The sequence below is a fragment of the Neobacillus soli NBRC 102451 genome, assembly GCF_001591665.1.
In the GTDB taxonomy this organism is placed as follows: Bacteria; Bacillota; Bacilli; order Bacillales; family Cytobacillaceae; genus Neobacillus; species Neobacillus soli.
Genome location: NZ_BCVI01000007.1, coordinates 1 through 57,225, shown reverse-complemented (window position 1 = coordinate 57,225; position 57,225 = coordinate 1). Strand labels below are relative to the sequence as shown.

The following is a 57,225-nucleotide window of genomic DNA, read 5'->3' as shown; positions in this document are numbered from 1 at the left end:
AATTGTTAAAAGATAACTGCGCTTGGTCGGCAAATACGGTAATGCCTCTTTGTTTTTCAATGTCATGCGTATCGAGAAAGGTATCCTGATGGTCGACACGGCCCCTTTGCTTAATCGTTTTCGTATGGAAAAGCAGTTGTTCCGCCAATGTGGTTTTGCCGGCATCCACATGGGCAAACATGCCAATCGTTTTCTTCATGCTGCCACCTCTAAATTTTTTTGCCATTCTTAAAGAATATTATACCAAAAGAAAATACAATCGAAGATGTATAAAATAATGCTATCAATTAGTTAGGTTAACTTAGAACTATAAGCGTCCTAGGAGAAAGGAATTAATGTATAAAAGTGAGTATTAATTAAAAATTTGGATCATTTTGAAGTCCTCTTGAAGAAATCATGTGATGTTTATGTTAAAATAAACAAAAAACAACGAGGCAGATTATCATTAAGTCATTGATTGGGAGTGAAAAAATGAAGCAAAGGTCCAATTCATTTACGTTAGCAAGCGTAATCGTTACCTTTTTCGTTACACTATTTTTTATCGTTGGTTATACCTCGTTAACAACACACTTTGCCATTATGGATTCATCAAATGCCTGTTACGAAGCAAACGGCTTTCCCAAAGTAAGTAAGGACTTTTTTGGATTTAATTGGTCTTTGTCATGTAATAAATAATTTCGGGTATTGAACCATTCGGACATTTGTTGCAGCCCATATATACTAACCTTTTAACTGTTTCATTTCTGAAACGGTTTTTTGTGTTTGGTTGTTTTCGTTGGCATAATAAATGAATCGTTATGATAATTAACCCGTGCATTTTAGTTGAGTCTCCTATTTTAATAGTCTAAAGTATTAATAAGAAAGTGGAGGTGGTCCGTCTTGAAGAAACTTATTGTTCTCTTAATTGGTGTATATGCACTATTCTACCTATCGCAAAAAGACATGCTCCCTTCAATAGCACAAATAAAAAGTTTACTGAACTTGAACTTAGAAAATTCCCAATTAACGGAGCAGCCAAACCAGGAAGTAATTATTCCTTCACAACCGGAAACGAATCAACCAACAGCAACTGAACAAAAAATTGAGCCTTCCGTACCGGCTTCGACGGTTGGAAACTATCAACCAACGAAAATCCAAACCTATCAGGTCACGGTTGTAAACGGGAAGTTAGTCATAACAGGAAAAGCAACCCCCTATGGAGAATTCAACAAGGCTGATGGAGTGATTTTATATATTCAAGAAGCGCGCGCCGATAAGAAGGCAACGATCAAGGTTCCTTTTACCAATGGAAAAATAGATTATGAATATCCACTTCATTATAGTGTGGGAGACGTTATTATTAATGTGGATGAATATTACAAGGGAATAGCGGATGATCCTGATAAGGTCTTAGGCTATGCCAAATATCATTTAACTGACGGCGACCCTTTTTTATTGCCAAGTTTTATGATTCAAAGCAATGACCCTGCTATTACGGCGCTTGCCCAAAATATAACCAATGGAAAACAAACGGATACAGACAAATCGCGGGCTATTTTCGAGTGGGTGGCAAAGAATATTGCCTACAACGCCCCGTTGGTTAATGCTGCCAATCCGCCTACGTATTCTGCCGTTCAAACCTATCAAACTCGCAATGTGCTGTGTACAGGCTATGCTCATTTAAGTGCTGCCCTGCACCGTGCGGTCGGAATTAAAGCAAAAGTGGCGTACGGGGAAAATCATGCCTGGAATGAAATCATGTTAAATGGGGTGTGGCGGTCAGAAGACCCGACCTTTGGTTCAGGATATATCAACGCTAACACCCGTAAATTTGTCCGCAGCTACCAGCCCGCTTATTTTTCCAAAACAGATAAACATAAGGAAGGGGAGTACCCTTGGTAACTTGACTTGTCATTTATCCCTCATGTCGTGGAATGCCAATCTTAACAGAAACTGCTGTTTTCTATTGATATATTTTTAAGGACGTCTGCTAATAGGCGTCCTTTTTCGCAACTATGGCAAAGTACTCGTAAGAAAGTATATTAAGGTTAAGATGACGAGGATTACTAAAATAGTAATTACTACTTTTTTCAAGGCTCAAACCTCCACAATTGTTATGTTTTTATTCTATTAATCCAAAATACTATTTTATTCTACATGGTAATTCCGGTTTGTAGATAACGATTATTCAATTAACTGATTGCCTAAGGAAGATGTATACTATAGATATATTTAACAATTTGGAGGAATTAACATGTTTAGTAACTTAGGTGGATCATTGTTTGCTTCAGAGGGTGGTTTAATTATTTTTACTTTTTTACCAATTATTTTATATTTAGTGCTTACTGGTTTTGGCATTTATTTCGTTGTTAAGGTAATTTTGTTCATGAAAGCAAAATTAAAATTAGACCAAGAGAGAAATGAAAAGATTGGTGAATTAATTAAGGTGGTTAGTCAAGGTAAAAGGGAAGAATAATATTAACAATCCCTAAAACGGCTTGAAAAATAAACGTAAAAAACCGACCGACGCAGTTTCGTTTAATGGATTTGATTGTCGGTCTTATAATGATGGTGGATATTTGGGATAGCTCAGTTCAAAGCGACTGAGTTCTTTTATTTGTATAACAAAAAATACCACTAACCCCTAATATGGTCACCACTAAAGGTGCAGTAAACAACCATTAGAATATTAGCAGCTGTTGACCTTTTATCAACAGTTTGAAAATAAATAGCACTTTTTGTCAATCTGAACAATACAATGTAAAAAATAGGGGTGATCTACATTGTCTTGGCTAATCATTTTGGCGTTCGCTGTATCGTCAAGTATCGATAATTTAGGAGTAGGGCTTTCATATGGGATTAGAAAAATACGAATGGGGTTAGGTGCCAATTTATTGATTGGGTTGATTTGTTTTCTAATGAGTATCACGGGGATCTCGTTTGGACTTTGGCTGTCAAAAATTCTTCCCGGAATGTTCCCGGTGATCATTGGAGCGTTTTTCCTATTTATTATTGGAATTAGGGTTATTCTATTGGGTGCCCCTCGTAAAAAAGGGACATTGGCCGTAAGCACGGATAATACTCCACATCAATCTCCAAGCATAAAAGAGGTACTAAGGAATCCTGAGGAGGCCGATGTTGATAACTCTGGTGAAATTGGTTGGGGGGAGGCTGCGATTCTTGGGGTAGCATTATCGGCAAATGCGCTTACTAATGGATTAGGTGCTGGCTTACTTGGGTTATCACCGTTAGCTATTTCTCTTACTGCTGCAATAGGTAGTATTATCAGTGTTTGGGCAGGCGTGAAGCTAGGTGACAAATTATCTGCAGTACGGATTGGCTCGTATACACTTGGAGACTTTGGAACAATAATCAGTGGCATTATCATATTAGTGATTGCTATTTTAGCATTTTTTAAGTTTTAACAATATAAAGATCTTTTGTTGACAAAGTGTCAACGTTGGGGTATATTTCTCAAGGATACAACTTTCCGAATACTCTTCGTTTTTATTAGTTTAATAGATTTTCATATTAGAATGGTTATATTGATTTGGTATAACTGTAAAATTTTCATTGCAGAAAGGGAAGTTTGGTATGTCTGAAATGCGAAATTCTAACAAACTCGGTTCACTATTAAAAGAATTATTGAAGGAACAATCCTTATCGATGAGGAAACTTAGCGAACTTACTGAGATCGATACCGCTACCATCTCACGGATCATAAACAATAAACGAAAAGCAAATCCAGAGCATTTACAAAAATTTGCTGATTGTCTTAATGTTCCTGTCGCAGACCTGTTTGTAGCCGCGGGATATTCCATTGATCAGAGGCCGGAAAACCAGCATTCTGATATTCATTCGTCTATTGACAGCATTCAAAACATCCTCGAATCCTCTGACTTATATAATAATAAATTCACGATTGAAAGCGTGGAACAGCAATTAACTAATTATCAACAATATTCCCAGACAGAAGAGGGGAAAGATACCATTCTTAAGAGCTTTGGGGATAAACTGATGAAAGTTGGCAGCATTGGTCCTTTTATTAATCATTTGAAGGATTTGTTTGATCGGTTTCGTTTAAAAAGAGGTACTCCGGTTGAACTCGCGATTATTGGGAGCGCATTGATTTATTTTATTACTTCGGTCGATGTGATTCCTGATTACATTTTTCCGATTGGTTATTTGGACGATGCCATCGCAGTAAACCTTGTATTAAATTTGCTATCGACAAAAGCTGGAAACTAAACATAAAAAGGACTTTGACAGGTGATAATTTAAATGAAAAAAAGAGACAAAACAAACACAAAACCAAAATGGCTAAGAAACCTTCTTTTGATCATTCTTTTATTAGTCGTAACAGTAGTCTTTTATTGTATTTATCAATTTAAAAGTGGATTGTCAGAAGCGAGTAATGGTAAGTATAAGGATGATCAAGAAACGTATGCAGACTTCCAAGGTGCTGAGCCGCAATTTGGGGAGATTAATATTTTGTTAATGGGAAGTGACTCACGGGGTGAGAAGCATTCACGTTCTGATACGTTAATGATCGCCCATTATAACCAAAACACTCATAATATGAAGATTGCATCCATTATGAGGGATACGTATGTGGATATTCCTGGTCATGGTAAGCAAAAGATAAATGCTGCTTTTGCATTTGGCGGTCCTGAATTGGTTAGGGAAACGATAAAGGAAAATTTTGATGTGGATATTAATTATTATGCGATTGTCGATTTTGAAGGATTTTCAAAAATAGTTGACATCGTTGCTCCCGACGGTATTGAGGTCAATATTCCATACAAGATGTCCTATGGAATTGGGATGACACTGAAGCCAGGCAAACAAATATTACATGGGGATCAATTGTTAGGCTATGTTCGTTTTCGCCATGATCGCCTAAGTGATTTTGGACGGGTGAATCGACAGCAAGAAGTGGTGTCAAAGGTTAAGAATCAAGCGATCAGTGTTCAAAACATCTTGAATCTTCCAAAAGTCCTTGGCGTTGCAGACCCTTACATTGATACCAATGTCGATGCGAAAACAATTCTATCGATTGGTAAAGGGTTAATCGCGGGAAAATCTAAACAAATGGAGAGCATTAGAATACCCATTGAAAATTCATACGAGGATGAAACTGTTAACGTAGGCGCTGTACTCAAGATTGATTTCGAGAAAAACAAGCAAGCATTAAAAGACTTTATAGCCCCATCTGGTGATGAAAGTAAGACGAATGAATAAGGCAGGAGCATTGACCATTAGAAGGAAATATAGAAAATGAATTGTGTAAAATGGAGACAAGAAGATTTTTTTATAAAGGCACAGTATGGTGGAGAAAATGAACACAGAAACAAATATTTTTCGAAGATTAGATGGTCTAATCATGTTAATTTTGCTGGCATTTTTTATCATAAGTTTAGTATTTATTTACAGTAGTCAGCAAACGGGTCAGTATGGAGCACAGAATTTTGCCTTAAAACAAGGAATTAATTATTTTATAGGTTTCGCCCTTTTAATCTGTGTAGCCAAGCTAGATGTTGAACAAATTGAACGACTGGCATGGCCTTTCTATATTGCCTTATTTAGTATTATTGTATTGTTGCGATTTTCGCCGACCTCGATTGCACCGGTGATCCTTGGGGCCAAAAGATGGTTTAGTATCCCAATTTTGGGGTCAATTCAGCCATCCGAGTATTTTAAAATTGCATTGATTATTTTAGTGGCTAGGTTAATTTCTAAACATAATTCTATTAATATAGTAAGAACTATGACAACAGATATACTCCTTGTTGGAAAAATACTACTGGTAACGATTCCGCCTTCTTTGTTTGTCTATCAGCAGCCAGACACGGGCATGGTTTTTCTCTATTTTATCGCGATTGGAAGCATGCTTTATTTATCTGGATTAAATAGGAAGTTGGTTGCTGTTTTTATCCTTGTTCCAATCCTAATCGGCGGCGTGCTCGTTTATTTGTTTTTATACCAGCCAGATATTATTTATAAACAGTTAATTCCATTATTAAAGCCCCATCAGCAGGAGCGGATTATTGGTTGGTTGGATCCTTCGGGAAACAGCGATCAGTCCTATCAAACCAATAAATCTCTGTTAGCAGTTGGTAGCGGGGAATTGTTAGGAAAAGGGATAATGAATGGTGATGTATATATTCCTGAAAAACATACAGATTTTATTTTTTCAACAGTAGCGGAAGAGGGAGGATTTCTATTTGCTGGATTCGTCATTCTATTATTTCTTTTGCTCGTCTATAGGATTATTAGAATAGGGCAAAGCTCAGAAACTCCGTTTGGGACATATATCTGCGCAGGAATAACATTTAGCCTGTCCATCCAAATTTTCCAAAATATCGGAATGGTTGTTGGCTTAATGCCCGTTAAAGGTATTGCCCTTCCGTTTTTAACCTATGGCGGAAGTTCATTGTTTTCCAATATGATAATCATGGGAATTATATTATCAATCAGAAAAACATTTGGTCTATATATGTTTGCGAATAAAAATCCGTTATCTTTTTTCTGACAGGTTCACTTTAGAGGTGCAAAACGATAAATCACAAATCAAATCATTAAATAAATTGCAATCAAAAAACTGAGCATAGAAAATTTCTTATGCTCAGTTTCCAATTTTGTTTGAGGTTTTTTTCATTTGTTTCATAACAAGTTCCTCTGTTTTCCCTTCCCATTGAATCTTCGACTTAATTTTGCTAGGAAGAGGAGGGGTACAACTGCCGCCACATGTTATAGAAATCCAAAATTCTTCTTGCTTTTCAAGATCCCCTTCTCCTGCGTTTAAAACTAAATTGCTTCCAGGCTCATCATAAATCTCGTAGTTAAAAATCGGTGGTCTTTTACCAGTACCAATATAAGAAATTTTATATTGTCTTTCTGAATCGTTTTCAACATCTAATTGAATGCGCCAATGTTCACTTTTTCCTTCATAATATTGTTTTTTAAATTCGTTTATATTCTCTTTACAAGCAACTAATAGAATCATAAATGATAGACATCCTACTAATAAAAACCATTTTTTTATCATTAAATCCCCCTTTTGTAAAATGAATTTCTTATTTATTCCTTCCTAACTAACTTAAGCAAACAGTTGGTGTATATTTATGTTAATTTTACCACATAAATGCATTTACTTTTATTTAGCATTTTACTATATCTTGACCACTTTAAATTACTCGCGGAAAGCTCCTCCGACAACCTTCTGTGATTTTTCATCTACAAGTTTGCTGAAATGAGTAATACAGGGAAAAGACGTTTATCGTTTCTGGATCGATACCTAAATCTGTGGATTTTTCTTGCGATAGCAGTAGGAATCGGCTTGGGATTCGCTTTCCAGGCTTTTTAGGCTGACAGGTGGCGCCAAGGTAGGAGTAGGCTACTCCTCGAGGTTTTAATTAATTGTAAACTTTTTATTTTATGAGCGACTATTTATCATTAATGAGTGTATTACTTACGAATGTTTTTTTAGTTAATGGTGCATGATGGAGAATAGTATGGAAGGTGGCCGAAAGGAATAAGGGATGTAGATGGATATCCTATTATCATTTATTAAGATATTGATGGTAAGTTTGGTGGAATTGTTTTATTTATTCGGTGTTATTATGGCTGTTGGTTTGATCTTAGGCGTTTTTGAAAGGTATTCAAATACCTTTTTAGTTCGAGCGTTTGGATCACGCGGCGTGCTTGTGACTGCATGGATTGGTACACCTATACATGAAATCGGACATCTTATTCAGTGTTTCATCTGGGGACATCGGGTAACGAAGGTAAAGTTATTGCAGTTGAGGAGCCCTGATGGCGTGCTTGGATATGTGGAACACCAATATAATCCGAATAGCATTTATCAGCAGGTGGGAAATTTTTTTATCGGGATAGGACCTATTTTTAGCGGCATTGGATCGTTAGTTTTGGGAATGTATCTCTTGGTGCCTCAATCCTACACAGCCTTTCAAGCTCAAATTCAGCAACATATTACCATTGAAAAGCTGGATAAAAGTGTTTTAAAAACAGTTGGTAGTGCTGGTTTTGCCATTAGCAAGAGTCTCTTTACTTTCGAAAATCTCATTAATCCGCTATTTTGGATTTTTTTAGTAGTGGCAATTAGTATTTCTTCTCACATCGCTTTAAGCAAAGCTGATATCCATGGGTCTGCGAAAGGGCTATTGATGATATTTTTCGTGCTTGTTTTGTTTAATGTGATTGCTAGTCTCCTCAATTGGGATAGCTATCAGATGATTGTTAAAATTGCCGAGTACAATATATATGTGTTGGCATTTTCAAGTATTGCCTTGCTCTTTTCATTTTTGACACTGGTGTTTAGCTTTCTTTTTTATAAAATGAAAAGCTAATAATACAAACAACGGCAAAATGGTGTACTTGCCGCTGTTTGTATTATTAGTTAGCACCCAAGAATTCCGGTTAATAAGCGATTTGAAATTTTTTTGTCTTGAAGCTAACATATTTCTGCAAAAGAAAGTGGAAAAATTTAAATGATTATATTAGGAAATAAGCTGCAAAATAAGAGGGGAAAAAAATAAATTTATGGAGGGTTTTACATGCCGAAGAATAAGCAAACGCCTTCACCAGAAGTCAATCAAAAGAAATTACTTGACGATAAGGTCGAAGCGCTGCGAAAAAACAACTTTGAGGATGGACATGTTCGGAAAGTTACTCAAAATGGGGCACAAGGACAATAAAAGAGAGAAAGGTGAATCCCCAATTTTTCACTGCATTAATTTTAGGAGTTGTCGAAACTGGCAGCTCCTTTTTGGGTTGTTAGGAAAATCGTTTAGGATACTTTTTTTCGTCTTGTCAGGATGGCCAACTCATAAAATAAGAAAAACGCCATTTCTGGCGTTAGGAATATTGATCGGCATCGTTTTGGTCATTGTTGTTGACCATATCTTTTGCTTCTTGAGCAATTTTATCAAACTTTTCATTTACCCTGTTCATAATTTCTTCGTTGTCAATTCCAGTGCTTTGATTATTATTTTTCTCCATTTTGTTCACCTCCATATTTATAGTTTGTTAAATTGGATTGAATTATTACTTTATTATTGGGCTAAAAATCCTAATTCGTAAATGAGTTTTCCCTTTTAACAATGATCTGAAAAACAGGGTTTTTTTGAGTGGCTGTCGAATTTAGTCAAGTATAGAAGAAACAATCAATTAAAAGGGGAAATTATTATGCATGAAGAGGGATACATTGAAGTAACAGGGGGTAGGGTTTCATATCAAAAATTTGATAATAACACTGGAGGGACCCCGGTAATTATTTTACACGGCGGGCCCGGCTCGTCCTGCTATTCGCTTCAAGGACTTAAAGAGCTTGCAAAGGACCGACCTGTTATTTTTTACGATCAACTAGGATGTGGAAAATCAGACAGGCCGGCGGACAAGTCTCTTTGGAGGCTTGAACGGTTTGTTGAGGAATTAGCTCAAGTGCGACAGGCTCTTAACCTTGATGAAGTACATATTCTTGGTCATTCTTGGGGGACGACGCTTGCGGCTACTTATTGTTTGACCAAACCCAGCGGCGTGAAAAGTGTCATTTTTTCAAGTCCATGCCTTAGCGCGCCATTATGGGAAAAGGATCAGAAACTCAACCTTAAAAAACTTCCAATCGAGGTTCAAGCTACAATTACTCGATGTGAAGAAAGTGGAACAACGGATACCAGAGAATTTAAAGAGGCAACCGAGGTATTTAATAAAAACTTTGTTTGCCGCCTGGATCCTTTTCCAGAATGGTTAAAACAAGGGTCCCAGTTTAAAAATCCGGAAGTCTACAATATTATGTGGGGACCTTCGGAGTTTACCGTCTTGGGCAATCTTAAGGAATTTGACTGTACCTTACGATTAAAAGAAATTGAATGCCCAACACTCTATACTTGTGGGCGTTATGATGAGGCCACTCCGGAAACAACACAGTATTACAGCAGTCTAACACCTGATTCGAAATTCCTTGTATTTGAGAATAGTGCCCATATGCCATACTTGGAGGAGCCGAAAGGGTATTTACATGTAATAGGAAATTATTTGAAAGAAATCGATTCCTATTAATCCCGAAGGATAATAGCCTCTAGATTAAACACGTAACCAGTAAAAAATCACCCGTGAATTTAATGGTCACGGGTGGTTTATTGATTAATCTAGAGGTCCCATCAATTGTTAACAACAATGGGGATACATTGGATAGCAGCAAGGGTTATAAACTGGAGGACAGCACGGGTTATAAATCGGCGGGCAGCATGGGTTATACATAGGGTAACAACAATCCTGATAATTTGGGTAACATTGTTGTTGCGGGTAAACTTGTGGTGCGATATAAGGCATATTCGGAAGAGCATTCGGTAATGCATTAGGCATGGCATTAGGCATAGCATTAGGCATAGCATTTGGACTAGCAATCGGTTGGTATGGCATTAAATTGGAACTACCAAAGGGCTTATTCTCCATTCTCATCTCTCATCTCTCCTCACGATTTTTTTATTACAGGATAGTGTATGTGTCCAATTTGTTGGGGGTATAGACATTCCCCCAACAAATTGCCTAATATTATCAGTCTTAATTTTCACCACTTTTACAGGACGTTTCCACTTGAAATGGAGATGTCCTTTTTCTTTTGGGAAAATTTGTAGTCATCCGACTTTAATATCAGAAGTTACGAACATATGACTATATCGTGGGATTGAAAATACTAGGAATATTTAACCAATTTCCAAAATGTAGAAGTGTATCTTTAAAAATAAATCGTAAGGTGGCAATTATTTGTAAATTGATTAGGTGGTTCGCACTTGTCAACCATACCTTGGACATATTTACTAATTTTCCCAACAACAACTTTCCTCCTAACTTTTGAAACTGCCATTTTTAATAACAGGTTTCGACACAAACCCAAGCTATTAATCGCTATTTTTAAAGTAGCACCTAGTTTTGGACATATAGTGTGCGAAAGAAAGGAGGGTAGTAGATTCAGTGGTTAAGGAAAATACTTAGGGGGTAAGAGGATGAAAAGAAAGAAGAAACGATTATTATCCACTCTATTAACCGCCATCCTAGTGTTGCCATTGCTCGTGCAGCCGCAAATGAATGCGAACGCTGCAACGAAAGGGGTAAGTACTTCAGCAAAAGACTCGCTGCCAACTCCAAAACAAAAAGTAACAAAATCGCTCTACAACCAATTTGATGACCAAGATCAAGTGACCTTCCTGATCAAAATGAAAGAACAAGTGGATTCCGCAAAAGTTGCCAAGGGAGCGGAAGAAAAAGCCAAACTTCAAAAGGCGACCCCAGCGAAAGCGAAATCATTGAAACGAAATACGATTGTTTCTGAGTTAAAAGCAACGGCAAAGGAAACACAATCTGACGTGTTAGCGTTTTTACTGGAACAAGAAAAGGCTGGCAAGGCCAAGGATGTTCACTCCTACTACATCGTGAATGCGATTGCCGTTACTGCTACCCAAGAGGTTATGGAAAAAGCAGCAGCCTTCCAAGAGGTTGAAAAAATCCTACCGAACGAAACAAGACAATTATTCGTTCCAGAAAAATCGGCTGCAACAGCTGTTCAAGAACCGGCAGCCAAAACGACAGCGGTTGAATGGAATATTGACCGTGTAGGGGCTCCGGCAGTTTGGGAAATGGGAATTGATGGCAGCGGAGTTGTGATTGGCTCGATTGATACCGGAGTCCAATGGAACCATCCGGCATTAAAGGAAAAATATCGCGGCTATAATGCCGCGACAGGTCAAGCGGATAATACCTATAGCTGGTTTGACGCTGTACGAGGGCAAGTTGTACCATATGATGATCAAGGACATGGAACACATACTACCGGGACAATGGTAGGTTCAGAGCCAAATGGTTCCAATATTATTGGTGTCGCACCTGGTGCGAAGTGGATTGCTGTAAAGGCATTTACGGCAGCCGGGGGCACGGACGCAGATTTATTAGAAGCGGGTGAATGGATGATCGCCCCAGGTGGAAATCCTGACAAGGCACCAGATGTCATCAATAATTCATGGGGCGGAGGTCCTGGACTTGATGAATGGTATCGTCCAATGGTTCGGGCCTGGAGAGCAGCAGAAATCTTCCCTGAATTCTCTGCAGGAAATACGACCTTAAGTAATCCAGGAGGTCCTGGATCTGTTGCCAATCCGGCTAACTATCCGGAGTCTTTTGCAACAGGAGCTACTGATATTAACAACAAACTTGGAAGCTTTTCCTTGCTTGGACCATCTCCATATGGGGAAATCAAACCTGAACTTGCGGCACCTGGTGTAAATATTCGTTCTTCCGTCCCTGGCGGCAGCTATGAAGGCGGATGGAATGGGACATCGATGGCTGGACCGCATGTTTCAGCAGCGATTGCCTTGTTGAAACAAGCAAATGCAAGTTTAACAGTTGAAGACTTAGAAAGAATCTTACAAACTTCTGCCATTCCCTTAACAGACAGCAAATATCCGGAATCACCAAATAACGGATATGGGTCGGGGTTATTAAATGTCTACGATGCAGTCTCTTCTGTTATTTCCGGTTTAGGAAAACTGAAGGGTCAGGTAACGAAAGAAGGAGACGACAGTGAAGCACCGGTGTTAACGCATTCCCAACCTGCCACGGTTTTTGCAGGAATGCCGCTAACGTTAGAAGCCTCAGCTGCCGATAATATTAGTGTAACAGAAGTATCTATGCAATATCAAAAGCAAGATGGTTCATGGACAACGGTTGCCGCAGAGCGGATTAGCGGTAACTATAAAAATGGAACGTACCGTGTGAATATACCTGGTGAAGAGATTTCCGGCACGACTTTCGTCTATAAGTGGAAAGCACGTGATTTCGGCGGCAACGAAACAGTGAGTGAGCATTCGATCACCGTTCTTCCAGGAATTACAGTCGGCTATGTGCAGGATTTTGAAAGTAATCCTGACGGCTGGACTTCCTATGGGGCTAATGATTCATGGCAGTGGGGTAAACCAACCAGCGGCCCAAGCGCAGCTTTCTCCGGTGAAAAAGTCTATGCGACCAATCTTGGCGGAAATTACGCGAACAGTGCAAACGCGTCCTTACAGATGCCGCCAATTGATTTACCGGAAGGAACCAGCTACCTGCAATTCAAGCAATGGTACCAACTTGAAAGAAACTATGATTTCGGTCATGTGTATGTTTCAACAGATGCTGTTAACTGGGTTCAAAAGCTACGCGTCAATGATGTGTCAAATGGCTGGATTGACGGTCAAGTAGATTTAAGTGAATATGCAGGACAGAGAATTTACATTGCCTTTAATCTAAAAACAGATGGCAGTGTGCCGAAGCTTGGCTGGTATTTAGATGATGTTCGTTTAACGAATTCACCACTTCCAACCGCTCAAAATTCAAGTTTTGGGGTCGAGCCTGAAAAAGAAGATCCTTCGTCCAATGTTGGAATGAAGGAAAAGGTCAATCCTGATAAATTCACGCTGATGATGCCTAAGATGAAAAAAGAGGCCGCTAGTGAAAAGGGCAACACTCCAATGCAATTACCTATGCTGGCACAAGTAACGGTTGTGGAATCCGGCCGTTCGGTAAACACCAATCCTGCAAATGGTAGCTTTGAGTTTACGCATGCAACAGGAACGTTTACGGTTGTTGCCGAAAGCTATGGCTATCAATCACAAACAAAAACCGTTACGATTGAGCGAGATGGGGAAACAGCAGCGAACTTCACTCTTCAGGAATTAGCAAAGGGTACTGTTTCGGGAACAATTAAGAACCAAGCATCAGGACAACCGGTTGCTGGGGCGACTGTATACGTCATCGAAGATGCTGCCGTTCAGCCTGTCCAAACGGACAATAACGGGCATTTTACCATCACTGCCTATGAAGGGGACTACACGCTTAAAGTAATTGCTCCACATTATTATAGTCAAGATGCAACGATTAAACTTAAAGGAAATATCGTTAAAAATTTCGATATCAAACCTTTCATTGGTTTCCCAAGTGAAATCGGCTATGACGATGGGACAGCTGAAAACGCGCGTGCCTTCTACGATGCTGGAAATGGCTGGGCTGTAAAAATGTCACTGGCAAAAGGGCATAAAAAGGCATTAGTCACAGGCGGCTTGTTCCGCTTCTGGGATACGGAATGGCCTGTTCCAGGTGGGACTGCCTTCAAAGTAGCTGTTTATGATGCAACAGGGGCTGACGGTGCACCTGGTAAAAAACTTGCCGGTCCTATTGATGCGACAGCACTTCGAAATGGTCAGTGGACACAGGTAGATTTGAGCAGCCATGGAATTCTAGTCGAAGGTGATTTCTATTTGGTCTATCTCCAAGCTGCAGTAAATACAAGTTCACCTGGCCTGGCAACCGATGAGAATGGGACAAATGCGAAACGAAGCTGGCAGTTTGTTGGCGGTGCATGGACACCATCACCGGAGGAAGAAGGTAACTATATGATTCGGGCCATAGTTGATTACGAAGTTACAGCACCGACCATCACCTCTCCTGTTGAGGGAGCATTCACGAACGTTGAAACGGTAAACGTAAAAGGTGAAGCGGCACCCACGACAAAGGTTCATATTTTTAACAAAGGCGAAGAAGTGGCAACCGTTGATACAAAGAATGATGGCACCTATGCAGTTGATGTGAAACTCAAAAAGGGTGAAAACCAATTAACGGCAAAAGCGTCTACATCGCAAGGGATGACGGATGCATCTGCACCTGTAACTATCACTTTTGATGCCGAAGCGCCGGAGTTAACGATTGGGTCGCCAACTGATGGCAGTAAAATGAATAAAGAAACTGTCACCGTTACTGGGACTGTTAAGGATGCTTATTTAGATTTCGTCCTTGTCAACGGAACAACCGCAAAGGTTGAAAATGGCATCTATTCTGCGAGAATTATGCTTGATGAAGGGATCAACCAAATCAAGGTAGCCGCCAAAGATAAAGCAGGAAACACGACGGAAAAGTCAGTGAAAATCGACGTGAAATACAAAGCACCATTGATTAAAAATGTAAAACCAGCTGAGGATAAGGAATTGAAGAAAGGCGAAAGTGTAAAGATTGAGTTCACAAGTGAACCGGGCTTGAAAACATCTTTCTTCATTCATATGCCGCTGACACAAACGAAATCAGTACAAGTGGCGAACGCGACAGAACTTCCGATGATGGAGGTTTCACCTGGATACTATGTCGGCTATTACACAGCTACGAAGGACATGAATGCCGCCGGTGCCGTCATTGAGGTGAAGGCTGTGGATTCCTATGGCAATGAATCAAGACAAACAGCTGACGGAAAATTGTATATAAATGAGAAGATAAAGAAGCCGAAGAAATAAGGACCGTTAGCATCATTAAAAAGGAGCCCTTCCACTATGTGTGGCAGGGCTCCTTTTTAATATTGAGTAATACTATCCGGTTTTTGAGAGATATATGGAATCTTTAAAGGAAAATAAAGAATCTTGTCGAATTATTAAAAGGTAAATATGCTTATGTAAGAGGGAAAATAATGAATAAATTAGGACAAATTGTTTTAGTGTTAATATCGATACTATTTACCACTTACCAAAAGATTGTGGATCATCACCCTTTTTTTACGTTGGACTTTATTATTTTTACCCTAATTGCTTGGGTGGTTGGCTGGCAATATGATAAGGCGCGCTTTTATGAAAAAAAATCACGTGCAAGTGAAGACAGCTATAAACAACTGCTCGATTCATTGCCTGAACCGGTTTATATCAGCCGGGATCACAAGATTCTTTATCTAAATCATGCTGCTGCCTGCATGATTGGTGCTGCGAATAAAATGGATATTGTTGGTAAAAGTATATTTGATTTTATTATTCCGGAGTATGAGGACCGTTTACTAGAACGATTTAAGCAGATAAAGAAAGAGAAACGACCTGTAAATACAATCGAATACAAAGCAAAACGATTGGATGGTTCGACGTTTTTCTTTGAAGTCTCCTCCCTGTTTATCCTTTTCGGTGGAAACGAGGCGGTACTGTCAATTGGAAAGGATATTACTGTTCGGAAGGAACATACGGAACGGCTGATTCAAAAGTCTGAAAAACTGGCATTGTTAGGTCAAATGGCAGCAGGAATTGCCCATGAAATCCGTAATCCACTCACATCGATAAAAGGTTTTATTCAGTTATTAAGGTCCAATCAGCGAAAAGAGGAATACTTTGAAATTGTATTATCTGAACTTGATCGAATCAATACGATTGTAGGCGAATTTCTAGTTCTTTCCAAACCGACCGCTGTAGTTTTTAGGGAACAAGATATAAAAGTATTAATAAAAGATGTAGTTACTTTAATTAATACCCAGTCTATTTTGAATAATGTGCAGATTTTTGTGGAATTGGACAGGGATTTGCCTATGATCAGCTGCGAAGAAAATCAGTTAAAGCAAGTATTTCTAAACCTGCTTAAGAACGCAATCGAGGCCATGCCGATGGGCGGAAATATTGATGTTATGGTAAAGGAAAAAGAAGAAGGGAAAATTTCTATTCAGATTATTGATCAGGGTGTAGGAATTCCGAAAGAGCGAATTTCTACACTGGGGGAACCATTCTATACTACAAAGGAAAAAGGAACCGGTCTCGGCCTGATGACATGTTATAAAATTATCGAAAGTCATAAAGGTGAGTTAACAATACAAAGTAAGGAAAATGAAGGAACGACAATTGAAGTCATTCTACCAACGATTACCCAGCCGTTATTGAAAAGGGAGTTAAGCCATTCTTAAACAGATGGTTTCGTTTTAAATGGAAAATGGTACATCTTTAACAAAAAAGGGCAGATTGCTGCCCTCTTTTGCGTTCTTTTACAAAAAAATATCTAATTAAATTGATAGTTTGTTATAATAGTTGATGTGTCAAAAAAATCTTGTAAATAAAAGGAATATTATTCAAAAGGGTTAGTACTTAGGAGGCTTTTATGGGGAAGAATAGATATGTGTTTTGGGGTCTTGTGATCACGACTTTGATTTCGGCACTTGATGCCAATATTATGCAAACAGCGAGTCCAACGATTGTAAAACAACTCGGCGGAATGGAGTTTTTTGCCTGGATTTTTGTGGTTTATATGTTAGCAAGTACTGTTACAGTTCCGCTATACGGAAAGTTATCTGATATGTATGGACGGAAAAAATTATTAATGATTGCCGTTGCTATTTTTACGATAGGTTCCATCCTCTGTGGAATCGCGAATTCAATGGTTATGCTGATTATTTATAGAGGGATCCAAGGTTTAGGTGCAGGAGGGATGATTCCACTTTCGATGATTATCGTCGGAGATTTGTTTACGATTGAAAAACGCGGGAAAATCCAAGCCGTGTTTAGCAGTATATGGGCAATATCTTCGATTGTTGGCCCTGTATTGGGTTCCTTTTTTGTTGAGACTCTGACATGGAGATGGATTTTCTTCATCAATATTCCTATTGGCATTGTTACGGTGCTTTGTTTGATTCCATACAAGGAAAATACACTATTTAAAAAGAGCCATATCGACTATAAAGGTTTCTTCCTGTTCGGGATTTCGATAACGCTGTTATTGTTAGCTACAAACATGAGCAATGCTTTTCTGTACGTCATCCTTGGAACTATTGGTTTAATTGTCTTTGTTTTAGTTGAAAGGAAAGAAGCGCATCCGTTTTTGCCGGTTTCCCTATTTCAAAACAAAGGAATTCTAAGGACAAACCTGTTTATGTTATTTTATTGTTTGTCCTTTTTCGGAACCTCAAACTTTATTCCGTTGTTTCTCCAAGAAGGAAAGCAGATGAGTATTTATAAAAGCGGACTCATCCTGCTAAGTATTGCTATTGGCTGGATGTTTGGAAGTACTCCGGCAGGGAAGTGGATCATTCGCTTTGGTTACAAAATCCTCTTTATTATTGGCAGTTTCATTACGACCATTTCAGGACTAGGACTATATCTTTTCATTAATGATATCTCCTATGTCGGTTTGTTTCTTATCTTAACTGTGCAGGGAGTTTCGTTCGGTCTGTTGTTTGCGGTTGGAACGATTGCATCTCAGGAGTTTGCCGAATCCCATATTAAAGGGATGTCTACCTCGCTTCAGATTTTCCTAAGAAACATAGGGACATCGATCGGGGTTACCATCATGGGTCTGCTCATCAATCATGCCGTCAATATTAACATTGGCATGAAAAATGTTTTCCTTTATGCTCTTTGTTTAAGTTTCGTCACGATTGTGTTAAGTTTTCTTATCCCTGCTAAAACCGGTGAGCTGAGTGAGAGTTAACCAAATGGTAAGTAGGGGAGCTAGGAAGAGTTCATTTTACTTACCTATAAAAATATTATGTAAACTAGTTTATATATAATCGATTAATGAAAAGGGTCACTCATTAGAGTGGCCCTTTCGCTATTCTATTAAGATTACTGAATTAAAAGATGAATTATTAATAAGCCATGCAAATTGATGAAGCGATTTGAGAATACTAATTTTAACAATGGTTCTCAAAGAAAGAGGTTTGAAGAATTGGGTAAGATGAGTAATTCGCCAACGTTATTTATGGTTGTAAAAAAGGCATTAGAAATTAATAAGAATCCTTTTCCATGGACAAAAGCAATTAGCGCTGGTTTTTGTGCTGCGATTCCGGCCTTTATTGGGTTGCTTACCGGAAATTTAGCCTATGGAATGCAGGCAGGGATTGGGGGCTTTACCTATCTCTATGTATTTAATGAGCCCTATGCACAGCGGGCGAAAAAGCTTTTTTGGGTGATGATTGGGCTGAGCTTATCGGTTGGTATAGGAACGATGCTTGCTCCGTATTCATGGTTATTTGCATTTATGGTTGGAGTGATTGGGGCAGTAGCGACATTTATTTTTGGAGCGCTAAAAATTCCAGGTCCAGCAGCGGTATTTTTTGTTTTATGTATTTCGATGACCTCGGGAATGCCGATTGATCCAACCCTTGCTCCTTTAAGGGCGGGTCTTGTATTATTGGGCGGACTGCTTTCATGGGTAATTGGGATGGCTGGTTGGCTTTTTAATCCTCATGCACCTGAAATGAGGGCAGTAAAAAAAGTATATGTTGAACTGGCCAGCTTTTTGGACGCAATTGGTACGGAAGACTATAATCAAGCAAGGCATCGAACCGTGATGCAGATGAAGACAACGGATGATATTCTGTTGGCAGGCCATATTTCATGGCGAACTACGGATGTATATAACCGATTACTTTTGTTAAATCATCATGCCAATGACATCTTTTTACATGTTATCGAACATTTTTCTGAACAAAGCGGCCAGTTGCCGCCGGAATTAGGGACAGCTGTCAGGGGGATTGTCGATTCAATCGATGATAAAAAAACCACGCTTCCTAGAATTCGCCAGCCAGAAGAAAGGAATGAAGACATCGACCGATTGTTTCGCAAAATCTTTGATGCCGATGCCATCCTGAATGAGCCTGTTTCAAAAATCAATCAACAAATTAACATCTTTAAACGCCCGTTAAGTACTATATTTGGCGGGGCCTTTGATAAAAACTCAATTGTATTTCTTTCTGCCATTCGCTATGGAGCCATCCTTACGATTGCAGCGATTGTTGCTTATTCATTTGATTTTTACCGATCCTTTTGGATTCCCTTATCCTGTGCGGCAGTCATGCTGGGCTCTACCATCATGTCTACCTTTCATCGAGCCATTCAAAGAACGTTAGGGACAATAATTGGAATTCTGGCTGCGAGTATCATTTTGTCAGCAAAGCCCCAAGGTATTCTTATTGTGTTCATTATCTTTGCACTGACCACATTAACCGAGCTTTATATTGTAAGGAATTATGCGCTTGCAGCGATGTTCATCACTCCCAATGCCCTATTAATCGCCGAAAGCTCGACACACTTACATAAGTTGTCCTTTTTCGCTACTGCAAGAATCATAGATGTGTTAATTGGCTGCTTTATAGGGTTACTGGGTACTTATTTAACAGGAAGAAGGTCAGCTTCAAGTAGGCTCCCACATGCCATGGCTAAAACCATTCGCAGCCAGATGCAATATTTACAGGTGTTATTTTCTGAGCAAAGAAATGGCTTTTCTTTTGAAAAGATCCCAGCGCAAAGTAAAATGCACACAAATTTTGATAATTTGAAAATTATCTATACAACCGCACTAGGGGAAATCCCAAACAATAAATTTACTTTAGGGGATCTTTGGCCCGCAATCTTTTCGATGGAACAGTTGCGGTTTCATCTTGATGCTTGTTTAAAAATTAAGGACCGGGCAATCCTTCCAGATGAAAGCCTCGCCCAGTTATTATTGGTGTTTGAATCAATGGCAAGCGCTTTAGAACATAAACAAGCTGTTGTGAGAAAGAAGATACCTGAAATAACGGGATTCTCAAAAATTCAACAAGAAATCGCAGACCTGCAAAATGCTTTGAGGGAAAAACATTTCAACAAGTCGTAAAATAAGAACAGAACCCATAACCTTCAAGAGTGTTAGAGTTAGGCGAATATCAGGTTCGTAAGTAAATTTTTGACAAAAATAATGGAGCATTGTCTAATACTACAAAAACACGATTATTGACTCAGTTTAATCAGTTATTTTTTCTATAATAGGGACATGAACAAGATATGAGTTAACCGTTATGAACTACAAGAAGGTATCTGTGAATCGAGGCAATTTTTTATCAAATACTATGCTGTAGGAATGATAACTTTTCGAAACAGAAAACGGTTAGCATAAGTATAAATAGGGGGTTCACCATGGAAACAGGTTATAAAGGGACAAATAAAATGATTACCGGAATTGTGTTCGGTGTGATTACGTTTTGGCTATTTGCTCAGGCAATGGTTAACGTCGTTCCAGCCGTTCAAAAAGATTTAGGTATTTCATTAGGAATGCTGAATGTAGCTATTAGTTTGACCGCATTATTTTCAGGAATCTTTATCGTGGCAGCAGGAGGATTAGCAGATAAAGTCGGTCGAAAGAAAATCACCAATATCGGGTTGATTTTAAGTATCATTGGTTCACTCTGCTTGGTATTTGCCAATGGTTCTGTTTTACTCATCATTGGCCGTGTGATTCAAGGTCTTTCCGCAGCATGTATTATGCCTGCAACAATAGCTTTAGTGAAAGAGTATTTTGAAGGAGCTGAACGTCAGCGCGCTTTAAGCTATTGGTCAATCGGTTCTTGGGGTGGTTCAGGTGTTTGTTCCTTTGCCGGCGGTGCGATTGCCACTTATATGGGTTGGAGATGGATTTTTGTCTTTTCGATTGTTTTTGCGGTCCTGGCAATGCTGTTGATTAAGGATACACCTGAAAGCAAAGGGGAACAAACAGTTTCAGCAAAATTTGATGTGAGTGGTTTTATCACCTTTATTATTACGATGCTTGCGTTAAACTTAGTGATCACACGGGGTGGAGATTTCGGCTGGACAAGCTCATTAACATTAATTCTTATCGCCATGACGATTATTGGGGCAATTGTCTTCTTTAATATTGAAAAACGAAAAGCAGCAAGCTTCATTGATTTTGGCTTATTTAAAAATAAACCCTATACAGGTGCAACGATTTCCAACTTCTTATTAAACGCTATCGCCGGAACCCTTGTAGTAGCTAATACCTATGTACAGGTGGGCAGAGGATTTACTGCTTTTCAATCAGGTATGTTATCTCTTGGATATTTAGTTGCAGTATTAGCCATGATTCGTGTGGGTGAGAAAATTTTACAAAAAGTAGGGGCAAAAGCTCCGATGATTTGGGGTGCGGTGATCACTACTGTTGGAGTAGCGATTATGGGATTAACCTTCTTACCTGGATTTACATATACAGTTGTCGTGTTTATTGGGTTTGCCTTATTCGGACTTGGACTCGGAATTTATGCAACTCCGTCAACAGATACGGCTGTTTCCAATGCACCTTCGAATAAAGTGGGCGAAGCTTCGGGACTTTATAAAATGGCAAGCTCGCTTGGAGGATCATTTGGTGTTGCGATATCTGCAGCTGTTTATGCTGCAATTGAATCAGTGGGAAGTATTGAAGCTGCTGCAACAGGTGGGGTTATTACGAATGTAATCTTTGGTATTCTGTTCTTGCTTTCAATCATTGCGATGGTTCCGGGGAATGCTGGTAAGAAAAAAGGAAAAAATCCATCACCATCACCAAGACCGGTAACAGAGTAATCGAGTGGAAGTTGTCAATAAGTGCTTGCTAATAGCAGCACTTATGATAGAAGTTCGATGCTTGGGAGGCATTACGATGCGAAATCAATTAATGGAAATGTTAGAAGCACGAAAAGAGGAAATGATTCAGATTCGTCGTTATTTACATGAACATCCTGAATTGTCCTTTAAAGAAGAAAAAACAGCGCAATATATTGCTGATTTTTACAATGGTAAGGATGTCGAGGTCCAAAGAAATGTGGGTAATGGTAACGGGTTGATCGTGACGATACAAGGTGGAAAGCCAGGAAAAACGATAGCGCTTCGCGCCGATTTTGATGCGTTGCCTATTGTTGAAGAAACTGATGTGCCATTCAAATCGAAAAATGAAGGTGTTATGCACGCTTGCGGTCATGATGCCCATACAGCCTACTTACTGATTCTTGCGGATTGTCTAATCCAATTGAAATCCTCACTTGCAGGTACCATTAAAATTATTCATCAGCACGCTGAGGAGGCACCTCCTGGGGGTGCAAAAAGTATTGTTGAATCCGGAGTACTTGATAATGTCGATCACATTTTTGGCATTCATATTTTTCCAACACATCCAGCAGGGTATGTTGGATATCACAGTGGGTATTCACTTGCCGGAAGATCGTTTTTTAAATTGGGAATCCAAGGTGTGGGCGGTCATGGTTCCTCGCCACATTTGGCCAATGATGCAATTGTCGCCGCTTCCTATTTTGTCACGGCTGTTCAAACAGTCATCAGCCGCCGAATCAATCCGTTTGAACATGGTGTTATTACCATTGGCTCTTTCGACGGAAAAGGGACCTTCAATGTGATTAAAGATCGAGTGGAGCTTGAAGGTGATGTGCGCTACATGACGGTTGAAACACAGCAGTTAATTGCGAACGAAATACATCGGATTGTCAAGGGAATTGAAGTGGAATTTGATGTTCAATGCGAGCTTTCCTATACGGCTGATTATCCGCCATTATACAATGATCCGAAAGTTACAGCTGATGTCGTTGCAAGTCTAAAGAGCATGAATGATCCGGATATTAAGGAAGTTGGTGAATACCCAATGCTTTCCGGTTCTGAAGATTTTGCTTACTATCTTAAAAAAATACCTGGCTGTTTCTTTTTCATTGGCTGTAAACCAAAAGGGGGAGAAACTGCTTATTTCAATCATCATCCCAAATTTGATATTGATGAAGATTGTCTCCTTGTTGCAGCTAAATCTGTTGGACAGATCGTTTGTAGCTATTATGGGTTGAAGTAGTTTTTTTTAGAAAGGATGGTCATAACTATGAAAAAAAAACAATTAATGGAAATGTTAGAAGCGCGTAAAGAAGAAATGGTTGAAATTCGCCGCTATTTACATGAACACCCGGAGTTGTCTTTTAAAGAAGAGAAAACGGCTCAATATATCATCGATTTTTATCAAGGCAAGGATGTTGAAATTCAAACGGATGTTGGAAATGGCTTTGGAATTGTTGTGACAATCAATGGAGGAAAACCGGGGAAAACGATTGCTTTACGTGCTGATTTCGATGCCCTTCCTATTTTGGAAGAAACGGATCTTCCATATAAATCGAAGACCGAAGGGGTCATGCATGCGTGTGGTCATGATGGACATACCGCCTATTTATTAGTTCTTGCAGATTGTCTCATTCAATTAAAGGATTCTTTGCCTGGTACGATAAAAATTATTCACCAACATGCTGAAGAGGTACCGCCGGGTGGAGCAAAAAGTATTGTCGAGTCAGGCCTTCTTGATGATGTGGAAAATATTTTTGGTATTCACCTATTGCCATTGAATCCAGCGGGAAATGTAGGTTATCATAGCGGCTTTTCCTTTGCAGGCAGATCCTTCTTTAAATTAACCGTTCAAGGTATCGGAGGGCATGGATCATCCCCTCATTTAGCGAACGATTCCATTGTCGCCGCCGCTCATTTTGTCACAGCCATTCAGACTGTCGTCAGCCGCCGCTTAAATCCGTTTGATATGGGGGTTATTACGATTGGCTCCTTTGACGGAAAAGGAACCTTCAATGTCATTAAAGACAAGGTTGAGCTTGAAGGGGATATACGTTATATGTCACCTGAAGCAAAAAAAATAATTGAAACAGAAGTTCACCGAATTGCCAAAGGGGTTGAAGTGGAATTCGGGGTTCAATGTGAGCTTTCCTATGAGTCTGATTATCCACCACTATACAACGACCCAAGTATGACAGCTTTAGTAAAGGAAAGTTTAGAAAGTGCCAATCAACCAGAAATACAGGAAGTCGAGGAGTATCCCATGATGTCGCCATCCGATGACTTTGCCTACTATTTAGAAAAAATCCCCGGCTGCTACTTCTACATCGGCTGTACGCCAAAAGGGGTAGAAAAGCCATATTTCAACCATCATCCGAAATTCGATATCGACGAAGATGCCCTAATCGTCGCAGCAAAATCAGTCGGCTGTGTCGTTTGCGGGTACTATGGTTTAGAATAAAAACTCAGGTGTCAGGCACCATGTGAATTTCCACATGGTGCCTGACACCTTTTTCTCTTAATTTGGTAATTTTTTGTAGGTTAATTTTATGATGATTTCCTCGTGCTGCGGGTATTTGTGTAAAAGTTCGTCCTGTGTAAACAATTCAAAGTCTTGGAATTCAAATCCTGGGGACACCATGCAGCCAACTAAAGAGTAGGTGTCTTTCTCCATAACCGACGACCCGAAGATGGAATTCTTCGGTACTAGTGCTTGTGGAACTTCACCGTTTACTAAATTCATGCCTAACTTCATTTCCTCGTATTCACCATTTTCATGAATAATATGGACGGTTAATGGGCTGCCACCATGGAAATACCACAATTCATCCGATTTCAATCGATGAAAATGGGAAATATCATCTGATGTTAATAGAAAATAAATGCTGGTATAAAGGCGTCTCTGTCCCTTAAAATTCACACTTACCTCACTGTCGGAAATTTGTTCCTTAGAGCCATATGTACTTTTGTAATATCCGCCTTCCGGATGTGGAATAAGCCCAAGAGTAGTAATTAATGATTGTATTTCCTTTTTGTTCATGGCAAAAATCCTTTCACTTAATCAGTAATTGTTATTTGGAGTAGGAAGAAAAATCCCTTCTTATCATACGTCACCTAATTAGATTAATCAAAGATGGAAGATGTGATATTTATAGTTTACTATAAATGTTTTATGTTAACTGACTAAGATCTCAGCGGTTCATTAATAGTTTCCAGATTTTACTCATTATTTTTTTCATCCTTTCATTTACAGCGTTCGGTTCATATACTGATTGAAATGTAATTTCGAGGTGAGATAATGGATTTTAAAATCACAAAGACAAAAATGATTGAAGCGGAAACCTTGTTGAAAATCCAAAAAGAGGCATTTCAAGCCGATTTGAAAAAGTATAAGGATTATGACACAAGTCCTGCTGCTGAACCATTAGAATTTTTTAAGTATAAAATCAACCATTCTTTTCATTACACGATATTTATTGGCGGGAAAATTGCCGGCGGGATCTGTATCGTAAAAATAAAGGAAACCCATTACCGTTTGTTTCGAATTTTTCTTAGCGCCAATATTCAAAATCGAGGTTTAGGCAGCAAAATCCTTACTCAATTAGAAAGGAAATTCCCACATGTCAAGGAGTGGAGTTTAGACACTCCAAAGGATAATGTTCGAAATCGCCATTTTTACGAAAAATTAGGCTATAAAAAAATTGGGGAACAAAAAGTGAATGAACGACTTGTCCTTATTGAATACGTAAAAAAGATTACCTAATATCTTTGTAGAGAGAATGGAAAACCACTCCAATTTGGGTGGTTTTTACAAGTTGTTTACTTGAACTCGGGGCTCTTTTTCTCATTTTGGTCAATGAACGGACGTGGTGTCAGGCACCATATTTAATGTAAGCGCTTTATAATTAACAAAATAGTTAAAATAGTCAAAAAACATTGACGTTCCACTTTCCCCGTGTTACCCTTATTTTTATAAATTAAACAAGAATCTATGACGAGAAGAGTAGGGTATCCCTTGTTGCACAGAGAGTCGACGGTTGCTGAAAGTCGATGACAGGAATATCTGAAAATCATCTCTGAGATGTATAGCTGAACAGTACAGGTAAGCTATACCGGAAAAGTCCGCCGTTACAATGGAACACGTACAGTAAATGGTACGTTGATCGAGAGCCGCAGTTTCTATTTTAAAATTGCGGAAGTAGGGTGGTATCGCGAGCTAACTCGTCCCTATTCCTTATGGGGCGGGTTTTTTGTTGTTTAAAATTTATGTTTTTTATGGAAAACAAAATAATTGGAGGGAATTAAGATGAATCAACAGGTCGATAAAAAAGCGGTAAACGTGGAGGATATTATCATTGCCAGCCACACCATTAAGGAGGTCATATCGCCAACTCCCCTTCAATACAATCACATCTTGTCAGAACGTTATGGCTGTCATGTCTATTTAAAGCGGGAAGATTTGCAGAGTGTTCGCTCATTTAAAATTCGCGGTGCTTACAATCGCATCAAAAAATTAAACGAAGAAGAGCTGGAGAATGGAATTATTTGTGCAAGTGCCGGAAACCATGCGCAAGGTGTCGCCTATTCCTGCCACCTTTTAAACATCAATGGAAAAATTTTCATGCCTAACACAACACCAAAGCAAAAAGTGAATCAAGTTAAATTTTGGGGCAAGGAGAATGTAGAGATTGTTTTAACAGGAGACACATTTGACGATGCCTATGAAAAAGCACGGGCATGCAGTCAAGAAGAAAATCGGACATTTATCCACCCTTTTGATGATCCCGATGTGATTGCCGGTCAAGGGACAGTTGCCGTAGAACTCCTCAATGACTGCCCTGAAAAAATCGATTATCTGTTTGCGGCTATCGGCGGCGGCGGACTTCTTTCTGGAGTAGGTACTTATTTACGGCACTATTCACCAACAACGCAATTAATTGGCGTCGAGCCTCAAGGTGCAGCAGGTATGAAGGAATCAATTTTAAAAGGAGCAGTGACATCGCTGCAGCAAATTGACCCGTTCGTTGATGGTGCCGCAGTAAAAACGGTCGGCACAATGACCTTTGATATCTGTAAGGAGATTGTTGATGATATTTTAGTCGTTCCGGAAGGAAAAGTTTGTACCACCCTTTTGAGTCTTTACAATGAAAATGCCATTGTCGTCGAACCGACTGGAGCATTATCCATTGCAGCCTTGGATACATATGCCGATGAAATAAGAGGAAAAACGGTGGTCTGTATCGTCAGCGGCGGCAATAATGATATAGGTCGGATGCAGGAAATTAAAGAGCGCTCGAAACTTTATGAAGGACTGCAGCATTATTTTATTGTTCAGTTCCCGCAGCGTCCAGGCGCCCTACGTGAGTTTTTAGACGATGTACTCGGGCCAAATGACGATATCAGCCACTTTGAATATACGAAAAAGAATAATCGAGAAACCGGACCAGCCCTAGTGGGGATTGAACTAAAGGATAAAGAGGATTATTCCCCATTGATTGAACGGATAAAGAAGAAGGGTTTTGTATACCGGGAAGTGAATAATGATAGCACTTTGTTTCAAATGCTCGTATAAATCGAAATATTTTGAGGACGAACGCTAATGGTTTCGTCCTCTTGTTCTTGATATTTCATGATTTTTCTTCATTACTATGAAAATACATCAGGACAACTATCTTTTTCACTTAACAAATGATTCAATTAAGGTATAATATTATACGTAAATGAAAGCAACGTATCGACCACATAATTATTATAATAAAAAATGTTGACGGATCAGCGTATTTCATTATAATAATTTTGTGACGATTCAAAGTGGAAAGAGAGTGTTGATAATGGGCCGGAAGTGGAACAATATTAAGGAAAAGAAAGCGTCAAAGGATGCAAATACGAGTCGTATCTATGCGAAATTTGGAGTGGAAATCTATGTAGCTGCTAAGCAGGGTGAACCAGACCCAGTATCAAATGGAGCCTTAAAATTCGTACTTGAGCGCGCAAAAACCTACAATGTCCCGAAACACATTATTGACCGTGCAATCGAAAAGGCTAAAGGCGGATCAGAAGAAAGCTATGTTGAACTACGTTATGAAGGATTCGGACCAAATGGATCGATGGTGATCGTTGATGCCCTTACCAATAACGTGAATCGTACGGCCTCAGATGTGCGTGCTGCCTTCGGCAAAAATGGCGGGAACATGGGAGTAAGTGGATCCGTAGCCTATATGTTTGATGCTACGGCTGTCATCGGTGTGGAAGGAAAAACAGCAGACGAAGTCCTTGAACTATTAATGGAAGCAGATGTAGACGTACGTGACATTATAGAAGAGGAAGAATCGGTCATTGTTTATGCGGAACCGGATCAGTTCCATGCCGTCCAAGAAGCATTCAATAATGCAGGCATTACTGAATTTACAGTTGCTGAACTAACCATGCTTGCACAAAATGACATCACACTTCCTGAAGACGGACAAGCTAAATTTGAAAAAATGATTGATGTATTAGAAGATTTAGAAGATGTCCAGCAAGTGTACCACAACGTGGATTTAGGTGAATAAATACGAAAGCAGACCTTCCTTGAAAGGTCTGCTTTCATTTTTTTATTGGTGGTGTCAGGCACCATAACCTTCACTAGCTCTTACTGACCTACTTAGTACTCTTTGGAATATACTGAAAAATTTCTCCTGTTTCAAAACTATCTACCAGCCGATTTAGCCATTTGTAATAGTCGATGGCGGATGTAAGTTTTTCAATATCTAGCTTCGCTTCCGCTTTGACCATATGATTCACATTTTCATCATCTAAAAGCATTTGTAATTCATAGAGAGATTTCTCCATTGCCGTCATATTAATGGTTACTCCTGTTCTCCATTTGATTGTAAAAAAATCTGCAAAGGTTTGATACCAATCAGGCTCAGCTTGATATAGATCTTTCCTGACACCCTTTTTCCAAACCTTCCCCACCATTTTTAAATCAACCAAATTGCGGACAGAGGTACTCATACTCGTCTTGCTCATTCCGAGCTCTTCTTTCATTTCATCTAGTGTCAAAGGACTTTCTTGGAAATACAACGCCCCATATAAGCGGCCTATGGATTCCGTAACCCCATATAAATTCATATTTTTAGAAATGGCATCTATCACTCGTTCACGGGCTTTTTCTAACTGTTGTTCACCATTCATTTTGCTATCACACCTATCTTGTAAATGTGTCCTTTATAAGATTATCATGTTTTTTATAAAAGTAAAGGAGGCACATGGGTAGGATTCGGAAGCATTTGCGAGCAATTTTATGAATATTGTGCGTTCGCTACGTACAGTTTTTTCTGTACAAAGTTTACGGCTGAATATGCCCAATTACCAACATTGCCCACTTCATCCAATACAAACTACAATAGGGGAGTCCTGCCTAAACGGAAAAACTATTGAGGTGAATAAATGAATAACGAGTATAAAATTAAGGTTAAAAACGTAACAAAAATCTTTGGAAAATCAAAAAAAGCAATTCAACTTCTATCGGAAGGAGAAAGTAAGCAGGTAATTCTGAAGAAAACAGGGGCAACGGTTGGTGTAAGTCAAGTTAACTTTGAAGTTAAGGCCGGTGAAATTTTCGTGATTATGGGCTTATCGGGAAGTGGAAAGTCAACCTTAGTCCGCTTGCTGAATCGTCTAATTGAACCGACTGCTGGTGAAGTGTTCATTGACGGTATGGATGTTGTCAAAATGAATAAAGAGCAGCTAAGGAATGTCCGCCGCAAAAAGATAAGCATGGTTTTCCAAAAATTCGCTCTGCTCCCACATCGAACCATCCTGGAAAATGTAGAGTATGGTTTAGAGGTACAAGGGATTCCAAAAGAAACACGCAAGAATAAAGCGATGGGGGCCTTAAACCTTGTCGGACTTGAAGGCTATGAACATCAATATCCCCAGCAATTAAGTGGAGGGATGCAGCAAAGAGTAGGGCTGGCAAGGGCTTTGGCTAATGACTCCGATATTTTACTCATGGATGAAGCCTTCAGCGCTTTGGACCCATTAATCCGAAAAGATATGCAGGATGAGTTACTTGATCTTCAGTCTACGATGCAAAAAACGATTGTATTTATTACCCATGATTTAGATGAAGCCCTCCGAATTGGCGATCGAATTGCCTTGATGAAAGATGGCGTGATTGTCCAAATTGGAACTCCTGAAGAGATTCTAATGAATCCTTCAAACGACTATGTTGAGAGATTCGTAGAGGATGTGGACTTATCCAAGGTTTTAACTGCCGGGCATGTGATGAAACGGGCTGAGGCCGTCTCAGTCGATAAGGGCCCAAGGGTTGCTCTTCAAATGATGAGAGAGCTAGGAATTTCGAGTATTTATGTCGTTGATAAAAAGAAAACCTTGCTCGGGGCTATCACGGCTTCAGAGGCAAAAGAGGCCCTCGATCGTAATGAGGGATTAGCGGCAATTTTACAAGCGGATGTTACGACCGTTAGACCGGATACTTTTTTAACCGATTTATTTGAAAAAGTTTCAACAGCCGCCATTCCGGTAGCTGTCGTGGATGAAAATAATAGATTAAAAGGAATTCTCGTAAGGGGAGCTGTAATTGGGGCATTGGCGGGTAACAATGATGCTATAAACCATTTAGGTGGAATGGCAAACGCCGAGGTCGCTGCGGCCCAGCCAAACAGGGAGGTGAAAATCACATGGAACAATGGTTCCCAAAAATACCAATAGCCGATTGGATGGATGCATTTGTCAATTGGCTTACGGTTAACTTAGAAGCTGCTTTTGATGGAGTAACAACTGTTTTAGAGACTTTAGTTGAAGGAATGGTCGCTGGATTTAGCTATATTCCCATCTATGTATTTATTATTCTATTCACTCTGCTTGCCTGGAAGGTGGCGAATAAGGGTATTGCACTTTTTACCTTAATTGGTTTATTTTTGGTTGCAAATCTTGGTTACTGGGAGCCTATGCTTGAGACGCTTGCGCTCGTATTAGCTGCAGTCTTTATATCGATTGTATTAGGAATTCCAATGGGAATCTGGGCTTCACAGAAGCAGACGGTTAAGCAAATCGTCGTGCCGATTTTAGATTTCATGCAAACCATGCCTGCCTTTGTTTACTTAATTCCTGCGATTTTCTTTTTTAATATTGGCGTTGTCCCAGGGGTTGTGGCGTCTGTTATTTTTTCAATGCCACCAACGATTCGCTTAACGATTCTCGGAATCCAGCAAGTACCTGCAGATATTATTGAAGCCACTGAAGCCTTTGGTTCGACCACTAGTCAACGTTTGCTAAAGGTGCAATTACCACTTGCGATGCCTACAATAATGGCTGGTATCAATCAAAGCATCATGCTCGCCCTTTCGATGGTTGTGATCGCATCGATGGTCGGTGCACCTGGTCTTGGGGCCGATGTGTATCGGGCTGTTACGCAAATACAAATTGGTAAAGGCTTTGAGGCAGGACTGGCCATTGTAGTAATAGCGATTATTCTTGATCGAATTACCCAAAACTTTGGAAAAAGAAAAAAACAAGGGGGAACTGCTTAATGATGAAAAAATGGATGTTCATTTTATTGGCAGCATTACTGACAATAGGGCTAGCGGCATGCGGCTCAGATAAAACAAGTAATAGTAAAGAAAAAGGAAATTCTGTCGGTGAAAGTGTTGACTATAAAATCATCGGGATTGATCCTGGCGCTGGACTGATGAAGGCCTCCGCTAAAGTCGTTGAGGAATATGATTTAAAGGATTGGACACTTGTCGAAGGATCGAGTGCAGCGATGACGGCAGCACTAAAAAAAGCGTATGAAAAGAAAAAACCTGTTATTGTTACTGGATGGACTCCCCATTGGATGTTCGCGAAATTTGATTTGAAATACTTAGAAGATCCGAAAGGCGTTTACGGAAAGGATGAAAACATTCATACGATTGCTAGGAATGGCTTAAAGGATGATCTTCCTGATGCATATAAAGTTTTTGAACAATTTGTTTGGACCCCCGATGATATGGGCGTTGTCATGAATAGTATCGTAAATGGAGAAGACCCTAAAGAGGCTGCAGCTAAGTGGGTCAATGAAAATGCTGAAAAGATTGCTAAATGGACGGACGGAGCTAAGAAAGTATCTGGTGACAAGATCAAGATTGGTTATGTCGCCTGGGATAGCGAAATTGCCAGTTCGAATGTAATCGGTAAAGTGTTAACCGACTTAGGCTATAAAGTAACCCTTGTTCAAATAGAAGCAGGCCCGATGTGGACAGGAGTTGCTGACGGCAGCTTAGATGCATCCGTTGCAGCTTGGTTACCTTCAACCCATGAGGACTACTACAAAAAATATAAAGGTAAATTTGAAGATTTAGGTGCGAACCTGGAAGGAACAAAACTTGGCCTAGTAGTACCGGCCTATATGGATATTGATTCGATTGAAGATTTGAAATAATAGCCTCAAGAAAATGGATGGTGCCAGTGGCACCATCCATTTTCTTAAGTACATGAAAAGGGGCTATGTGAGCGAAACGGCGATTGAATCGGTGTCAGGCACCATCAATTTTTGGGATGATCACCGTTTCACGGCCGATAAAATAAAGATGGTGGCAATAATTGCAAAGGAACCAATCCATTCCGCGGGGCCAAAGGAAACATGGAGCCAGGCAACGGCTAAAAAGGCGGCTGATAACGGCTCAACACAAGCGAGGAGACTCGCTTCAGATGCCCGAATGTATTTCATGCTTTCCATATAACAAAAAAAGGCAATCAAGGTACCAAATATAACAACAAACACAACTGCTAAAAAAGACGTTACGCTCCAATACCCCTGAAACTGCCAGGGCGGATGAATCAAGCTAAAGCCAATTCCGCCAATCGTCATCCCCCAGCCAACAGTTAGCAGTGACCCCCATTTAGACAGTAAAACACCTGGATAGAGGGTATAAAAAGCGAGCGCAAAAGCAGAAAGAATTCCCCAGATAAAGGCTGGGCCTGAAATAGAAAGAGAATGGATATTTCCCTTCGTTACAAGTAAAAATGTTCCGAAAAGTGCGAAGGCAATTGCAATCACTTCGTGTTTTGCAGGCCAAAATTTCGCCCGGAAACACAAATAACAGGCGATAATTACTGGTGCCAGGTATTGTAAGACAGTTGCCGTGGCGGCATTTCCGTGTTCGATGGCGGCGAAATATGTATATTGAACACCAAACATACCAACAATCCCAAAAATGATAAGACGTACAACATCCTGTTTATTTTTCCAAATGCTCCAAATGTTTTGTTTCCCTATTGTATGTGAAAACAATAATAAACCAATTCCTGAGAAAATCAGCCGGGTAACAACCAGCCAGTTTGTACTGAAGCCTTGTTGATGAAATAAGTATTGGGCCACCGTTCCGGAAACTCCCCAAAAAGTAGCCGCGATCAGCACTAAAATAATTCCTTTTGTCCTTTGGAAGGACATGACTGCACCTTGCGAATTCAATTACATCCCTCCAAAACGAAACAATCCCAAAATCTTAAAATATGAATATAACCAAGATTATAACACTATTTTGTTAGTTGGTTTTGAAGTTATTTTTAAAATAAATAGGGATTTGCTTATTTTGAAGGAATTTGAATGACAATAAGAGAATAAGGAAACCAAAAGGGTGAACATGAGAGGAGATGACTATTGATGGCTGAAAAGAAAGATGGTCATGTGAATTGGATGGATCAAGTTTCGAGTGATTACAATTTAGATGAGGAAATGAAAAAACACCCGGGATTCGGCAAACCACTGCCATCCCGGATACTTTCAGGTGATTCCTATTCCAGTTTCGTCAATACAGCCCGGGAAGCAGGATACTTGCCACCATTTGCAGCTTTGCAAAAGGAGATAAAACAAGAACTTGCTAAGGCATCAAAATTAAAAGAAGAAGCTACTAAGGAAACGGAGTTAAATAGATTGATAGATGAAATTAATAAGAAAATCCAGCAGTACAACACGTGCTGCCCGCCAATGATGCAGCGGGGCAGGATTAGTCTTAAGGGAATTGAACAGCAATGTAAAATTTGGGAATAAGGTGTTGTTATCGTTAGTACAGGGGAATTAATTGATAGGAAGGGTACTCATGGTTGCTATTGCTTTATTATCGCTGTGCTAGCAAAGTGTTTTGAGTTTGCTAGTAATACATACGAATGAATTTTCTTCGAGTAGCTAACCTAAAAAATTCAATAAATAATAGAGAGGTTGAAATTCTATGTGGATGAATTTTATTAATAAAATCTCACCAGACTACTATTTTAAAAACCCCGCTACAAAATCGGAACTAAATGAAATCAAAGAACAGCTTAACGTTGAGCTTCCCATTGATTTGATTAACCTCTTTAGTGAAACGAACGGGGTATTCGATGAATTTAACAGCCCGCTAATATGGTCGACTAAACAAATCATCAGAGACAACTTATCGCTGAGAAAGGATAGGGATTTCAAAGATTTGTATATGCCTTTTGATCATTTACTGTTCTTTTCTGATGCTGGAAATGGGGATTTATTCGGTTTGGCGATATTAAATGGGGTCATTCAAAAAGAGGATGTATTTGTTTGGGACCATGAATGTGATAGTCGCAGGTGGATTGCGTCTTCGTTAGAGGATTTTATTGAGGGATGGGTTACATCTAGAATTGGTGTTTAGGAAGCTAGTTTCATTTTACAATTCATCTCTTCGCTTTTTCCCTTTAAAGTATGTTAATATTCTCGGTAATACCGATAGGGAAAGGATGAATAAGGTGTCATTAGAAAGTGTAAAAACCCATTTTAAACAATGGAATCGTGATATGGACGTAATGGAATTTCAAACATCGAGTGCTACAGTGCATCAAGCTGCCGACACAATTGGTGTCATCCCAGCACGTATTGCCAAGACCTTATCCTTTAGGGGAGCAGAGGAAACAGCCATCTTGATTGTCGCTGCCGGTGATGCAAAGATTGATAACAAGAAGTTTCGGCAAAAATTTGGCTTCAAGGCACGGATGCTCACGCCTGATGAGGTGCTTGAACAAACGGGACATGCCATTGGCGGTGTTTGCCCTTTTGGCCTAAAAAATAATCTTGAGGTTTACCTCGATGTTTCCATGAAACGGTTCGAGACACTATACCCAGCTTGTGGCAGCAGCAATTCCGCCATTGAATTATCAAAGGATGAATTATTCCAATTTTCATTTGCTAGGGAATGGATAGATGTTTGCAAAGGTTGGGAGGAAGGCGAAAAGCCTACAAAAGTAATGCAACAGATCGAAGGATAAACGTAAAAAGGCTAGAGATTCTTTTCTTTAATAGAAAGGTTCTTTAGCCCTTTTTATTAAATTACCTATTCTTTTTTCATTGGTTCCAAAAGCGTGAGCGTAAAACTCCACTGCTTCGCGACAATTTCCATTAAAATTAAGATCATCAGACATATTCAATTCCCCTTTGCATCAAAATTTTAATCATGTGTAATCGTAGGTGGTATACAAACCATATTCCGGACCTAGATTTATATAAATAAATTTGTAACTGGGTGAATATAATTACTATAATGCTTATTTTGAATTTTTCATTCATTATCATGGAAAGAAGGTATTAGATGATGAAATTCAAAATACATCGGTGTAATTGTCGGAAGATATGGTCCGTTCAAAACAGAAAAACAAGGTTTACAGCATGTACAATTCTTCTTTATGGTAAGTGGAATACTGAATTAAAACCCGAAAGGAAAAGTAATCCAAAAGGATTTGTGACCGCAAATGGAAAAGATGATGTGATAATTAATCCTACTATCGAATTAGTGGAGCAGTTTGAAAAAGTAGCAAAGCTGATTTATGACAAACAGAACATTTATTTCAATGTGAAACAGGGGGAAAATTTATTTTTTGCGGAAGATGGAACCTGTTATATTTTAAAAAAACTAAACACTGATTAATTAGGTGGATTAACCAGGTCAAGATTACACAAACTATATTTTAGTGGAACTGTGGTTTTACTAATAAGAGGTGGAAAATTGGAGGCAGTCATTTATGACGGAGGACGGTAAGAAAGAATCGGTCAATATCATTTCTAATGATGCCATACGTGGCAAGCCCTATCTAGATATTGACCGTGTCATTAATGAAGGTACATCAAGTGGCTCCGCTCATTTACGAGATGAGAGCACAAAAATTTCGGAATAAACTTAGAAAGAACCCACAACCATCTAATAGGTGGTTGTGAGTTCTTTTAATGACTCTTTTTCTAAAGGTCCTTATCTCGGTGTTAACGGTTTAACGGATATGGCGGGGGAGTATGTTGTTGTGATACAGTCCTCTAATTGATTAGAACTTAGTAATCCTAAATTAAGGGCAGCTTTAATTTTTGTATCGTCAGGTTTTTTTACTACCTGAAGTAAATCATTCAACTGTAATTCCTCTAGCCTTTTAACGGTTACTTCCTCATTATATTTTTCTGTTTTTCGAATTTGCCGTTGCAGCTTGTAGCCGCTAATCATTATTTCCCCTTTATGATTTGAACCCACTAAATTGTTAAAATAAGTTTGAAAAAGATCTTTTAATTCATTCATTTCAATTTCAATTTCTTTTTTCTGCTTATTTAGCTCGTAATACCTGACCAACATCTCACCTGTTATCAAGGACTGATTGTTTTTTAACAAAATCCTCGCCTCCCTACGAACGTATATTCCATTTTATGCTTTCTATCTGAAAAAATGACTGTTTTAGATAATCGACCAAAGGAATATATTTTTTTCTCTTGGTGTCAGGCACCATGGAAAGAAAAAACATTTGCTTTCTGGATTAGAAAATGGCAAGCTTATTATGATTAAAAACTCTACTGGAAAGAACGTTATAGGTGATTAACATGATTGAGATTAAATCTTCAAAGCTAAGTGATGGGGAATTTAATAGAGGGGTATTTGCGACACAAGATATTGCAAAAGGTGAGTTAATTCATGAAGCGCCGGTTATTGCTTATCCCAATGAGGAACATGTTCATATAGAAAAAACGTTATTAGCTGATTACGCATTCGAATATGGTATCAACCACACGGCATTTGTTTTAGGCTATGGTATGTTATTTAACCATTCGTATCAGCCCAATGCCACGTATGAAATTAATTTTCCAAATCATACGTTTGACTTCTACGCTTACAAGGATATTAAAGCAGGAGAAGAGATCCTCATCAATTATAATGGCGATGAAGATGACAACGAACCACTTTGGTTTAATAAAGATGAAAATGGCAATTCCGAAAATGAATAAATAAGAATGAGGATAGATGAAAGCAGTTTTTAATGCTTGATCTATCCTTTTTTCATGGAAATATAGAGGGCAATTACCTATTGATTTTTTCGTTTGGAAAGGATTTTTATATCTTTTTAAAAACTTCTTGGAGATGTAGGTCGTCTAAGATATAGCAAGGGGGGGGGGGGCCAATTGTGGACGAATTAACAGCAGAAGTGATAGAAACAGTGGATAAGGAAGAACTAATAGACGAAATTATGGATAGATATGGGCAGGAAATCCTGCAGCTTGTTTATTCCTATGTCAAAAATAAAGGGCTTGCTGAGGATTTAACGCAGGAGATCTTTATCAAGTGCTATAAAGCCCTTCATACATAGAGTGGCAAATCTAAGTTACGAACTTGGTTGTGGCGCATTGCTATTAATCATTGTAAGGATTACCTGAAAAGCTGGTATAACAAGAACGTCGTCATTACGGATGAAGAACCGGCAAACAACATAACGAAAAAAGAAATGGTCGAGCAGGTTGTGATCCAAAAAGAGGCAGATGATGAATTAATTTCAGCCATCATGACACTGCCAATTAAATACAGAGAAGTGATCTATCTCTTTTATTATGAGGAATTGCCGATTAAAGAAATTTCCGTGTTAACCGAAACGGGTGATAACACGGTGAAAACAAGGCTGAAACGCGCCAAAGAACTTCTGAAAGAACGATTGGAGGAATAAGGCATGGAAGACCGTTTAAAAAATTTAAAAAAGTCATTGGATCGAACTACTTTTTCGGAATTAAACTTTACTGCGGAGCATCGTAAAAAAATACACGATAAGATTAATAAGCAAGACGAAACGGAGGAAGATATCCTTCTAGCCGTCATGCAGATCCTTACCCAAGAAAAAACCGGCTTCGAATTAGCCAAACTCATAAGGGGGCGAGGTATTCAAAAATTCGAAGACAACGAAGGATTTTTATATACTTTAATACATCGTTTGGAACAGACCGGGTGTTTACAATCAAAATGGGACCTAGAGTCGGGGGCTAAATATTATCAGTTAACTGATAAAGGAAGAAAAATATTGCAAAAGGCCGAAAAAAGTCATCCGAAAAAACGTTGGGCATTAAAGGAATTATTGGAGGGTTGAGGCGGGCGTGGAAAATAAAAAAGATCTTTTTTTAAATGAGGTCACCAATCAAATTAAAGCGAAGGAAGCAAAGAAATATGTGGCTGATGAATTAGGCTATCATTTAAAAGAGGCCAAGAATTTGTGGATGGAGAAAGGATTAACGGAAATAGAGGCAGAGAATAAGGCAGTTGAGCAGATGGGGAGCCCTACCATGTTAGGGAAACAACTGAATAAGCTCCATAAGCCAAAAATAGATTGGCTGCTGCTAGTCCTGTTGGTCACGACTTTTGGTCTCGGATTTTTACCGATGTTTTCGCTTGGCTATATGAATGAGACACCTTTTTTAATCAATAAAACCATTACTGTCCTACTTGGTGGTGCGGCAGCTTTGGGAATCATGTTACTGGATTATCGAAAATGGAAGAATCTTGGATGGTTATTCTACACAGCGGGGTTGCTCATTCTCATCGGTATAAGAGTTTTTTCAAATACCTCAATAAATGGAGTTCCGCTGCTAAAAATACCATCTATTATTACAATTGAAAGCTCAATGGCTTTACCATTCTTTTTCCTAGCCTGGGGAAACATTTTTCAATAACGAAAGGTTGAAGGTTTGGGAGTTTGTCCTTTTGTTTTTAATTCCTTTCTTTTTATTCTTTACAGCACAAAACATTCCAACTACATTCATCTACACGGTGATGGTATTTGTGATGCTTTGGTGGAGCAAATTTAGCCGAAAAATAATAATGTTAGTTTCAGGTTTAACAGGAGGTTTACTCCTGGCTTTAGGAATTATCACTCTTCAGAATCAGGTTTATCAAAGAGAAAGACTACTGGCATTATTAAACCCTGAAAAGTATTCAAATGGAGCGGGATTCATGGTATTGCGAATAAAAGAAATAATGTCAAAAGCGGGCTGGTTTGGTAACCCTAGGGATCAAGAATTTATCCCGGACGCTCAAACAAATTTTGTCTTTGTAACCTTTACCTACTACTATGGCTGGCTTTTGGCCATTGGACTTGTTTTCATACTCTCACTATTTGCTGCAAGAATCATTGTTGTCAAATCTAAAACAAACGATTTATATGGAAGACTTCTACTAATTGGTGCGGTTGCACTTTATACGGTTCAGCTTGTATGCAATATTTGCATGGCATTTGGTTTTTTTCCACCAACCGCGATGTCCTTGCCATTTATAAGCTATGGATTGATGCCTACCATATTTAATGCCATTTTAATCGGTGTTGTGTTAAGCGTATACCGTCGTAAGGATTTTGTTTCAACTCGCTTTAGCTAGGAATGAACCTGCCTCGTTCTTCGAAAGAGCAATACAAAACTTGGTAAAGCCTTATTAAAGAAGAACCTTAAAGAAGGAGATTTGGTTTTCTTTAATACGAATGGTAAAGATGTATCGTTTGTAGGGATTTATCTTGGAAATAACAAATTTATTACTGTCTCAGTCAGCAAAGGTGTTTCCATCCAACCATTAGATACAAAATATTGGAAAGATCGTTATGTTGGCGCGAAAAGAGTCCTGAAGGAATAACCATTGAATTATCATTAATAGTAACGAGCTTGGAGGCCACTTCTAAGCTCTTTTTTGTGTTTGTAAAAGGAATATTATGTAAAAACTAGCAGGTGGAACGTCTAATTACGAAAAAAATTTTTTGGAGTGATTGAATGACGAAGCAAGAGGTAATCAAACTTTTAGTGTTAATTGAATCAGTATATTCTTCCTGTTTAACAAGGGGCGAAACAGTGCTCCATTGGTTCAAATTTTGCCAGGAATTAGATTATAAAAAAGTGATGGGCAATCTTCAAAATCATATTAGAAATAGTCCTTATCCGCCTACAATCGCAGAAATTGCCGTATTTAAAACAGATAGGAATGCTTTATCTGAAGAATTAGAAACGTGGATTTTGGAAAGGAGTGGAATTGAACAAGATAGCGGAAATGAAATCCGCAGACCAATATCAGCATGGATGTGTGAGTATATTCCAAGAAAATTAACTCAAAGCTGAGAACATCCAGAAAGGTGCAATTTTTTAAGAAACTTTTGTCTCGAGATGTGCTTACCCTAGTCCATATTTTTTTAAAACGTTCCTTCTCCCAATTTGTATAGATAAAATAGGACATCTGCCCATGCCTTTTCTATCTTTCAACATAGTCTAGACTGTAACCTATATAAAGGAGAGATGCTCAAATGAACGATATGAGACAATTTATGGGAGGATTCCCGGGCGGCATGGGAGGATATCCAGGCATGAGTGGTTATGGAGGCATGGGAGGATACCCAGGCATGAGTGGCTATGGAGGCATGGGAGGATACCCAGGCATGGGTGGTTATGGAGGCATGGGAGGATTCCCAGGCATGGGCGGTTATGGAGGTATGGGAGGATACCCAGGCATGGGTGGTTATGGAGGCATGGGAGGATTCCCAGGCCATGGCGGTTATGGCGGTTGGGATGGCTACCATGGTCACGGTGGCTATGGGGGCTGGGGAGGATATCCAGGTCATGATGGACATGGAGGCTGGGGAGGATACCCAGGTCATGATGGACACGGAGGCATGGGAGGATTCCCGGGCCATGATGGACATGGAGGCATGGGAGGATTCCCGGGTCAACATGGTATGTAAGCATAAGAAAACCCTCCAATAAATTTTTATAATAAAAAAATGTTTCATCCAAAATAAAAAGATTATATTGTGGGATGCCCAATCTGAATTCGGCAACAATGAAAGGCCTTGATAAATTTCAAGGCTCTTTTCAATTGAACATTTTGTTTAAACTAATAAAGGAATTAACCGAAACTTAAAGAATATAAAATAGAGATACTGTGTTTTTATATTGTGTTGATGAAAAGCCTGAATGGGGGGAATAAAATGTATGTTGCATTAATGATTTTGGTTGGATTAGCCTTAATCATTTCATTCCTTCAATTTTTACTAAATCGGAAATGGACACTGATCTATACTGCGATTGGATATGAAAACTATTTTGGTGTGATTGGAAAGTTAAAAAAGGCAGGTGTTAAATATAAAAGCAAAACTCCCATGAATTTCAGAGTCGACGCTCGTTTTAAAGATAATACACAGTATGATATTTACGTTAAAAAGGAAGACGAGCATTTTGCCAATAAAGCATTGCAAGCAGCTAACCAATGATTAGGTTTAATATGTTGAATGAAAAGGGATAAAAATTCATGATTGGGGGATTCAAAAATGATTATCCAAAGAGCTACGATTAATGATCTTGATTCGTTAATTGAACTGTTTGATTTGTATCGAGTTTTTTATGAACAAACGTCTGATATGGAAGCGGCAAGGGAGTTTTTGAAGGCCAGATTAATTAATGAGGAGTCCGTAGTTTTTTTCGCTAAAGAGGGGAATCATCCACTTGGCTTTGTCCAGCTTTTTCCATCGTTTTCATCTGTCAGTATGAAGCGATCATGGGTATTAAACGATTTGTATGTCAAAGAACAGACCCGCGGAAAAGGAATAGGAGAGGAATTAATAAAAACAGCGATTGATTTTGCTAAGGAAACAGGAGCAAAAGGAGTTTTGCTTGAGACAACTAAGGAAAACAAAACCGCTCAAAGACTCTATGAAAAAATTGGTTTTATCAGAGAATCGAATTATTTTTATTACTTTTCCATTTGAAAAAGGAGAGGTTGTCTCAGAAGGGGATTTCTTGGGACATTCTCTTTTATTTTTCTTCGGTTGACTTAAAATGAGAGATTGTTTCTTTATCACAAATAACGAAAAGCTGGGCATCCTCGGGAATAAGCTTGTCTAATTTTTGGTTTATGTAAAGGTCGCCTCTGTCTGCAACAAGAGTTGCGCCTTTATTCAGAAGGTCTAAAAAGGCATCACGGTATGTTTTCCATTCCTCTTGTTTTGGAATCTCATACATGGCCTCTCCATATTGAATGGTCATTAACTCAGAATACATATGGGTTACGCCATGCGAAAATAAAGATCGTACTGCTGCATGAGAAATCATTTCTTGGGTAGGGATAAATTCATCGACCTTGACATGCTTGAATAAGGGGATATGCTTTTGATTGATCACCTCGGCAGTGACATGGATAGACTTTTTGAATTTTTCTTCAATCGATGTGATTGCTGTTGCGACTAATAATGTTTTCCCATCAACAAGAAGTGGATCCTTTGTCGCATAGTTGTCCTGCGTGATTTGATCTGCAAAAATGATGACTCCCTTAGCCGTCGGTAAATTTGCATCTAAGAGTGTTTCTTCGTCCGTTGCATCGCCGCGAACATAAAACAGCCGCTCCTCCATCAAAGGGGCTTTTTCCAAAACATCGATGATAACAATATCAATCTTTTTGTCGGATCTTAATATTTCTTCGATCGCTAATTTCGATTTTGCATTCCATCCAACCAGAATGATATGATTTTTGCCCGTATATTTCATTTTGCCCCCCACTTTAAGTTTATCAATCAAATAGGCAGAATTGATTACCTTTCCAATAAAAACACTAACAAGACCAATTCCTGTGATATAAAGAATGATTGTATATACTTTGCCAAGATCTGTAACCGGTGTATAATCGCCAAACCCAACCGTTGCAAGTGTGGTAAGTACCCAATAGATAGAGGTAATATATGATTCGAAAGTGTGCGGCTCAATCAAATAAACAACAAATGCCGCGATTAATATGTATAAAATAAAAAACGGTAAAAAGATTTTATTCCGAAGTTTAATCAGGTAATAGAGCAGTTTTTTCAGTGTCATTCCCACCAGTTACTTGTCCCGCCTTTTTAAGTTATAGAATAACCTTATATTTTCCCAAATTTGACAAATAATTAGCGCAAAAGGAATTTTCGTTTTGTTTAACAGCGACAATTGAAATTCTTTCATTTTATTATCAATAAATCTGCTAATTTAAAATATTGTATAGTTAGGGGGGATGATATTTCTTGAAAAATTTAGTGCTCACCAATGATGTATTAAATGGAAAAGTATATATGATCGAAATGCAAGGTGGTGAGATTAGCTCCTTTCGTGTCTTAAACGAGACACCCACGCATTATATTCTTTCTTATTCAACAAATGAAACAGTAGAAGTATTTGAAAAAGAAAAAAATGAGGTCATCGGCATTTTTGAAGTTCGCGAATGGTGGGATTCCAAGGGGAAGAAATGATTATAAAAAAATAGCTGGAGAAATCCAGCTATTTTTAAAGGATACTATTTTTCACAATGGAGGTATCACTAATGTCAGAATCTAAAATAGAGGAGATGGGGATAATTATAGGTACAAAATCACCATTTTGCTCGCCATAACCTTGGTTTCGTTTATAGGATACGAAGTGGTCAATCAACTGGTTGGGTCCCATATTCAATACCGATCCATGGTCAATAGCATTGACTTTTAGCCCTCCAAGATTGACAATCATCGGTGCGAAGATCAAATGGATCACTCCTTGTAATAAATCCCAGCTTCTTTAAATAACGCTGTTTTTCGCGGTATTGCTGTCAGCTACGTCAGGATCAACTACCCATGAAATGGGGATGTTAACAGGTGATAAATCACCATTTTGTTCCCCAACTCCTTGGTTTCTCTTATAGGAAACGAACTGATCAATAAATTGATTGGGTCCCAAATTAATGAAGGCGGAATTATCCACTGAATTTACCTTAAATCCCAAGAAATTGATGGCCATCGGTGCGATATTCAACAAAATCACTCCTATGCGCTTTTTAGTTTGTACGATAAAAATTAGTATTTTTTCAAATGTTTTTTATTAAATGGTATTTTTTATCGTTGGTGAATCGATTTCATCGTCATCGAATGTAATGCCAATGGGAAAAGTGATTGTAGAAAAGTCAGCCAATTGTTGTCCAAACCCTTGATTCTTTTTGGCGCGGACATTTTTTCCCTTTACAAAATTTGATCCCAAGAAAATAGCACTTTTATGTTCACAGCTGTTTATTTTCAGATTGCCAATATTGACTACAGTGGGGATAAAAAACATCCTATTTCTCCTTTCTTCGTCCCGATTCGCTTAAATCTTTGCGTATTCTTATAATATATTCTTTGAAAATGATAATAAGACCAAATTGTTGGAAGGATACATCGTGTGTGGAAATCCACAAAAAAAAGAAAGTGGTGGAAACCACTTTCGAAGAAGGAAAACTTTTATGGGTTAGTACATCATATGAACGAGCTTGTACGTGCATGTAGTGAACATGTCCATTTTTAAAAGATTTTCTAAAAAAGGGCGCTAACAAATCTTTTGAATAAGCTGAACGTTGTTATTCTTGGGTGAATTGACTAAGGAAGATACTTCATATGTCTCCATTAAATTTTCATCGAAGGGGACAAGTAATTGATTTAGTTGATTCGTGTCAGAAATGGTTGGATCTAGCCAAGCTTTTTCATCCTCATGTTTCAAAATAACCGGCATCCGGTCATGAATATCTTCCATTAATGCATTTGGTCCGGTTGTGATCACAGAACAAGTGTAAAGAGTTTTTCCCTCCGGAGATTTCCAGCCTTCCCAAATGCCCGCCATCGCAAACAATTCATCAGATTTTAGTTTAATGCGCATCGGGGTTTTGGTTTTGTCCTCATGGCGTTTCCATTCATAGAAGCTGTCGGCGATGATTAAGCAGCGCTTCTTTTTGAAGGCATTTCGAAAGCTTGGTTTTTCAGCAAGGGTCTCGGCCCGGGCATTAATCATCTTATTGGCAATGGACTTATCCTTTGCCCATGGCGGTATTAAGCCCCATTTTAAAAAGCCCATCCGGTTGGATTTCCCATCATTAATAATGGCTAATACCGCCTGTGAGGGGGCAATATTGTAGCTGGGAGAATAATTTTCTTCCTCAAGGAACGATTGAATATCGAAACGATCAATGATTTCTTCAAATGTGGCAGTTAGTGTGAATCGGCCGCACATATATTTTCACCTCACCAATTGGTTAGGTTTATTGTAGCAAAATTCAACAACAAAAGCTTTTTCTATTAGAACTAATCATGGAGGGTATACCCTATAATGAGTTGGCGAGCAGGAAGAAAATAATGAGGAAGACTTTGTTGAAAAAAATGAAAGTAATCTAGATTTAATTTTACGAAACAGATAGATAGAAATGCCATACCATGCTAACCGCAAAAAGAGCCGGATTTTCATCTGGCTCAGTAGTCCAATTATTAGGATATAACCCCATCTTCTAAGTTTCTCCATAGGTGATGGGCTTCTCTAGCAATATGTTCTAATAAATCCGGCGGTGAGGTTGTAACGATTGCACATTTTTTGATGAGGTCGTCTAATTCTAATTTAAATGCTTCTAAGCTCTTCGCTTCTTTTATAATCGTATTTTTGAAATGTGCTAAAGCTGGTAGCATTTCATTTCGCGGTTTGCGTATCATTGTTTTAAATGCGGTTGCCTGCATTAATAGCCGCTCAAATTTTTGCATCATATTTGTTACTTCAAAATTCACTTCATAATTCGATACATCCGAATAATGACGTATATAGCCCAGATGATCTGCCATTTGCCGTAACCAAAAGACGGTTTCGTGTATGGTTGCATCTGCCGGTGTAACGTGTCCGCCACTCTCCATCAGTTTATAGATCTTTTGGGACTCCTCAGCTTCCCGGACCATGTGGTCAAGAAGTGACACCGGTGTTGAAATAATCACATCACAATGTAAGGATTTATCCATTGTGTAGGCAATTAAACTGTGAAATTCCCGCGAAGCATGCTGGGCCTCATTGATTAAAGTACCCAGATCCCCTTGTTTCGCCTCTGCCTTTCTCCATATCACTCCCAGGCGCTGAATATTGTTCTGATTTGCACGGGCCAGCTCCAATTCGTGATGGCTTATTTCCCTATCAAAAAATCGACCATGATCATAATCATTCCGCAGCCAAAACGCGATGATCCCGTAGGCATCTCTTTCGTACTTATCTGTATAACCCATAACTCCCACCTCTATCCCTAATAGTGATTTCCCTTCTGCTTCCATAGGTGTAATTCCTTTATTTATTCAACTGATTCATCTAGATTTTACCCATAAATCACCAATAGATTGTATGCGCCTTGGGCATCTTTTATGTCGGTGGTCGAAATCACGATAAAAACCCTTTGAATATCCATCCAATAGTATAGTCCCTTAGTCCTCGGGGAACTTAATATCATTAAGTTACTTAATGGAGGATTATTAATGATACATAGCAAGCGCAGTGCCAAATCCCGATTGCACTCTGAAGAGGGAAGTTTAGTCGGGATAAATAGGAAACACCTAAAATTAGGTATGATAATGTTCATAATGCTGGCGGGAGGATTTACTAGCCAATCTACAGGAATGGCTATGAGGTCTGATGTTAGAAGTGATATCTTGATTTCCCGAGAAGCTAATACAAATAGCCTGTACCAAAAAATTCAAGCGTACAGTGAGCAGAGTAGAATTGAGCCGATTGATGCAAAAGTCGACAGAATATGGAAGGCTATACCAGGGTACAATGGTCTGGAGGTAAATATAAAAGCCAGTTATAAAAAGATGAAGGCAAGTAATGATTTTGATAAAAACAAGGTCGTATATAAGGAAATATCTCCGAATGTACATTTGGAAGATTTAGAGCCTCAGCCAATCTATCGGGGCAATCCGCAAAAACCAATGGTGGCTCTGTTAATCAATGTCGCCTGGGGTAACGAGTACATCCCGGAAATCCTCAAAATTCTAAATAAACATCAAGTCAAAGCAACGTTTTTCTTTGATGGAAGTTGGGTTGAAAAGAACCCAGAGCTGGCAATCATGATTAATAAAGAAAACCATGAAATTGGCAATCATGCTTATAGTCATCCAGATCTTAAGCAACGCTCAATGACCGATACAATAGAAGAATTGCAAAAAACGAATGACGTAATTAAAGCAACCCTTGGCAAGAAACCGAAGTGGTTTGCACCGCCAAGCGGCAGTTTTAATCAAGGGACGATTAATATAGCTCATCAGCTTAACATGAAAACCATTCTTTGGACGGTCGATACAGTGGATTGGAAAAAACCAGCGCCAGCAGAAATGGTTCGAAGTGTTGTAACAAAGGTAGGTAATGGATCAATGGTCCTAATGCATCCCACAATGCCTGTTGCGGTAGGGCTGAAGGATATGATATCGGAAATAAAAGCAAAGGGCTACCAACTTGGTACAGTAAGTGACCTAATGAGTGAAAAACGGATTTCGCTTAACTAATTTAGAAAAAGGTCAAGAACGAATTGAACGAAAAATTAATAGTATTCCCGCCCAATGCGAAAGGCTCGAAACTTCAATAGATGATAATATAAAACGGTTATCACATATTCAGGAACGACAACAATTGGTTATCGAAACACTTTCAGCTCGTTCCATCCAACAAGAAGCGGCTATTAAGGAATTGAATCTTATTACAAAAAAGTAATTAGCTTGTTAGATCTTATTGTGTCACTGTGTCTTTCGAACCACTTTTGCTCTTTACAGCATTAAATCATTGAATGAATATTTAGAAAATGGTAAAATTAACTTGTTTAAATTCTTCTGAGTTTAGACCTCCTAATTGGGAATTTGGCCTAGACCTCCAAGTTCTCGTTTGAACCTTTGAATCTTATTTCAAAGGTTCTTTTTTCTATTTAAAAAGAATAGGCAATCAAATTTTTTAGGAAATCACTTGGAAAAACAGGTTTTATTTAAGTTGTTAGTCCAAAAATCTGTTTTTCCATTCCGGTAATGGGAGCATGCAGCTTTCTTTTTTTCCAAACCATTTATAACGGTTATTGGCAATGAAATCGTATAGTGGGTCCCGAATTAAGCCGGGAATAATGAGGAAAATCGTTAACACTTTCCATGAACCACTTAAGACCTTGCAGACACGTAAAGCTGCGTTTGTTTTTACATAGACCTTTTCATCTTCAATTAAAACAAAGCTGTTTAGATCTGGATTCAAGCGGTGCATTTTTAAGAGCCTTTGACCTGTCTCACCTTGGAGGGAAGCAAATTTAAAATGGCCGCCGGGATCCCTTTTTAAAATAAATTGGACACTGCTATTGCAAAGATTACAAACACCATCAAATAAAATAATTCGTTCCACTGCTTCACCAACTTTTTACTAATCGTATGTTACTAATTAGCTTAGCATATTTTCTTTTTCTGTACTCATTGGAAGTTACTAATATAAAGAAATTCCAAAATAATCTTGCTATGACAAAATGCTTCGTTTATTTTTGAAATAGGAAAAAGATGCATTATTTTTCCTTAACTAGTGGGGGATGGCCTTGAAACTAAAATTATTTTACATAACCTGAAACGGAACTCTATAATAATACGTATTTATAAACTATAGATATTATAAAAACATAAGGGGGATGGAGAAATGGATTTTAACGAAGGATTTGATATGTTTAATATTATGGTAATTATTTTCCCACTATTTTTTATCCTTATTGCTGGAATTATACTTTTTGTGTTTATTAAGGGTATAAAGGAATGGAGTAAAAATAATAAACAACCGCGCCTTAACGTTGATGCGGTAGTTGTGTCAAAGAGAACGGAAGTGAGTGGCGGAGGAACTGACCATCATTCTAGTACATGGTACCACGTCACCTTTCAAGTTGAAAGCGGCGACCGGATGGAATTCAGCGTCAACGGCCGGGAATACGGACTATTGGCTGAAGGCGATACCGGTGAACTCGTTTTCCAGGGCACAAGATACCATACATTTACCCGGAAACAAACAAGCGCATAAGGTCAAAAAGAGAAACCGGTAAAACCGGTTTCTCTTTTTGATCCATTGATGTCCGCCTCAGGTGGACAAAATTACTGAAGTGTCCACGAGTGGTGCCTGACACCAAGAAATTGACACCAAGAACTGACACCAAGAACGAAAAAGTAATTTAATTTAGAGCTGTCCCCACGTCATCGAAGCCTTGGGTTTTTTTGAATTTCATTTTGTGTGGGAAGTTTGCTAGTGCGTCTGATGGGTCAAATTGTGTAAAGTTTAAACGATTGATTGTTCCCCGGTCATATTTAACAGAGAGAATCGTTATCTTTTCTATGTAGCCGGTGGCAGGATTTAGACGATCCTCATTGGCATGGACAAAAACGTAGTATATAGGTAATAATGCAAACATGTCTCTTGCAATCCGTAGGGCACAGCTGCACACATAATCTTGATAGATATCAAAATAGGTTGATTTGGGAAGACTCTTTTCGGATAATTTTCCTGTTTTCGTTAAGGACAGTGCTTTTTCAGGTACAACAGTTTCCGCATTCACATCAACAGAAATATGGATGGCATTCGGGTCATCTGTCCCAAATTCGAATCCGCTTCCAAACTCAACTAGATCATCGAATGGGGAGAACTCTTGGATTACCTCGAAAAACGCATCAATGTCACGATTAAGCATCCTTCCCGCAATGGTATTCATGTGCTGCCAACCATTCAAAAGTTCTAGGTCTTTCACCTTTGCCCTTTCAGTTTCTTCGTAAAAATGCCGCATTTTCGTTTCATCTCGATGCAAAAGGCGATCCATTAAGCTGGGTTGATAGGCTTGTTGCTGTTGTCGTACAGCTAGAGTATTTGGACCGTCCTGCCCGTTTTGAAAAGGCGGTTGACGACGAGAAACTTCTTGCCAATTGATAGGATTATCACATTCATGGTGAATGGAACGAATCTGGTCAAGTCTATTTTCATATAAATCTACTTGAAGCCTTGCGTATTCCAACTCCTGCAGTTTCTGCTGCTCCTTTTGCACCCTGGCCAACTCACTCTTGCGTTGATAGGCTGGTGTCTTATATGATTTTCCTCCGGATGAAGTGGTGTAATATAATCCGGAACCCGGTATGCCAACACTCGTTGTTCTTCTGCCGCTGCTATTGACAGAATATCTTAATCCATGGCCGCCAACACTTAGACCAACGCCTGTTTTCCCTAAATTCATTCTTACCCCGGGTGCTATTTTAAAGCTTTTTCTAAAACGTAAGCCCATCCTAAGTACCCCTTCCATTTTCCTATGTTACCTTAAATTATGTCATTAAAAAGGTCCCTTTACAATAATTGGCGGTGCGGTTTGCAGTAAATTTTATAGAATTAAGCACATTCTTCAACTATGTTATAAAGATTGTTTATAATTAAAAGTATAAAATTTATTAAGCTAAGGTGGAATTTAAAAGTTATGTGGGAAAATGGTTTAACAAAATTATTAAAGATCAAGTACCCAATCATCCAGGCGCCAATGGCGGGAGGGGTAACATCGTCTGAATTAGTGGCAGGAGTCTCAAATACAGGTGGGCTTGGAATGATTGGGGCAGGGTATATGAGTCCGGATCAAATGCAAAATCAAATTAGAGAAATCCGCCAATTAACAGATAAGCCTATTGGAGTCAATTTATTTCTTCCATCTAACTATACAGCCAATGAAGAGAAACTACATAAAGCTAAAGCTTTATTACAGTCGGTAAAGGAAAAATTTAATATTGAAAAAGAGCCGGTTCTCCCCGCCCATGAACAGGACATAAAAACTTTTAATGAACAACTGAATATAATTATAGAAGAAAAAGTCCCAATTTGTTCGTTCACGTTCGGTTTGCCTTCTCCAGAGGTTGTGGTGAAAATGAGGGAGTTTGGAATTATTATGATTGGCACAGCGACCACTGTTCAAGAAGCATTGATGAATGAGAAGGCTGGAATGAATGCTGTCGTTGTTCAGGGGTCGGAGGCAGGGGGACATCGCGGCACGTTCCACACCGAAGAAAAGCATTCATTAATTGGCTTGATGTCACTTATCCCCCAGGTGGCTGATCGTATTAATCTTCCACTTATAGCGGCAGGGGGAATCATGGACGGAAGAGGAATAATGGCTGCAAAATGCCTCGGAGCAGTAGGGGTACAGATGGGTACCGCCTTTCTTGTTTGTGAGGAAAGTGGGGCGAACACCCTTCACAAGGAGGCAATCATAAACGCATCAGAAGAAGAAGTCATATTGACCAAAGCTTTCTCAGGAAAAATGGCCAGAGGCCTAAACAATACCTTTATTGAAGAGATGAGTAGATATGAAGACGTCTTCCCAGAATATCCTTTGCAAAACGAACTGACGAAAGAAATAAGAAAAGCTTCCGCGGCAAACGGTACCACAGAATACATGTCACTTTGGTCAGGACAAAGTCCCCGAATAGCAAAAAAACTTACCGTCCGGGAACTTATGAATAACATCGTGATGGATGTAGAAAAAACACGTGGAAGTCTATAATTGTCCACCCACCGTGGACAAATAAGGCGATATGTCCACGAGTGGTGCCTGACACCATTCGAAACACAAATCGAAACACCATTAGTAACGCAATTATTCACCAAAAAGTGGAGTTAGTAAAAGATAATGGATAATTCATGTATTTACAACTTATTTATGGTACTATAGAAGTGCTTCGACATTATTCTGGCTAGTAGACTGGTAATTTAGTCGAGATGTTCAAAAAATGGAGGGAAAAAATTTGAATAGATTAATAAAAAAGGCTCCCTTCTTACTATTTTTGTTGGTGATTCCTCTTTTGGCCAAAATCTACGAATTATTAAATAACCGAACACATAAAGCTGTTGATATTTCCTCTTCAATCGACCAAGCCATTCCTTTTTTGTCGATTTTTATCATTCCCTATATTCTTTGGTATGGATATATTTTTTGTTATTTAATTTACTTTTGTTTTAAGGATACAAAAGTTTACCTAAAAACGTTGAGTTTGATCGTTGTGGCAGAGCTTGTTTGCTTTGCAGTTTATTTCTTTTTTCAGACAACAGTCCCGAGACCAACAATAGTTGGTGATAATTTACTTAACAATCTTGTTCAGTGGATTTACACAAATGACCGCCCCGTTAATTGTTTCCCAAGTATACATGTGCTAACGACATTTGCCATTATGCTTGCTTCTCTTCATATTAAAAATAAACATCTATTAAACAATTTATGTATTCATGTTATTGGGAGCTTGATCATCATATCGACGCTTTTTGTCAAGCAGCATGTGATTTTAGATATGATTGGTTCCATGTTCTTAGTTACTTTTCTTTATGGAATTTCGTTTGAATTTTTATCCATTCGTGTGGCTCAAAAAACCAAGACCATTTATGTGAAGAACAATAGTTTAGAAGAATAAACAAAAAACGGGCATACTCTGTCCGTTTTTATTTTTTTAACAAATAACGCACAAAAGGACTTAGTTATTGACCAATAAATGCGCCTATAAAAAGAGTGTCGACCAATAGACACTCTGTTGTGGTTGTTACATATGAATAAAAGCTTGTTTACTTAAAAGGCACAAAATTCAGGACTGATTACGTCATATGAACGGTTTTTATATGTTGAAGATTTAGATAGACCGGATCTTCTTTTGCACTGATTAATTCTATAAAATTGTTCTTGATTCCTTGAATCTTTCCAATCACATTCTCGTTTTCACCAATATTAAAGACAATTAAATCTCCTGTTAATTTTTCAATTTGAACTTCAAAGGACCTTGCAAAGGTTAAATTGCTGGGGTTTACTGGAAGATTTGCGTTACTCAGACCATAAGGCCGCTGGTTATTTGTGTAAGGTATTAACCATTTTAGATGGTTAAGGGAGATAAACATGGTTTTGTAAATAGGAGAGTAAAATACAAAGTAGTTATTCATGATACTGATTATATATCCATGCAGCGCTTGGTTACTAGTTACATATATTTCTGTAAAAATCCCCTTAGCGGCCGTTAGGGTTTTTCTTAATGATATTTCATCGTTATGACTATAGATTGGTGTTGGTTCGTCATTTATGGTGATTTCATCAATTTCGTCCTGTTTTAAAAATTGCCAATTTTGAATATGGACAGTAGGAATATAAAGGTAGTCATATCCATTGAAAACAACCCATAAATCACTGCCGATATCACAGAGCAGACCGCTTATGTTTTTCTTTCCCGATATCTCGAGTTTAATATACTTGCCGCAGTTATCTTTTAATTTCATTTACTCACTTCCTTTCCTTTGTTTTTCCTTTACAAATAGAGGTGGGCTGAAAAAACACTACAATTGAGATGTAAAATACGAAAAGGCCTGCCCAGCTCATATTTGTATGGTGTCTTGTGGATGTTTTGGATGGTATGAATTGAGAGTTATTTTCATCATTACTTAAAGAAAGTCATCAATTAAAATCTTAATGTTCGATTGTTTCTATTCGGCCAACCGGCAAATGGGAAAGCTCGTTGGTTCTCGCGCGGAACGGGTTCCCCTGAAAAACGAAAGGCCTTCGTTTCCTGATCTTTTTGTTTCCATACACTTTTTGTACTTGGCTCATCGGTTATCGTAGTTTCCGTTTTCTTCGCCACTTGATTTTGGGTAGTGACTGGTTTAGCGGCAGTTGTTGTCTCTTGGCTTTTTGAAGATTTTCCTTCCTTCTTTTGTAATTGTAATGGTGGTGCTGGTTTATTTTCTGTTTTTACAATTGAAGCTGTTTCTTTTACAGGTTTCATTTCCTTTTGTGATTCAACAGGTTTCGATTTGGTCACTTTTGGTTCTTCCGCCTTTTTAACTTTTGCAGGTGTTTCATTGATTGTATTTTTTAATTCAGTAACAGCTTTAACCGCTGGGACTTCTTCCACCTGAATTTTTTTATACTCTTGGGTATCTGCTATAATTTCATCCTTGGTTTGTGTTATCGTATTTTCCGTCTTGATTGGCTCCGACCAAACCATTGTATTATTTGGTTCAACGATATCCACTAGTGGAGCAGTCATTTCTTTGTTTTCAGACTTTTCCTGGTGCAATTCAGGTGTTTCGTTTTTACTTTGATTATTGATATCTGTTGTTTTATTAGCGCTTGTTTGGGTAGTAAGATCAGCTTTATTGCTAGAATCACTTTTATTCGTTTCGGAATCTCCCTTGGCTTTCGTGAGTTCTTTCGTTGCTTCGGGCTTTGTTACTTCTTCTTTTATAAATCCTTTTAAGATGTTGGATATATGTGTAAGTTTAATTAATATTCGCTCTTCACCATTAATTAATGTCGCAAAGTCCGTATCAATCTCACTTAAAACACCGCTAAAACTTTGTTTGTTGATGCACAGCATCGTGACCCAGGAATGTTGAAAAGAATGGAGAAGTTCCGTTAAACTCTGTGTTTTTTGAAATTTTGCCGTCGTCTTCTCAGGCTTGAACTGTCTGGTGTTTTTTGTGATGGCTTGAATTTTATCAATGTTATAATAAAAAATATATTGATTTTCGGTTTCTAATACCACATGGTCTGCCTCTACACCGATTAATTTGCCATTAAATACTTCTTCACCTACATAAAGATTTACGTTAAAGCCAGTTAATAAATCCAGTGCAGTTGAAAATTTATCTAACCCCATGTTTTAAGCCTCCTTTAGAGTTAATTGGTCGCTTCTCTAATGGAGAAGCGACATGAAAGTTAATCGTTTTCTTCGTTGTTATCGTTATCGTCGTTATCCTCATTTTTTTGATTTTTATCGTTACCATTGGACTTCCCGGAGTCCTCTTTTTTCGGCTTTTCGACCATTAAGCCATAGCTGATGTTTCTAATATGTTTCATGGAAAACCGAACGACTTCTTCTTTAACAATCAGTGAGGCGTAATGTTTATTTACGTCACTGAGAACACCTTCTAATGATTCAGGGCCGCTGCGATTAATTTTCACCCATTGAAATCTGATACTTTCTAACAGCTTTAGAAAGTTATCAGCGGTCTTATACTCAAAATTTTCGGGAACCTTTAATCCGAACTTCATTTGATCTTTAGAGCTTTCCGTAATACTTCTGACATGATTCGTTTTATAATAAACGACCCCATCGTTTTCCGTTAATAAAACGAAATAGTCTTCAAAAACTGCCAATAATTTTCCACTTCTGGATTCTGGACCGCCCCGATCAACCCTAATTGTTTTGCCAACATGTTGATTCATCATTTCTCTATCCATAAAAGAATTATCCTCCTTTAAATTAAATAAACATTTACACTGCATCTATATGTATCACGGGGTGATGTTGTACTAATAAAGCCGCCTTTTTTCGTGGTTTTGGTAAAAAATAGGCAAAAAAAAGTATATGATATTTAACCATATACTCGTTATTTCATCAGATTTGACTCAATTGTTGGCGTAGATAAGTGTTTCTTTTTTGAATAAAATTGATAATAAACTCCTTTTCAAGACTGAATGTTTTCTCACTTACTCTTCCTTTAATAAAAGGATCAAGGGGAAGGTTAGGCACTAAATTTTGAAAAAGCTCTTCAATGATTGGCGTTTGTGTTTCAACTGTAAATTCATTTTCTAAGATGGATGAAAGAATATCCCGATAGTTCTTTTTAAAATTGGCAAAATGAAGCAATCTTCCAGTCAGGGTGTTATAGCCCGTTATGGGGACGAAGTCATGATCAAGCGGTTGTCCATGCAGGTCCCGCCCCCATGTCCCATCATAGTCCCAGGGTGTGATTTCAAAAACTCCAGTTTCTCTATTTTGATAAAGGGCATAATTGTGAATAAATCCATCAAAATTTTGCGTACAGACCACACCTGCTAACCATGTCAAATATTGATTGACATCAAGGACTTGTGTTATTTGTTTTTCAAACTCCGTATTGCTTAGGGTGTTTGTCATCGATATTAGTGCTTCTAGACTTGAAAGATCCGTTTGATCGCCATATTTCAGGGTATAGCCGTCGTCTAGGCTTGTTTTTAATTCTTTCTCGGGAGTTAATAAAGAGAAATTGGCATGATAATTTGTGGCATAAATGATCGGACCCAATGGTAATTTTCTTTTTTGTAAAAGAAATTGATCGAAGGATTCAAGCTCTAAGTAAATTCCTTTACAAAATCCATTAATATATAGCAGGATGTGTTTTGAGTGTGGAGATATTACGCCAATTCTGTCAAAGAAATCGAGGGAAAGTTTATTTCTGCTTAGTGACACATCCTTGAATTCGGCATTTAGATGGATTTCATGTGCACCATTTACAGTAAAAGGTTTTTGAAAAATAATAGTATAGGATTTCTTTTTATCTTTTCTAATCACATTTCCTCGATATGAAAGACCAACCGTATATTGGCTGCCGCCAATCTTTAGTACAGCCGGTAGATAAGTATCCATCCAAATATCCTTATCCAATTGATTTAATATTTTGGGATTTATAAATAACTCATATTTTTGCAATTTAAATACCCCTAATTATAAATATTTTTTATGAATAGTATGCTTTCTGCAAACTAATTGTGCAGTATATAGGTATTTAGTGGGAAATCTGAAAAAAATAAATGTTTGTCTATATCAAAGACCACTTCATTTCCATAAATTATCAATGAGCATAATAAATTTGGAGAGTGGTGGAAAAATGACAATGAAAATCGTCATGGAAGAATTGCTATCGCAAGCACAGGAAAATGGGGTAGTCGGTTTTTTAGATAATAATCCAGTTGAGTTCAAACTAGGCAAAAAAGGAAAGAAAGGGAAAAAGGGCAGAGGTAGCAAAGGCTCTAAAGGTAGCCGGGGATCAAAAGGCAGTCGCGGTTCGCGAGGAAGTGAAGGCTCACGCGGAAGCAGGGGAAGCCAAGGATCACGCGGTTCACGTGGAAGCCGAGGATCAGAGGGCAGCCGCGGAACAAGAGGATCTCGGGGCTCACGCGGAAACAGGGGAAGCCAGGGCTCACGAGGCAGCCGCGGATCAAGAGGATCTCGGGGCTCA

63 protein-coding genes, 3 pseudogenes and 1 other annotated feature (1 of these 67 only partly in view) are annotated in these 57,225 nt (G+C 38.6%); of the genes and pseudogenes, 46 read left to right on the top strand and 20 right to left on the bottom strand.

Annotated features, from left to right (window positions below; all coding sequences use genetic code 11):
- On the bottom strand, positions 1-199 hold the 5' portion of the coding sequence (locus BSO02S_RS04210; RefSeq protein ID WP_066062948.1) for an elongation factor G. 1,754 nt of this gene lie to the left of the window's left edge; only the first 199 of its 1,953 coding nucleotides appear in the window; the start codon lies at positions 197-199; its stop codon lies off the left edge, out of view.
- Positions 200-471: 272 nt separating this feature from the next.
- Here BSO02S_RS04210 and BSO02S_RS04205 point away from each other — a divergent pair, with 272 nt between their 5' ends.
- From BSO02S_RS04205 to BSO02S_RS04175, 7 genes are all read left to right on the top strand, one after another.
- Positions 472-675: a hypothetical protein gene (locus BSO02S_RS04205; RefSeq protein ID WP_066062946.1), complete on the top strand. Its 204-nt coding sequence runs from the start codon at positions 472-474 to the stop codon at positions 673-675.
- Between the two features lie 204 nt (positions 676-879).
- Positions 880-1,881: a transglutaminase domain-containing protein gene (locus BSO02S_RS04200; protein ID WP_066062943.1), complete on the top strand. Its 1,002-nt coding sequence runs from the start codon at positions 880-882 to the stop codon at positions 1,879-1,881.
- Positions 1,882-2,233: 352 nt separating this feature from the next.
- Positions 2,234-2,455 carry a hypothetical protein gene (locus BSO02S_RS04195; protein WP_066062941.1) on the top strand — a complete coding sequence of 74 codons (222 nt, stop codon included), beginning with the start codon at positions 2,234-2,236 and terminating at the stop codon, positions 2,453-2,455.
- Between the two features lie 307 nt (positions 2,456-2,762).
- The gene (gene ytaF / locus BSO02S_RS04190) at positions 2,763-3,404 is read left to right on the top strand and encodes a sporulation membrane protein YtaF (protein ID WP_066062940.1); all 642 of its coding nucleotides are present in this window, start codon (positions 2,763-2,765) and stop codon (positions 3,402-3,404) included.
- A gap of 169 nt (positions 3,405-3,573) precedes the next feature.
- Positions 3,574-4,227, top strand: a complete 654-nt coding sequence (locus BSO02S_RS04185) for a helix-turn-helix domain-containing protein (protein ID WP_066062938.1) — start codon at positions 3,574-3,576, stop codon at positions 4,225-4,227.
- Between the two features lie 33 nt (positions 4,228-4,260).
- The gene (locus tag BSO02S_RS04180; protein WP_066062936.1) at positions 4,261-5,220 is read left to right on the top strand and encodes an LCP family protein; all 960 of its coding nucleotides are present in this window, start codon (positions 4,261-4,263) and stop codon (positions 5,218-5,220) included.
- A gap of 97 nt (positions 5,221-5,317) precedes the next feature.
- On the top strand, positions 5,318-6,511 hold the full coding sequence (locus BSO02S_RS04175) for an FtsW/RodA/SpoVE family cell cycle protein (protein WP_066062935.1): 1,194 nt from the start codon (positions 5,318-5,320) through the stop codon (positions 6,509-6,511).
- Between the two features lie 93 nt (positions 6,512-6,604).
- Here the strand turns inward: BSO02S_RS04175 and BSO02S_RS04170 are convergent, their stop codons facing one another.
- Positions 6,605-7,027 carry a hypothetical protein gene (locus BSO02S_RS04170; protein ID WP_066062933.1) on the bottom strand — a complete coding sequence of 141 codons (423 nt, stop codon included), beginning with the start codon at positions 7,025-7,027 and terminating at the stop codon, positions 6,605-6,607.
- Between the two features lie 204 nt (positions 7,028-7,231).
- Here BSO02S_RS04170 and BSO02S_RS28605 point away from each other — a divergent pair.
- From BSO02S_RS28605 to BSO02S_RS27455, 3 genes and pseudogenes are all read left to right on the top strand, one after another.
- Positions 7,232-7,342 (top strand): annotated as a pseudogene (locus BSO02S_RS28605) (arsenical-resistance protein); the annotation flags it as partial.
- Between the two features lie 229 nt (positions 7,343-7,571).
- On the top strand, positions 7,572-8,348 hold the full coding sequence (locus tag BSO02S_RS04165) for a hypothetical protein (RefSeq protein WP_235846865.1): 777 nt from the start codon (positions 7,572-7,574) through the stop codon (positions 8,346-8,348).
- A 207-nt stretch (positions 8,349-8,555) separates the two neighbouring features.
- On the top strand, positions 8,556-8,696 hold the full coding sequence (locus tag BSO02S_RS27455) for a hypothetical protein (protein WP_169802716.1): 141 nt from the start codon (positions 8,556-8,558) through the stop codon (positions 8,694-8,696).
- A gap of 160 nt (positions 8,697-8,856) precedes the next feature.
- On the opposite strand, the gene BSO02S_RS26845 is transcribed toward BSO02S_RS27455, so the two are convergent.
- On the bottom strand, positions 8,857-9,000 hold the full coding sequence (locus BSO02S_RS26845; protein WP_157081376.1) for a hypothetical protein: 144 nt from the start codon (positions 8,998-9,000) through the stop codon (positions 8,857-8,859).
- 186 nt (positions 9,001-9,186) lie between these two features.
- Between BSO02S_RS26845 and BSO02S_RS04160 the strand changes: the two genes are divergently transcribed.
- The 9 genes from BSO02S_RS04160 (at position 9,187) to BSO02S_RS04125 (ending at position 24,609) form a co-directional block, all read left to right on the top strand.
- On the top strand, positions 9,187-10,059 hold the full coding sequence (locus tag BSO02S_RS04160) for a proline iminopeptidase-family hydrolase (protein WP_066062930.1): 873 nt from the start codon (positions 9,187-9,189) through the stop codon (positions 10,057-10,059).
- Positions 10,060-10,139: 80 nt separating this feature from the next.
- Positions 10,140-10,262: a hypothetical protein gene (locus tag BSO02S_RS28210; RefSeq protein ID WP_268875980.1), complete on the top strand. Its 123-nt coding sequence runs from the start codon at positions 10,140-10,142 to the stop codon at positions 10,260-10,262.
- Between the two features lie 744 nt (positions 10,263-11,006).
- Positions 11,007-15,314 (top strand): S8 family serine peptidase, encoded by a 4,308-nt coding sequence (locus BSO02S_RS04155; RefSeq protein WP_066062928.1) that lies wholly within the window; start codon positions 11,007-11,009, stop codon positions 15,312-15,314.
- Between the two features lie 170 nt (positions 15,315-15,484).
- On the top strand, positions 15,485-16,726 hold the full coding sequence (locus BSO02S_RS04150; protein ID WP_066062927.1) for an ATP-binding protein: 1,242 nt from the start codon (positions 15,485-15,487) through the stop codon (positions 16,724-16,726).
- A gap of 191 nt (positions 16,727-16,917) precedes the next feature.
- Positions 16,918-18,243 carry an MDR family MFS transporter gene (locus BSO02S_RS04145; RefSeq protein WP_066062926.1) on the top strand — a complete coding sequence of 442 codons (1,326 nt, stop codon included), beginning with the start codon at positions 16,918-16,920 and terminating at the stop codon, positions 18,241-18,243.
- 246 nt (positions 18,244-18,489) lie between these two features.
- Entirely contained in the window at positions 18,490-20,409 is a 1,920-nt protein-coding gene (locus BSO02S_RS04140) for an FUSC family protein (RefSeq protein ID WP_235846867.1), read from the top strand.
- A gap of 299 nt (positions 20,410-20,708) precedes the next feature.
- Complete coding sequence (locus BSO02S_RS04135; RefSeq protein ID WP_066062920.1) at positions 20,709-22,127, top strand: MFS transporter; 1,419 nt, start codon at positions 20,709-20,711, stop codon at positions 22,125-22,127.
- 76 nt (positions 22,128-22,203) lie between these two features.
- The gene (locus BSO02S_RS04130; protein WP_066062917.1) at positions 22,204-23,391 is read left to right on the top strand and encodes a M20 family metallopeptidase; all 1,188 of its coding nucleotides are present in this window, start codon (positions 22,204-22,206) and stop codon (positions 23,389-23,391) included.
- Positions 23,392-23,418: 27 nt separating this feature from the next.
- The gene (locus BSO02S_RS04125) at positions 23,419-24,609 is read left to right on the top strand and encodes an amidohydrolase (RefSeq protein ID WP_066062914.1); all 1,191 of its coding nucleotides are present in this window, start codon (positions 23,419-23,421) and stop codon (positions 24,607-24,609) included.
- 57 nt (positions 24,610-24,666) lie between these two features.
- Here BSO02S_RS04125 and BSO02S_RS04120 read toward each other — a convergent pair whose 3' ends face one another.
- Entirely contained in the window at positions 24,667-25,188 is a 522-nt protein-coding gene (locus tag BSO02S_RS04120) for a cupin domain-containing protein (protein WP_066062911.1), read from the bottom strand.
- A 258-nt stretch (positions 25,189-25,446) separates the two neighbouring features.
- Here BSO02S_RS04120 and BSO02S_RS04115 point away from each other — a divergent pair, with 258 nt between their 5' ends.
- The 3 genes from BSO02S_RS04115 (at position 25,447) to BSO02S_RS04105 (ending at position 28,699) form a co-directional block, all read left to right on the top strand.
- Positions 25,447-25,911 (top strand): GNAT family N-acetyltransferase, encoded by a 465-nt coding sequence (locus BSO02S_RS04115; protein WP_066062907.1) that lies wholly within the window; start codon positions 25,447-25,449, stop codon positions 25,909-25,911.
- 219 nt (positions 25,912-26,130) lie between these two features.
- Positions 26,131-26,380, top strand: a binding site (T-box leader).
- 74 nt (positions 26,381-26,454) lie between these two features.
- A complete protein-coding gene (ilvA, locus tag BSO02S_RS04110; protein ID WP_066062904.1) occupies positions 26,455-27,720 on the top strand; it encodes a threonine ammonia-lyase IlvA in 1,266 nt (421 codons plus the stop codon).
- 259 nt (positions 27,721-27,979) lie between these two features.
- Positions 27,980-28,699: a YebC/PmpR family DNA-binding transcriptional regulator gene (locus BSO02S_RS04105; RefSeq protein ID WP_066062902.1), complete on the top strand. Its 720-nt coding sequence runs from the start codon at positions 27,980-27,982 to the stop codon at positions 28,697-28,699.
- 88 nt (positions 28,700-28,787) lie between these two features.
- Here the strand turns inward: BSO02S_RS04105 and BSO02S_RS04100 are convergent, their stop codons facing one another.
- Positions 28,788-29,324: a GbsR/MarR family transcriptional regulator gene (locus BSO02S_RS04100; protein WP_066062899.1), complete on the bottom strand. Its 537-nt coding sequence runs from the start codon at positions 29,322-29,324 to the stop codon at positions 28,788-28,790.
- A 255-nt stretch (positions 29,325-29,579) separates the two neighbouring features.
- Between BSO02S_RS04100 and BSO02S_RS04095 the strand changes: the two genes are divergently transcribed.
- From BSO02S_RS04095 to BSO02S_RS04085, 3 genes are read left to right on the top strand one after another with little or no spacing between them, the layout of a single operon-like run.
- Positions 29,580-30,866, top strand: coding sequence for a quaternary amine ABC transporter ATP-binding protein (locus tag BSO02S_RS04095; protein WP_066062896.1), 1,287 nt, complete (start codon positions 29,580-29,582; stop codon positions 30,864-30,866).
- Positions 30,836-31,687, top strand: coding sequence for an ABC transporter permease (locus BSO02S_RS04090; RefSeq protein ID WP_066062894.1), 852 nt, complete (start codon positions 30,836-30,838; stop codon positions 31,685-31,687). Before BSO02S_RS04095 ends, BSO02S_RS04090 begins: the two co-directional genes overlap by 31 nt.
- On the top strand, positions 31,687-32,577 hold the full coding sequence (locus tag BSO02S_RS04085; RefSeq protein ID WP_066062891.1) for a glycine betaine ABC transporter substrate-binding protein: 891 nt from the start codon (positions 31,687-31,689) through the stop codon (positions 32,575-32,577). Before BSO02S_RS04090 ends, BSO02S_RS04085 begins: the two co-directional genes overlap by 1 nt.
- 120 nt (positions 32,578-32,697) lie before the next feature.
- Here the strand turns inward: BSO02S_RS04085 and BSO02S_RS04080 are convergent, their stop codons facing one another.
- Complete coding sequence (locus BSO02S_RS04080; RefSeq protein WP_235846864.1) at positions 32,698-33,609, bottom strand: EamA family transporter; 912 nt, start codon at positions 33,607-33,609, stop codon at positions 32,698-32,700.
- Between the two features lie 192 nt (positions 33,610-33,801).
- Between BSO02S_RS04080 and BSO02S_RS04075 the strand changes: the two genes are divergently transcribed.
- The 3 genes from BSO02S_RS04075 (at position 33,802) to BSO02S_RS04065 (ending at position 35,411) form a co-directional block, all read left to right on the top strand.
- Complete coding sequence (locus tag BSO02S_RS04075; RefSeq protein WP_066062888.1) at positions 33,802-34,188, top strand: DnaJ family domain-containing protein; 387 nt, start codon at positions 33,802-33,804, stop codon at positions 34,186-34,188.
- Between the two features lie 178 nt (positions 34,189-34,366).
- On the top strand, positions 34,367-34,801 hold the full coding sequence (locus BSO02S_RS04070; RefSeq protein WP_066062885.1) for an SMI1/KNR4 family protein: 435 nt from the start codon (positions 34,367-34,369) through the stop codon (positions 34,799-34,801).
- 94 nt (positions 34,802-34,895) lie between these two features.
- Entirely contained in the window at positions 34,896-35,411 is a 516-nt protein-coding gene (locus BSO02S_RS04065; RefSeq protein WP_066062881.1) for a YbaK/EbsC family protein, read from the top strand.
- A 27-nt stretch (positions 35,412-35,438) separates the two neighbouring features.
- On the opposite strand, the gene BSO02S_RS28205 is transcribed toward BSO02S_RS04065, so the two are convergent.
- Positions 35,439-35,564 carry a hypothetical protein gene (locus tag BSO02S_RS28205; protein ID WP_268875981.1) on the bottom strand — a complete coding sequence of 42 codons (126 nt, stop codon included), beginning with the start codon at positions 35,562-35,564 and terminating at the stop codon, positions 35,439-35,441.
- 167 nt (positions 35,565-35,731) lie between these two features.
- Here BSO02S_RS28205 and BSO02S_RS04060 point away from each other — a divergent pair, with 167 nt between their 5' ends.
- Both BSO02S_RS04060 and BSO02S_RS27450 read left to right on the top strand, forming a co-directional pair.
- The gene (locus BSO02S_RS04060) at positions 35,732-36,067 is read left to right on the top strand and encodes a hypothetical protein (RefSeq protein WP_235846863.1); all 336 of its coding nucleotides are present in this window, start codon (positions 35,732-35,734) and stop codon (positions 36,065-36,067) included.
- A gap of 94 nt (positions 36,068-36,161) precedes the next feature.
- Entirely contained in the window at positions 36,162-36,314 is a 153-nt protein-coding gene (locus tag BSO02S_RS27450; protein WP_169802715.1) for a hypothetical protein, read from the top strand.
- Between the two features lie 71 nt (positions 36,315-36,385).
- Here the strand turns inward: BSO02S_RS27450 and BSO02S_RS04055 are convergent, their stop codons facing one another.
- Positions 36,386-36,790 carry a hypothetical protein gene (locus tag BSO02S_RS04055; RefSeq protein WP_235846862.1) on the bottom strand — a complete coding sequence of 135 codons (405 nt, stop codon included), beginning with the start codon at positions 36,788-36,790 and terminating at the stop codon, positions 36,386-36,388.
- A 206-nt stretch (positions 36,791-36,996) separates the two neighbouring features.
- Between BSO02S_RS04055 and BSO02S_RS04050 the strand changes: the two genes are divergently transcribed.
- From BSO02S_RS04050 to BSO02S_RS04015, 9 genes and pseudogenes are all read left to right on the top strand, one after another.
- A complete protein-coding gene (locus tag BSO02S_RS04050; RefSeq protein ID WP_066062878.1) occupies positions 36,997-37,398 on the top strand; it encodes an SET domain-containing protein in 402 nt (133 codons plus the stop codon).
- A 176-nt stretch (positions 37,399-37,574) separates the two neighbouring features.
- Positions 37,575-38,108: pseudogene (locus BSO02S_RS04045) on the top strand (sigma-70 family RNA polymerase sigma factor).
- 3 nt (positions 38,109-38,111) lie between these two features.
- Positions 38,112-38,522, top strand: a complete 411-nt coding sequence (locus tag BSO02S_RS04040) for a PadR family transcriptional regulator (protein WP_066062875.1) — start codon at positions 38,112-38,114, stop codon at positions 38,520-38,522.
- A 7-nt stretch (positions 38,523-38,529) separates the two neighbouring features.
- Positions 38,530-39,802: pseudogene (locus BSO02S_RS04035) on the top strand (FtsW/RodA/SpoVE family cell cycle protein).
- A gap of 81 nt (positions 39,803-39,883) precedes the next feature.
- Positions 39,884-40,051, top strand: a complete 168-nt coding sequence (locus BSO02S_RS26095) for a C40 family peptidase (RefSeq protein ID WP_084374884.1) — start codon at positions 39,884-39,886, stop codon at positions 40,049-40,051.
- A 134-nt stretch (positions 40,052-40,185) separates the two neighbouring features.
- On the top strand, positions 40,186-40,527 hold the full coding sequence (locus tag BSO02S_RS04030; RefSeq protein WP_066062872.1) for a replicative helicase loader/inhibitor: 342 nt from the start codon (positions 40,186-40,188) through the stop codon (positions 40,525-40,527).
- 182 nt (positions 40,528-40,709) lie between these two features.
- Positions 40,710-41,144: a hypothetical protein gene (locus BSO02S_RS04025; RefSeq protein ID WP_066062869.1), complete on the top strand. Its 435-nt coding sequence runs from the start codon at positions 40,710-40,712 to the stop codon at positions 41,142-41,144.
- 246 nt (positions 41,145-41,390) lie between these two features.
- The gene (locus BSO02S_RS04020; protein WP_066062866.1) at positions 41,391-41,672 is read left to right on the top strand and encodes a hypothetical protein; all 282 of its coding nucleotides are present in this window, start codon (positions 41,391-41,393) and stop codon (positions 41,670-41,672) included.
- Positions 41,673-41,729: 57 nt separating this feature from the next.
- Positions 41,730-42,167 (top strand): GNAT family N-acetyltransferase, encoded by a 438-nt coding sequence (locus tag BSO02S_RS04015; RefSeq protein WP_066062863.1) that lies wholly within the window; start codon positions 41,730-41,732, stop codon positions 42,165-42,167.
- Between the two features lie 46 nt (positions 42,168-42,213).
- On the opposite strand, the gene BSO02S_RS04010 is transcribed toward BSO02S_RS04015, so the two are convergent.
- Positions 42,214-43,263 (bottom strand): ion channel, encoded by a 1,050-nt coding sequence (locus BSO02S_RS04010; RefSeq protein ID WP_142303721.1) that lies wholly within the window; start codon positions 43,261-43,263, stop codon positions 42,214-42,216.
- Positions 43,264-43,448: 185 nt separating this feature from the next.
- On the opposite strand from BSO02S_RS04010, the gene BSO02S_RS04005 reads away from it, so the two are divergent.
- On the top strand, positions 43,449-43,673 hold the full coding sequence (locus BSO02S_RS04005) for a hypothetical protein (protein WP_066062855.1): 225 nt from the start codon (positions 43,449-43,451) through the stop codon (positions 43,671-43,673).
- A 34-nt stretch (positions 43,674-43,707) separates the two neighbouring features.
- On the opposite strand, the gene BSO02S_RS04000 is transcribed toward BSO02S_RS04005, so the two are convergent.
- The 5 genes from BSO02S_RS04000 to BSO02S_RS03980 all read right to left on the bottom strand — a co-directional run bounded on the left by BSO02S_RS04000 (position 43,708) and on the right by BSO02S_RS03980 (position 46,502).
- Positions 43,708-43,926, bottom strand: coding sequence for a hypothetical protein (locus tag BSO02S_RS04000; RefSeq protein WP_425320403.1), 219 nt, complete (start codon positions 43,924-43,926; stop codon positions 43,708-43,710).
- Positions 43,927-43,974: 48 nt separating this feature from the next.
- Positions 43,975-44,217, bottom strand: coding sequence for a hypothetical protein (locus BSO02S_RS03995; protein WP_439951372.1), 243 nt, complete (start codon positions 44,215-44,217; stop codon positions 43,975-43,977).
- A 57-nt stretch (positions 44,218-44,274) separates the two neighbouring features.
- Positions 44,275-44,505, bottom strand: coding sequence for a hypothetical protein (locus tag BSO02S_RS03990; protein WP_066062850.1), 231 nt, complete (start codon positions 44,503-44,505; stop codon positions 44,275-44,277).
- A 249-nt stretch (positions 44,506-44,754) separates the two neighbouring features.
- Complete coding sequence (locus BSO02S_RS03985; RefSeq protein WP_066062847.1) at positions 44,755-45,432, bottom strand: SOS response-associated peptidase; 678 nt, start codon at positions 45,430-45,432, stop codon at positions 44,755-44,757.
- 251 nt (positions 45,433-45,683) lie between these two features.
- Positions 45,684-46,502: a DUF2935 domain-containing protein gene (locus tag BSO02S_RS03980; RefSeq protein ID WP_235846861.1), complete on the bottom strand. Its 819-nt coding sequence runs from the start codon at positions 46,500-46,502 to the stop codon at positions 45,684-45,686.
- Between the two features lie 198 nt (positions 46,503-46,700).
- Between BSO02S_RS03980 and BSO02S_RS03975 the strand changes: the two genes are divergently transcribed.
- Both BSO02S_RS03975 and BSO02S_RS03970 read left to right on the top strand, forming a co-directional pair.
- Entirely contained in the window at positions 46,701-47,726 is a 1,026-nt protein-coding gene (locus BSO02S_RS03975; protein ID WP_235846860.1) for a polysaccharide deacetylase family protein, read from the top strand.
- Positions 47,701-47,931: a hypothetical protein gene (locus BSO02S_RS03970; RefSeq protein ID WP_066062846.1), complete on the top strand. Its 231-nt coding sequence runs from the start codon at positions 47,701-47,703 to the stop codon at positions 47,929-47,931. Before BSO02S_RS03975 ends, BSO02S_RS03970 begins: the two co-directional genes overlap by 26 nt.
- A 273-nt stretch (positions 47,932-48,204) precedes the next feature.
- Here the strand turns inward: BSO02S_RS03970 and BSO02S_RS03965 are convergent, their stop codons facing one another.
- Positions 48,205-48,597 (bottom strand): thiol-disulfide oxidoreductase DCC family protein, encoded by a 393-nt coding sequence (locus BSO02S_RS03965; protein ID WP_066062843.1) that lies wholly within the window; start codon positions 48,595-48,597, stop codon positions 48,205-48,207.
- Between the two features lie 282 nt (positions 48,598-48,879).
- On the opposite strand from BSO02S_RS03965, the gene BSO02S_RS03960 reads away from it, so the two are divergent.
- The gene (locus BSO02S_RS03960; protein ID WP_066062841.1) at positions 48,880-49,251 is read left to right on the top strand and encodes a DUF2500 domain-containing protein; all 372 of its coding nucleotides are present in this window, start codon (positions 48,880-48,882) and stop codon (positions 49,249-49,251) included.
- A 148-nt stretch (positions 49,252-49,399) separates the two neighbouring features.
- Here the strand turns inward: BSO02S_RS03960 and BSO02S_RS03955 are convergent, their stop codons facing one another.
- Positions 49,400-50,494, bottom strand: coding sequence for a DUF4236 domain-containing protein (locus tag BSO02S_RS03955; RefSeq protein ID WP_066062839.1), 1,095 nt, complete (start codon positions 50,492-50,494; stop codon positions 49,400-49,402).
- 186 nt (positions 50,495-50,680) lie between these two features.
- Here BSO02S_RS03955 and BSO02S_RS03950 point away from each other — a divergent pair, with 186 nt between their 5' ends.
- Positions 50,681-51,754, top strand: coding sequence for an NAD(P)H-dependent flavin oxidoreductase (locus tag BSO02S_RS03950; RefSeq protein WP_066062836.1), 1,074 nt, complete (start codon positions 50,681-50,683; stop codon positions 51,752-51,754).
- A 241-nt stretch (positions 51,755-51,995) separates the two neighbouring features.
- Positions 51,996-52,655 (top strand): phosphatase PAP2 family protein, encoded by a 660-nt coding sequence (locus BSO02S_RS03945; protein WP_066062833.1) that lies wholly within the window; start codon positions 51,996-51,998, stop codon positions 52,653-52,655.
- A gap of 178 nt (positions 52,656-52,833) precedes the next feature.
- Here the strand turns inward: BSO02S_RS03945 and BSO02S_RS03940 are convergent, their stop codons facing one another.
- The 4 genes from BSO02S_RS03940 to BSO02S_RS03925 all read right to left on the bottom strand — a co-directional run bounded on the left by BSO02S_RS03940 (position 52,834) and on the right by BSO02S_RS03925 (position 56,696).
- Positions 52,834-53,502: a YwrJ family protein gene (locus tag BSO02S_RS03940; RefSeq protein WP_066062830.1), complete on the bottom strand. Its 669-nt coding sequence runs from the start codon at positions 53,500-53,502 to the stop codon at positions 52,834-52,836.
- A gap of 179 nt (positions 53,503-53,681) precedes the next feature.
- Positions 53,682-54,881: a hypothetical protein gene (locus BSO02S_RS03935; RefSeq protein WP_066062825.1), complete on the bottom strand. Its 1,200-nt coding sequence runs from the start codon at positions 54,879-54,881 to the stop codon at positions 53,682-53,684.
- Between the two features lie 59 nt (positions 54,882-54,940).
- Positions 54,941-55,465 carry a hypothetical protein gene (locus tag BSO02S_RS03930; protein ID WP_066062822.1) on the bottom strand — a complete coding sequence of 175 codons (525 nt, stop codon included), beginning with the start codon at positions 55,463-55,465 and terminating at the stop codon, positions 54,941-54,943.
- 157 nt (positions 55,466-55,622) lie between these two features.
- Positions 55,623-56,696 carry a CotH kinase family protein gene (locus BSO02S_RS03925; protein WP_066062818.1) on the bottom strand — a complete coding sequence of 358 codons (1,074 nt, stop codon included), beginning with the start codon at positions 56,694-56,696 and terminating at the stop codon, positions 55,623-55,625.
- Positions 56,697-56,874: 178 nt separating this feature from the next.
- Between BSO02S_RS03925 and BSO02S_RS03920 the strand changes: the two genes are divergently transcribed.
- A partial coding sequence (locus BSO02S_RS03920) for a hypothetical protein (RefSeq protein WP_176686090.1) occupies positions 56,875-57,225 on the top strand: 351 nt, incomplete at its 3' end.

Coding starts and splice junctions, on each gene's coding strand:
- BSO02S_RS04205 (WP_066062946.1), top strand. CDS start 472: ATGAAGCAAAGGTCCAATTCATTTACGTTAGCAAGCGTAATCGTTACC.
- BSO02S_RS04195 (WP_066062941.1), top strand. CDS start 2,234: ATGTTTAGTAACTTAGGTGGATCATTGTTTGCTTCAGAGGGTGGTTTA.
- BSO02S_RS04185 (WP_066062938.1), top strand. CDS start 3,574: ATGTCTGAAATGCGAAATTCTAACAAACTCGGTTCACTATTAAAAGAA.
- BSO02S_RS04180 (WP_066062936.1), top strand. CDS start 4,261: ATGAAAAAAAGAGACAAAACAAACACAAAACCAAAATGGCTAAGAAAC.
- BSO02S_RS04175 (WP_066062935.1), top strand. CDS start 5,318: ATGAACACAGAAACAAATATTTTTCGAAGATTAGATGGTCTAATCATG.
- BSO02S_RS04170 (WP_066062933.1), bottom strand. CDS start 7,027: ATGATAAAAAAATGGTTTTTATTAGTAGGATGTCTATCATTTATGATT.
- BSO02S_RS27455 (WP_169802716.1), top strand. CDS start 8,556: ATGCCGAAGAATAAGCAAACGCCTTCACCAGAAGTCAATCAAAAGAAA.
- BSO02S_RS26845 (WP_157081376.1), bottom strand. CDS start 9,000: ATGGAGAAAAATAATAATCAAAGCACTGGAATTGACAACGAAGAAATT.
- BSO02S_RS04160 (WP_066062930.1), top strand. CDS start 9,187: ATGCATGAAGAGGGATACATTGAAGTAACAGGGGGTAGGGTTTCATAT.
- BSO02S_RS04155 (WP_066062928.1), top strand. CDS start 11,007: ATGAAAAGAAAGAAGAAACGATTATTATCCACTCTATTAACCGCCATC.
- BSO02S_RS04150 (WP_066062927.1), top strand. CDS start 15,485: ATGAATAAATTAGGACAAATTGTTTTAGTGTTAATATCGATACTATTT.
- BSO02S_RS04145 (WP_066062926.1), top strand. CDS start 16,918: ATGGGGAAGAATAGATATGTGTTTTGGGGTCTTGTGATCACGACTTTG.
- BSO02S_RS04140 (WP_235846867.1), top strand. CDS start 18,490: ATGAGTAATTCGCCAACGTTATTTATGGTTGTAAAAAAGGCATTAGAA.
- BSO02S_RS04135 (WP_066062920.1), top strand. CDS start 20,709: ATGGAAACAGGTTATAAAGGGACAAATAAAATGATTACCGGAATTGTG.
- BSO02S_RS04130 (WP_066062917.1), top strand. CDS start 22,204: ATGCGAAATCAATTAATGGAAATGTTAGAAGCACGAAAAGAGGAAATG.
- BSO02S_RS04125 (WP_066062914.1), top strand. CDS start 23,419: ATGAAAAAAAAACAATTAATGGAAATGTTAGAAGCGCGTAAAGAAGAA.
- BSO02S_RS04120 (WP_066062911.1), bottom strand. CDS start 25,188: ATGAACAAAAAGGAAATACAATCATTAATTACTACTCTTGGGCTTATT.
- BSO02S_RS04115 (WP_066062907.1), top strand. CDS start 25,447: ATGGATTTTAAAATCACAAAGACAAAAATGATTGAAGCGGAAACCTTG.
- ilvA (WP_066062904.1), top strand. CDS start 26,455: ATGAATCAACAGGTCGATAAAAAAGCGGTAAACGTGGAGGATATTATC.
- BSO02S_RS04105 (WP_066062902.1), top strand. CDS start 27,980: ATGGGCCGGAAGTGGAACAATATTAAGGAAAAGAAAGCGTCAAAGGAT.
- BSO02S_RS04100 (WP_066062899.1), bottom strand. CDS start 29,324: ATGAATGGTGAACAACAGTTAGAAAAAGCCCGTGAACGAGTGATAGAT.
- BSO02S_RS04095 (WP_066062896.1), top strand. CDS start 29,580: ATGAATAACGAGTATAAAATTAAGGTTAAAAACGTAACAAAAATCTTT.
- BSO02S_RS04090 (WP_066062894.1), top strand. CDS start 30,836: ATGGAACAATGGTTCCCAAAAATACCAATAGCCGATTGGATGGATGCA.
- BSO02S_RS04085 (WP_066062891.1), top strand. CDS start 31,687: ATGATGAAAAAATGGATGTTCATTTTATTGGCAGCATTACTGACAATA.
- BSO02S_RS04075 (WP_066062888.1), top strand. CDS start 33,802: ATGGCTGAAAAGAAAGATGGTCATGTGAATTGGATGGATCAAGTTTCG.
- BSO02S_RS04070 (WP_066062885.1), top strand. CDS start 34,367: ATGTGGATGAATTTTATTAATAAAATCTCACCAGACTACTATTTTAAA.
- BSO02S_RS28205 (WP_268875981.1), bottom strand. CDS start 35,564: ATGTCTGATGATCTTAATTTTAATGGAAATTGTCGCGAAGCAGTGGAG.
- BSO02S_RS04060 (WP_235846863.1), top strand. CDS start 35,732: ATGATGAAATTCAAAATACATCGGTGTAATTGTCGGAAGATATGGTCC.
- BSO02S_RS27450 (WP_169802715.1), top strand. CDS start 36,162: ATGACGGAGGACGGTAAGAAAGAATCGGTCAATATCATTTCTAATGAT.
- BSO02S_RS04050 (WP_066062878.1), top strand. CDS start 36,997: ATGATTGAGATTAAATCTTCAAAGCTAAGTGATGGGGAATTTAATAGA.
- BSO02S_RS04040 (WP_066062875.1), top strand. CDS start 38,112: ATGGAAGACCGTTTAAAAAATTTAAAAAAGTCATTGGATCGAACTACT.
- BSO02S_RS04030 (WP_066062872.1), top strand. CDS start 40,186: ATGACGAAGCAAGAGGTAATCAAACTTTTAGTGTTAATTGAATCAGTA.
- BSO02S_RS04025 (WP_066062869.1), top strand. CDS start 40,710: ATGAACGATATGAGACAATTTATGGGAGGATTCCCGGGCGGCATGGGA.
- BSO02S_RS04020 (WP_066062866.1), top strand. CDS start 41,391: ATGTATGTTGCATTAATGATTTTGGTTGGATTAGCCTTAATCATTTCA.
- BSO02S_RS04015 (WP_066062863.1), top strand. CDS start 41,730: ATGATTATCCAAAGAGCTACGATTAATGATCTTGATTCGTTAATTGAA.
- BSO02S_RS04010 (WP_142303721.1), bottom strand. CDS start 43,263: ATGACACTGAAAAAACTGCTCTATTACCTGATTAAACTTCGGAATAAA.
- BSO02S_RS04000 (WP_425320403.1), bottom strand. CDS start 43,926: ATGATTGTCAATCTTGGAGGGCTAAAAGTCAATGCTATTGACCATGGA.
- BSO02S_RS03990 (WP_066062850.1), bottom strand. CDS start 44,505: ATGTTTTTTATCCCCACTGTAGTCAATATTGGCAATCTGAAAATAAAC.
- BSO02S_RS03985 (WP_066062847.1), bottom strand. CDS start 45,432: ATGTGCGGCCGATTCACACTAACTGCCACATTTGAAGAAATCATTGAT.
- BSO02S_RS03980 (WP_235846861.1), bottom strand. CDS start 46,502: ATGGAAGCAGAAGGGAAATCACTATTAGGGATAGAGGTGGGAGTTATG.
- BSO02S_RS03975 (WP_235846860.1), top strand. CDS start 46,701: ATGATACATAGCAAGCGCAGTGCCAAATCCCGATTGCACTCTGAAGAG.
- BSO02S_RS03960 (WP_066062841.1), top strand. CDS start 48,880: ATGGATTTTAACGAAGGATTTGATATGTTTAATATTATGGTAATTATT.
- BSO02S_RS03955 (WP_066062839.1), bottom strand. CDS start 50,494: ATGGGCTTACGTTTTAGAAAAAGCTTTAAAATAGCACCCGGGGTAAGA.
- BSO02S_RS03950 (WP_066062836.1), top strand. CDS start 50,681: ATGTGGGAAAATGGTTTAACAAAATTATTAAAGATCAAGTACCCAATC.
- BSO02S_RS03940 (WP_066062830.1), bottom strand. CDS start 53,502: ATGAAATTAAAAGATAACTGCGGCAAGTATATTAAACTCGAGATATCG.
- BSO02S_RS03935 (WP_066062825.1), bottom strand. CDS start 54,881: ATGGGGTTAGATAAATTTTCAACTGCACTGGATTTATTAACTGGCTTT.
- BSO02S_RS03930 (WP_066062822.1), bottom strand. CDS start 55,465: ATGGATAGAGAAATGATGAATCAACATGTTGGCAAAACAATTAGGGTT.